Genomic DNA, 56,433 nt, shown 5'->3' with positions numbered 1-56,433 from the left:
GACGGCGACACCACCGAACTCAGTCGCCCCGCGCGCCGGCAGGCCGAGATCGCGGCGTACGTCGTGAAGCACGGCTCGGTCTCGGCGAACGACCTGGTCGAGGCGTTCGGCGTGAGCGTGATGACGGTGCACCGCGACCTGGACGAGCTCGAGCGGCAAGGTGTGGTCCGCAAGTACCGCGGCGGCGTCAGCGCGCAGCCGACGAGCGTCTTCGAGAGCAACGTCGCGTACCGGCTGAACACCGCGCACGCGGAGAAGGCCGCGATCGCCCGGCACGCCCGCGCGATGATCGAGCCCGGGATGTCGGTGATGCTCGACGACTCGACCAGCGCGCTGGCCCTGGTGGACCTGTTCGAGGACATCACTCCGTTGACGGTGGCAACGAACTTCCTGCCGGCGATCACCAAGCTGGCCCAGCTGCGGGACATCACGCTGCTGGCGCTCGGCGGGATCTACTCGGCGACCCACGACTCGTTCGGCGGGATGCCGTGCGCGGAGGCCGTCGAGGCGCTGCACACCGACTTGCTGTTCTGCTCGGTGTCGGCGGTGTCGGCGACGCACGCGTTCCACCAGGAGGAGGAGATCGTCCTGGTCAAGCGGGCGATGCTGCGCTCTGCGAGGACCAAGGTGCTGCTCGTCGATCACGCGAAGCTGCAGCGCACCGCCCTGCACCGGCTGGCCCCGTTGACCGACTTCGACGTGGTGATCGTCGACGAGAAGACCCCGAAGAACCTGATCGACCCGCTGCGCGACCACGGCGCGACCGTGGAGGTCGCCAAAATCTAGGAGGGGGCGTGTATGGACGTTGGCGTTGACGTAGGCACCACCGTCACGAAGGCAGTCGCGTTCAGCGCCGACGGCCGTCCACTGGCCGAGGCATCCCGGCCGACCCGGCTGTTGCACCGCAGCACCGGGCGGTTCGAGCACGAGACGCCGGAGATAGTTGCTTCGGTCAACGAGGTGGTCGGTGAGCTGGCCGCCGCGGTGGGAACCCGCCCGGACGTCCTCGCCATCACCGCTCAGGGTGACGGGTTGTGGCTGGTCGACACGGACGGTACGCCGACCCGCCCGGCGATCTCGTGGCTGGATGCGCGCAGCAGCGGCATCCTCGAGCGGTGGACCGCGGACGGGGTTGCGGAACACGTGTTCCGGCGTTCCGGAAACCGGATGTTTCCGGGAGCGTCCGGTCCGTTGCTGGCCGCGGTGCTCGCCGAAGAGCCCGATGTGATCGAGCGGACCGGCACGGCGGCGTACTGCAAGGACGTGGTGATGCAGGCGCTGACCGGCGTACGGGCGACGGATGTCTCGGACGCCTCCGCGCCCTTTCTCGATCCCAGGACGGGGGAGTACGACGACGAGGCATTGGCGGCCACCGGTCTGTCCGGGGTGCGGGACCTGCTGGCGCCGGTTGCTGCCGCTGGGCCGGTGGGGGAGTTGCGAGACGACTCGACCGGCATGGCGGCCGGGACTCGGGTGTCCGCGGGCCCGTATGACCTCCCGGCCGCGGCGACGGGCGCCGGTGTGACCGAGCCCGGCGACGCGCTGCTGACCGTCGGCACGACACTTGCCTGCCAGGTCGTCACGCGAGAGCTACCCGTCGACGGCGAGCCCGCCGGCCTGTTCCTCGGCACGTGGACGCCGGGCGTCTGGCTCCGCGCGATGCCCGCGATGGTCGGCACGGCGGCCCTCGACCGCGTCCTGGCCCTGGTCGGCGTCGGCACCGATCACCTCCCGTCCCTGCTGGCGGACAGCCCGCCCGGCGCGTCCGGCGTCACCGTCCTGCCGTACCTGTCCGAGGCCGGTGAACGCGCACCCTTCGTCGACACCCGCGCCCGCGGCACGATCGACGGCATCTCGCTGTCCACCACGACCGCCGACCTGGTGCGCGCGACCTGCGAAGGCATCGCGTACGCCGCTCGCCACTGCCTGGAAGCAGCAGGGTGGACCGGCCGCGTCACGGTGTGCGGCGGTGGAGCCCGCAGCAGCGAGTGGACGCAGATCCTCGCCGACGTACTGAACGCGCCGTTGCACACGGCCGAGGCCGAGCAGGTCGCCGCGCGCGGTGCGGTGATCTGCGCGCGACGTGCGATCGATCCGGACAGCGCCGGAGCCGAGTGGATCGCCGAGACGCGTCAGATCGACCCCGACCCGGCCCGCGCCGCGTTCTACGCCGAGGGCTACGCCCATTACCTGCGCCGCATCGAGTCGGCCCGCCCGCGCTGGTCCGACCCAGCACCCACCTTTTCAGGAGATCGATGAGAACCGTCAAGACGCTGCTCGCCGGCGACCACTTCGTACGCAACGACCTGCTCGCCGCGGCGCTGCGCACGATCCCGGACGTCGCGTTCGAGTTCGGTGAGGTCACGCTGCCCTGGCCGCTGACGCCGTACGGGCAGGTGGCCGAGGTGGACGAGGCGAGCGACGCGGAGGACCAGCTGATCGAGGCTCTCGCCGGCGTCGAGCTCGCGGTCACCCAGATGGGACCGTTCACCGAGCGGGTGCTGGACTCCGCGCCGGACCTGCGCTTCCTGGTCGTGTGCCGGGGCGGTCCGGTGAACGTGAACCTCGCCGCCGCCGCCGAGCGGGGCGTCGCGGTCGCATCGACGCCGGGCCGCAACGCCGTGGCCGCCGCCGAGCACGCGGTCGCGCTGATGATGGGTGCCCTGCGCAACCTTCCCCGGCTGCAGCGGACCCTGGAGCAGGGCGAGTGGCGCTCCGACCTGTACGCGTACGACGAGTGCGGGATCGAGCTCGACGGGTCGACCGTCGGCCTCGTCGGGTACGGCGCGATCGGCCAGCGGGTCGCGCGCGTGCTGCTGGCCTTCGGCGCCCGCGTCCTGGTCGCCGATCCGTACGTCGACGAGGCGCCCGCGGGAATCGAGCTGGTGGAGCTCGACGACCTGCTGAGCCGGTCGGAGGTCGTGAGCCTGCACGCGCGCCTGACCGATCAGACCCGCGGGATGATCGGTGCGGAGCAGATCGCCGCGATGCCCCGCGGCGCCGTCCTGGTGAACACAGCGCGTGGCGGGCTGCTCGACTACGACGCGACGGTGGACGCGCTGGAGTCGGGGCAGCTCGGCGCGGCCGCGTTCGACGTCTTCCCGGCCGAGCCGGTACCGGCCGGTTCGCGGCTGCTGACCGCGCCCAACATCGTGATGACACCGCACCTGGCCGGTGCCACCCGGCAGACCGCTCACCGCGCCGGTTCGATCGCCGCCGAGGCGGTCGCCGCCTTCCTCGCCGGAAAGGAGCCCGTCGGACTGTGCTGATGCCACCCCTCCGGGGCGGCGGTCATGGGCCTGTGACTCCCGGTCTTCCCTCGTCGCTCTGGTCGCTTCGCTCCCGCCGCTCCTCAGTCCAGACCGGGAGGGCCCATGACTGGTCTCCGCCTGAGCGGGGAACAGGACACGGATCATGAAGTTGGCGACCTCCACCACCTGGACCGAACTCCTGCTGTTGCTGATCGCGTTCGTGCTGTCGATGGTGATCGGCATCGAGCGCCAGGTGCGGCAGAAGAGCGCCGGGATGCGTACCCACACACTCGTCGGCACCGGGGCGGCGATGTTCACGCTGGTGTCCGGCTTCGGCTTCAGCGCCGTCCTCGGGACCGAGGTCAATCTCGACCCGTCCCGGATCGCGGCCCAGATCGTCTCCGGCGTCGGCTTCCTCGGCGCCGGGGTGATCTTCATGCGCCGGGACGTGGTCCGCGGCCTGACCACGGCCGCGACGATCTGGATGACCGCCGCGATCGGGATGGCGTGCGGCGCCGGGATGCCGGTGCTCGCGGTCGCCGCGACCGTCCTGCACCTGGTCGCGGTCGGCCCGTTCGCCCGGCTCGCGCGGTTCCTGCCGTCGCCGGACCGGCGCCGCATCGTCACCGTGCGGTACGACGACGGCGCCGGCGTACTGCGGTCGATCCTGTCGACGGCCACGTCGATGGGGTTCGAGGCGTCGGTGCTCGGGACCGAGGTGCACCGGGACGGGACGCGACCCCAGGTGCGCGCGTCCATGCGCTTCTCCGGGCGGGCCCCGCTGCAGAACCTGGTGCTTGCGCTCGACGACCTCGACGGCGTCACCGGAGTCCGGCTGCGGAACGACGACGACGATTGAGGTCATCAGCTAAGCTGATGATATGCCTGCCTCCGAGGTCGCCGCGCACGAGATCCGCACCAGCCTGTTCCGCCTCGTCCGCCGGCTCCGTCAGGAGCGTCCCGAAGGGGAGTTGAGCTACTCGCAGCTCAACGTTCTGGGCTGGCTGGAGCGCGAGGGGCCGATGACCAACGCCGACCTGGCCGCGGCCGAGCGCGTGACGCCGCAGACGATGATGCGCGCGACCGCCGACCTGGTCACGGCAGATTTGATCAGCCGTGCTGATAATCCCGCCGATCGCCGGCAGGTTCTCCTCGAGATCACTGCCGCCGGCGCCACCCTCGTCCGCGACGACCGTCGCCGCCGGGACACCTTCCTCGCCAAGGCCATGGATGCCACTCTCACTCCCACCGAACAGGACCTCCTCCACCTCGCCGCCCGCCTGATGGACAAACTCGCCGAGGTCCCCCAATGACGTCTTTGAGCACCCACCAACCGTTTGCGGGCCGCCGAAATGGTTGGTGCGTGCTCAAAGTGCCCCTCGGAGGAGGCGGTGTGGCGTGACGAAGGTCGTCGAGGACGCTCGGGTGGCGGGGGTGCCGGCCAGGTACGCCGCGTCGGTGGGGCTCGGGACGCTGTTGCAGCCGTTGAACTCGTCGATGATCGCGGTTGCCCTGGTGGCGATCGGGGCGGAGTTCCACGCGGGGACCGAGACGCAGTGGCTGGTATCGGGGTTGTACCTGGCGACCGCGGTGTCGGCGCCGACGGCCGGGAGGCTGGCTGATCTGCTCGGCGCGAGGCGCGTGTTCCTGACCGGGCTCGTGCTGGTGGCGGTGGTGTCCGCCCTCGCCCCGTTGGCGCCGAGTCTGGGCTGGCTGATCGTGGCGCGGGTGCTGCTCGGTATCGGGACCGGTGCGCAGTTCCCTTCCGGCGTCGCGATGATCCGCCGCATCGCCGACCGCCGCAGGGCGTCCGCGGTCGGCGCGCTCGGTCTGCTGTCGGTCTTCGCGCAGACCTCGGCCGCGCTCGGCCCGAGTGTCGGCGGGTTCCTGGTCGGCACCTTCGACTGGGAGGCGATCTTCCTCGTCAATCTCCCGGTGGCCGCGGTCGCCGACATCGCCGTACTGCGTCTCGTCCCCAAGGACCCGCCCAGGCCGGTGGGCGACGGCCGCCAGCTCTGGCGCGAGATCGACCTGGTCGGGCTGCTCCTCTTCACACTGACGATGACCGGCCTGATGCTCGTCCTGCTCTCGCTGAGCACGGACCCGACCTGGTGGCTGCTCGCCGCGGCCGTCCCGCTCGCTGTCGTCTTCGTCGTCTGGGAACGCCGTTCCGCGACGCCGTTCGTCGACGTCCGCCTGCTCGCCCGCAGCGCACCGCTCTCCCTCGGCTATCTGCGCACCATGCTCACGTACGTCGCGTTCTATGCGATCTTCTACGGCCTGCCCGGCTGGCTCGAGCAGGGACGGGGCCTCGACCCGACGAAGGTCGGCCTGATCGTGCTGCCGATCGCCGCGCTCGGCGCGATCACCGTCGCGATCGCCACCCGTCTCGCCCGGCGCCACGGGCCGCGCCTGCTCCTGCTCGTCGGCTCGGCCGGTCTCCTGCTCGGCGGCGCCGCGCTCGCGTTCGGAGTCCACGCCGCTACGCCGATCGTCGTGTTGGTGCTGATCAGCGCGATCCTCGGCATACCCAACGGTTTCAACGGGCTCGGCAACCAGTTGGCGGTCTACCGCGCCGCGCCGCCCGAGGCGGCCGGAGCCGCGGCGGGCCTGTTCCGCACCTCGCAGTACGTCGGGGCGAACCTCGCCGCCGCGGCGATCGCGATCGTCTTCGCGGGTCCGGCGACCGACGCGGGCCTGCACCGGCTCGGGCTGCTGGTCGGCGGGATTGCAACGATTCTGCTTCTCGATGTGATCTTCGTGAGAAAATCACAGTGATTCTCTATACGTAACCATCGTTCGGTGATAATTTCACCGGCATGCCCGCTCCCCTGAACCCCGTTGACCTGCGTGAACTGGCCGTCCGGCTGGCGATCGCGGCGGGCGAGGAGCTCCTGGCCCGTCAGCGGAGTCTGTCGATCGATGCGGTCGGTGTCGAGACCAAAAGCTCGGCCAGTGACCCGGTCAGCGCGGCCGACCGCGCCTCCGAAAAGCTGATCACCGACGGTCTGACCGCGGCCCGCCCTGACGACGGCCTGCTCGGTGAGGAAGGGGCTTCGCGTCCTTCGAGCACCGGGCTGACCTGGGTGATCGATCCTCTCGACGGCACCGTCAACTACTTGTACGGCCGCCTCGACTGGTGTGTCTCGATCGCCGTCGAGGACGAAGACGGCGCGCTGGCCGGCGTTGTTCACCAGCCGCGGACAGGCACCACCTGGTCCGCTGTCCGCGGCGCCGGTGCGTACCGCGCGGACACCACGCCGTACCAAACGGTTTGGTACGGCGGGCTGCGACTGGGCCTGGAGCGGCAGACACGGTTGGAGACGGCGTTGGTGTGCACGGGCTTCTCGTACCTGCCGGAGCGCCGCGCCGAGCAGGCCGCCGTTCTGCAAGACTTGCTGCCCGCCGTCCGCGACCTCCGGCGCGGCGGTTCCGCCGCGCTCGACCTGTGTTCGGTCGCCGACGGTACGGCGGACGCGTACTACGAGCACGTGATCCAGCCCTGGGACGTCGCCGCCGGCGGGCTGATCGCCCGCGAGGCCGGCGCCGCCGTCGTACGGGGCGCCGGAACGGCTTTCCCACAAGGCATCCTGGCCGCCGCTCCCTCGGTGGCCGGCCCGCTTCACGAGTTACTCACTAGGAGGTCGGTATGACGGTAGTAGACCTGCCGGCCCGGACTCATCCGGACGAACGAACAATTGCCGAAGGCAATGACCAGCGGAAGCGCCGGAGGCGGCGCGAGTACGGCCTGTTCGCGCTGCTGGTCGCGCCGAACCTGCTGGTGATCGCGGTCTTCGCGTACTGGCCGATCATCTACAACGCGTTCCTCAGCCTGACCGACTGGAACATGATCGCCGCCCGGCCGAAGTTCGTGGGTCTGGCCAACTACGGCCGGACACTGGCCGACCCGGCGTTCCACAAGACGCTGTGGATCACGGTCGTGTTCACCGGCCTGATCGTGGTCGGCAGCCTGGTGATCGGGCTGGCGCTGGCGTTCCTGTTCAACCTGCCGCTGAAGGGCCGCGGGGCGGTCCGGACGATCGCGTTCGCGCCGCACATCCTGTCCGGAGCCGCGGTCGCGACCATCTGGGCGTTCATCTTCGACCCCGGGTACGGCCTGATGCGCGCGCTGATCGAGCCGTTCGGCGCCGAGCCGCCGGACTGGATGAACAACTCCGACTGGGCGCTGCCGGGTCTGGTCATCGTCTACCTGTGGAAGAACGTCGGGTTCGCCGCGCTGATCTACCTCGCCGGCCTGCAGGGCCTGCCGAAGGAGCTCGACGAGGCGGCCGCGATCGACGGCGCGTCGACCTGGACGCGGTTCCGGTCGATCAAGCTGCCGCTGCTCGCCCCGATCACCTTCTTCTTGCTGATCACCACGGTGATCGGCACGTTCCAGGCCTTCGACGTGATCGCGGTGATGACCGGTGGCGGCCCTGGTGATGCCACCACCACGCTGAGCTGGTCGATCTACAACGAGGGATTCCAGGCGTTCAACGCGGGCCGCGCGGCGACGCTGTCGATCATCATGTTCGTCATCCTGCTGCTCGTCACCACCGTGCAGGCCCGGGTGATGGAGAGGCGGGTGCACTACCGATGAAGACACGCGCGATCCAGTACGTCGTACTGATCGGTGTGGCGGCCGTGTTCCTCGGACCGCTGTACTGGTTGCTGTCCACGGCGTTCAAGCAGCCGACGCAGATCTACCAGTGGCCGCCGGCCTGGTGGCCGCACCTGACCTGGGAGAACTTCAGCCTGGCCTGGAAGGCCGCGCCCTTCGACCGGTTCTTCCTGAACTCCACGATCATCACGGTGATCGGGACCGCGCTGAAGGTGGTCAACGCCGTGCTGACGGCGTACGCCTTCGCCTACCTGCGGTTCCCGTTCAAGAAGATCCTGTTCTTCGCCGTGCTCGGCGCGATGATGGTCCCCGGCCACGTGACCCTGCTGCCGAACTACCTGACGGTGGCGACGCTCGGCTGGATCAACACGTACGCCGGGCTGATCATCCCCGGCATCGGCTCCGCGTTCGCGACGTTCCTGATGCGGCAGCACTTCCTCACCCTGCCTACCGAAGTGACGGACGCGGCCGCGGTCGACGGTGCGGGACACCTGCGCACGCTGTGGCGCGTCGTACTCCCGATGTCGCGGCCGATGCTGATCACGGTCGTCGTGATCACCGCGGTGGAGGAGTGGAACAACTTCGTCTGGCCCCTGATCGTCACCAACACCGCGTCGATGCGGACGCTGCCCGTCGGGTTGCTGATCCTCAAGGACGAGGAGGGCCTGGCGGCCTGGGGCACGATCATGGCCGGCACGCTGCTGGTGCTCGCGCCGATGCTGCTGATCTTCCTGGTCGCGCAGCGCTACATCGTCGGCGGGATCACGGCCGGAGCTCTGAAGGGATGAACATGCGACGTCGTACTTTCCTCGGGGTCACCGCGGCGCTGGGCCTGGCGGGCTGCGGCTACCGCTCCGTGGACGCGATCTACTCCCAGCCGGCCGGCGAGGTGCCCAAGCAGTACGCGAACCGGACCCGGGTCGTGTTCTGGTCGCCGTACGGCGGCGTGAACGGCAAGGCGGTCGACAAGCTCGTTGCCAAGTTCAACGACTCTCAAGCCGACGTCTACGTCGAGGTGCAGTTCCAGGGCAGCTACGACGACGTCGCGCAGAAGGTCGCGGCCGCGCTGGTCGCGAAGCAGGCGCCCGACCTCGCCGTCCTGTCCGACGTCACCTGGGAACGGTTCTTCCTGAACGAGGCGCTCGAGCCGCTGAACGGCTACTTCAACGACGGGTTCGGACCTGGCGTCTACCAGGAGAAGCTGTTCGGCGAGTACGTCGTGAAGGGGCAGAGCTGGGCGGTGCCGTTCGCCCGCAGTACGCCGATCATGTACTACAACCGGGACGCGTTCGCGAAGGCCGGGCTGCCGGACCGGGTGCCGCGGACCTGGAGCGAGCTGCGGTCCTGGGTGCCCGAGCTGGCCAGGGTGCAGTCCGGCGGGCGGTCGCTGCGGACGATCGCGTTCGCGAAGATCGACGGCGACTGGCAGTTCCAGGGCAATGTGTGGCAGTTCGGCGGCGCGTACTCGAAGGGCCTCGACGTCACGATCGACGAGGCCGGAGCGGTCGCGGCCGGCGAGTGGCAGCGCGAGATGGTGCACGAGCTCGGGGCGGCGTACATGGCGAGCAGCCCGAGCACGGACTTCGCGAACGGCCTGGTCGGCGTGATCCAGGAGTCGACCGGCGGTATGAAGACCATCACCAACAAGGCGAAGTTCAAGGTAGGCGCCGGGTTCATCCCGTCCGAGGTCGCGGCCGGGATCGCCACCGGCGGCGGCGGGATCGGGATGCTGCGGAACATTTCCGCCGAACGGAAACAGGCCGCGGCGACTTTCCTGCAGTTCCTGGCCACGCCGGAGAACTCGGCCTGGTGGACGACGCAGACCGGCTACCTGCCGGTGGTGAACAAGGCGCGTGAGGACGCCGAGCTGAAGAAGCTGATCGCGGAGCAGCCCAACTACGGTGTCGCGATCGCGCAGCTGGAGAATGCCCGGCAGCAGGACGCGATCCGGCTGTACGGGCGGAACGCGAACGTCCAGATCTACACCGGGCTGCAGCAGATCTACGCCGACAACGCGCAGCCGAAGAAGGTGTTCGCCTCGGTCGCGCGCCGGCTCGAGGCGATCGGCGACGAGGTCCAACGGCTCTACGAGGAGAAGGTTCTGTGATCATCACCGGCCACCGGGGCTCGCTCGGGACGGAACCGGAGAACACGCTGCGCTCGTTCCGGCGGGCGGTCGCGGACGGCTGCGACGAGATCGAGCTCGACCTGCGGGTGAGTGCGGACGGCGAGCTCGTGATCATGCACGACGCCACCGTCGACCGCACCACCTCCGGGACGGGGGAGGTGGCCTCGCTGACGCTGGCCGAGCTGCGGGCGCTCGACGCGGGCCTCGGCGAGCAGGTGCCGACCTGGGCGGAGGCGGTCGCCGCGATCGACGTCCGGTTCCAGGCGGAGGTGAAGGCGGAGGCCGCCGTACCGCTGCTCGCGCAGTCGCTGAAGGCGGACCGGGCGCTGGCCGAGCGGACCCTGGTCACGTCGTTCCACCCGGAGATCCTGCTCGCGGTCCGGGAGGCGTTCCCGGACGTGACGACCGGGCACATCTTCGGCCGGACGCCGGAGATCGCGGAGGTCGTCGCCCGCACCCGCGCGGCCGGCGCTTCGTGGGCGCTCTGCGGCATCGCCGGGCTGACCGCGGAGGGCGTCGCCGAGATCCACGCGGCCGGCCTGCTGGCCACCGCGTGGCCGGTCCCCGACGCGGCCACCCTCGCCGAAGCCACCGCCCTGGGCGTCGACGGCATCACCACCGACCACCCCCACCTCCTCCCCACCTCCTCCCGCGACTGATCCGACCACCCCCACTTTGAGCACCCGTCAACCGTCCTGAGTGTCTCGAAACGGTTGACCGGTGCTCAAAGTCGCGGCGATGCGAGGTGGGTCACATGATCCAACGTGCGAATTTGTTCTTCCGTGGAACATAAATGTGTGATTGCCTTGTCCGCATGGGAATCAGCATCGGTGTGGCCGGGGCCGGCCAGTTCGCTCCTTCGTTCCTGCGGCTGTGGTCCGCGCACCCGGACGTGTCCGAGGTGCGGCTGACCGACGTCATCGCGGAGCGCACGGCGGAGATGGCCGCCAAGCAGGGCATCACAGTGACGCACGCGTCGTTCGAGGAGATGCTCGAGTCGGACCTGGACGCGGTCGCGATCTTCACCCAGCGCTGGCTGCACGGCGAGATGGCGATCAAGGCGCTCGAGGCCGGCAAGCACGTGTACTCGACGGTCCCGATGGCGATCGAGGCCGACCAGATCGCGCGCATCATCGAGCTGGTCAAGGAGACCGGGCTCACCTACATGATGGGTGAGACCAGCTACTACTACCCGTCCTCGGTGTACTGCCGGCAGAAGCTCGCCGACGGCGCGTTCGGCCGGGTGTTCTACAGCGAGGGCGACTACGTCCACGACATGGACCTCGGGTTCTACGCGGCGTACCAGTACTCCGGCGGCGACGACTGGAAGAAGACCGCGTCGTTCCCGCCGATGCTCTACCCGACGCATGCCGTCGGCAACGTTCTCTCGGTGACCGGCCAGCACGCCACGCACGTGTCGGCGATCGGCGTCAAGGACGACCGCGGCGACGGTGTGTTCGACAAGGACGTCAGCCAGTTCGACAACGACTTCTCGAACGCGACCGCGCTGTTCAAGCTCGCCGACGGCGGCATCATGCGGACCAACGAGATGCGCCGCGTCGGGTACCCGTCGCACATCCGCGAGTCGCGGCTGCGGGTGTTCGGCACCGAGGGCAGCTTCGAGCAACTCGCCACCACGACGCTGTGGCAGAACAAGGAAGGCGTCGAGGACGTCTCGCAGCTGATGGAGACCAAGCCGACGGGCGACGACGCCGACCTCGAGAACGTCGACCCCGCGCTGCGCGACGCGTTCCGGTCCGGCCTGTCCCCGGTCCACGACCGCTCCCGCCTGCCGGAGGAGTTCGCCGGCCTGCACAACGGCCACGAGGGCTCCCACCACTTCCTCGCCGACGACTTCGTCCGCGCGGTCGCCGACAAGACCCTCCCGCCCATCAACGCCTGGGTCTCCGCCCGCTACACCCTCCCCGGCATCTACGCCCACCAGTCCGCCCTCCAGGGCGGCGTACAGCTGGAAATCCCCGACCACGGCGACGCCCCCGCGTAGGCCCGACGAAGGGGGTGGGGCGACAGTCACGTGAGCAGCAGATCTGCGATCTGCTGCTCACGCCTGGCGACATAGCCAGCTGCGACAGTCTCGAGGTCATCCCCGAATGGATATTTGATGGCCCCAGCGAGCGCGTCGATGGCCGCCTGACCTTCAAGTGACGTCTCAGCTCCAACCAATCGAAGCGCCTGACCACACGGATCCTCTGGTGCCGGCGGAAGCTTCTCTACGTCGAATGATCCGTCGCTGCGGAACACAAGAAAAACTTCATCGCCGATGCCGAGGTCATCGGCCTCGAGAAAACGCTTGATGCTGCCGTACGCCGGCTGATGGTTCTTCCATGAGAACTTCTGGGGACCAAGGCGGCTCGGCAGCTCGGCGGTGTTCCCTGGGGACAGTCCGACGATGGTCGCGATGGCGGTGGAGGCACCCCAACCACTTCCACGGAGGTGATCACGGGTAACCGTCGTTCGATGCAACCAGTCCTCGCCGCGACGGTAGTAGCTTTGCACCTTAGCTGGATTCTTTCCGCCGGCGGTCCGAATTGATTCGGAGCGCACAATTCCGTTGCGCACTTCGTACGGCGCGCTCCCGGCATAGACGCTGACGGACGCTGGGGAGACGCCGAAGCGTTCAACCAATGACTCGACGATGGCTGCCAGCGGTAGGTCTCCGCCTGCCTGTTCGAGCAGCTTCGCGATCTCGGTGCGGATATTGCTGTAGCCTTCCATACCCCACGCCGTCAGAGCCCAGTGTTCGACATCGACCTTGTGGAATCGCGCGTCTGAGTTCAGTTGGTTCCGGAGGCTACCCAGAGATCCGCGGTTCGCTCGTTCATACAGCACTTCGAGCGTCAGCGGACCTCCCTCGATGGAGAGCACAGCAGCAGCAACGTCCCCCACCGAGCTAGTGCGCAGCAGGACGAAACCATCCCGAACGTCATACCCGAGGTGTTCGAGCCAGTCGGTCAGCCAAGGCAGGGCGCCAGGCTCACCGGAGCCGACCAGACCGACATCGGCGAGTCTGACCACGCCGAAGTCGTCGGCGAGTTCGTCGAGGTAGACCGCTGTCTCGCGCTTGGCGGCGTCCAGGCTCGGTTCGGCACACCAGCCGTCGGCGATCTCGTAGGAATCATCGAGGATGTCGATCACCCGCCACGCGGGCTGGCCGACGCTCTCCACTGTGCGGGCGAGCGCAGGAATCTCCGTCAGCAGTTCCTTCAACGGGCGAACGCCGCGGACCTCGCTGCGTACGACGGCAGCGACCTGGCCCGCCGGCGTTCCTTCGGCCACGACCTCGTACAACTTCGCCCGAGCCTTGGACTCCAGCTGGCGAACTCGTTCTCGTGTCACTCCGAACTCTTGCCCGAGCTGCTCCAGTCGCATCGGCTGCCAGGCGAACAGGCGTCGAGCCAAGATGACGCGGAACCGGTCGTCCATCCCAAGGATCGCCTGTTCGAGCACCTCCGCCACGTCAGCACTCGAAGGTGGTGCGACGCCGGCAGCCGAAAGCGAGAGAACGCGCTCACGAGCTACGACGATCTCCTTTGGCGTCCCAAGAGCAAGCGGCGCCAGGACCCCGCGGTCGTCTCGTCCCAGCAGCAGGTTCCATTCGGCTAGGGCCTCGATGTCGTCGATGAGGCCGCCAAGCAATGCTGCCGGTGCGGCGGGTTCCACGAGTGTGGTGGTGTCGTTGGCCAACGATGCCTGCGGCGACGAGGTCGACCGGTCAGCTAGGTTCCGGAGCACGTCGCGTACGGTTCCGATCCCGGCATTTCGGTAGGCAAGCAGATCTCCGACGCATACGTCGGCCAAGTCGCTGGTCGTCAGCTTTCGTTCGCGGTGGAGGACGTTATAGGCCCGCACGGTCAGGTCGAGGTCCTCGATCGGAACGTCCATTGGTATTCCTGGGAAGACCTCGCCGATGGGCCACTTCTCCAAGTGATTGATCGCGAGGGAGACGACGGAGTTGAGGACGCGTCGCCGATCCAGGCTCTGCGCGTCGTCCATCACCGCATCACGCCACGACTCCAGAGCGTCGTCCCCGGACAGATCGCCGCGAAGCCAGGGAAAGGCGTCCGACCAAACTCGTGGGTGCGTGTCGACAAACTCGAGCTCATGCATCATGCCCGCCTTCAACGTCCGGTCGGAGCGATTTGTCGACGGCCGCGTCGTCAACCATCTCGGCGACGATGACTGAGTACTGGATATGGTCACGCTTGCGTCGAACGGATTTGTCGGGAACCCGCAAGGAGATCATCCCGACAATCTTGTCGGGGGGGACGGCCTCGTTCTCGCTCGTCTCGTCTTGGTCCGCGACCAACGAGATGACGAGCACTCCGCGGGTTGGACTAGCGCCTAGAACGGGTATGTCCTGTCCAGCCGGCACAGCCTCTGCGGCTCGAAGATTGCGCTTGTTCTCACCGGTGAAGTCAATGCGGGGAAGCTCGCGGCGCTTCCGCTTCCAGATCGGCGCTGCGTCTTCCAGCTCTTCGAAGACGTGCGTGCGACCGCTCCCTCTGCGCTGCGGCCAGACGATTGCCCAATCCTTGATGCGCTCCTTCTCCGTCGCCGTAGTGATGAACGCCTTCAGGGGGTCGATGACAGTCGCGTAGTCCTCGTGCCACTGCAGCTTGTCGAGATAGGTGAGGAACTCGGCTGCATCGATCAGCCCAACCTTCGCTTCCTGCTCTTTGGTCTTCTTGTCGTCGTCTTGGTACTTCAAGGTCGCGTCGTTGGTTGCCCTCTGCAGCAATGGAAGGATCACGCCCGTCAGGTTCTGCCTATGCTCCTTAGCTCCCCGTTTCGGGATCGACGACAGCTGGTGAAAGGCCCCCACCGAGGCTCGTGACTTCACTACCGCGTTGAACATCTTGTTTCGAGCTGTTGGTTTCAGCCACGGCAGGTGCTGGCTGACCAGTGGCGGGATTTGTCGCGGTTCGACGATCGGTTTCCCGTCCTCGTCGAAGCCTTCGTACTTCGCTAGCTCGTCTCGGAAAGCCTCCTCGTCGAGCAGGAGGGCCTCGAACGCTTCATAGAGGTCGACGACCTTGTCGCGCCGGATGTACAGCCGGACCAGGTCGCGGTAGCCCTCGCGGAAACCAAACCATCGGCCGGCCTGCATCAGCGTGTCGGCCTGCCCAGCCTTGCGGCGGAAGAAGGACACCGTTAGGCCCTCGACGGTGAACCCTCGGCTGAGCTTCGCGCCGCCGATGAGGATTCGCCAGACCCGTTTCGCGTCGAAGTCGAGCGACTCTTGCTGATCCTGAACCGCCTTGTCGGAGTTGACGATGAGGACAGGATCTGAGCCCACGCTGTCCATCTCAGCCACGGCCTGGGCCACGAAGGGCCTCACATCGTCGAAATCGGCAGGTACTGGCTCGCCGTTGGCGCGAGCCTTCATCACCGGGAGCAGGTCGTTGTCGAAGAGCTTGCGCAGCCGCCGGAGGCCCTCACCCGAGGTGAACCTCCCGGTGTTCCAGAGCGCGCGAACGACCACCGCAGACTCGGACTGCGTCTTGTTCGTCAGTTCCTCGTGGACGAGCATCGTATGGTGGCGGTAAGTCCGTCCGGTCTTCGACTCTCGGTACTTCTTGATGGCTCCGCTGAGCACCCAGGAGTCGAGCGCTTCACGCAGTTCCGCCTTGCGTAGGTCCGGGTCTCGGTCTGGGTCACCTTGGATCGCGCGTGCGTACGCCAGCTCATTGGAGGTCGCGACCGTCTTCTCGACGTTCTCCCAGTCGGGATCGACGTCGTGGAACTCCTGAACCCCCATGTACTCGTCGGGTCGGGGAAGGGACAGTACGAAGTCCGACGGGAACAGGTTGCGTTCATCGTCGGGGTCGATGAACACGTTCGCGAACGGCGTCGCGGTGTACCCGACGTACTGCGCCCGGGGGACGATCTCCATCAGTTGCGTGATGAGTTTGTTGATCGTCGTCCGGTCACGGGACTTCGCCGGATCCTTGGTGTTGACCGATGCGAGATCGGACTCGTCGTCGATGATCAGCGCGGGGAGCTCGTCGAGCATCGTTCGCAAGGGCTGGAGATCCCTGATCAGCTTCTTGAGCGGCGCTGAGTTCTTCTTCACGATGACCACGTAGGCGTCGGTGTGGAAGAGGTTCTCGGGCGCGTTCAGCGGCCTGGTCTTGTCGTGCCGCTCGTAGCGAAGCTGCGACATCCCCTGGGGCAGGCTCTTGTAGTCGTTGTGATGTGTCGTCACGCGGCGTATCCGGGCGACGCCCGGCTGGTTGAGTGCCTGCTCCTGGTGTTCAACGAATCTACTAGCCAGCCAGTCCTCGTCCTGCTGGTAGTCGAGGCCCTTCGCCACCTCTGGGTCTGACGGGTCCTGGCCGGCGAGGACGTTCTCGACCCCCATCAGCTCCATGTCGATGCGGCGCTGGGTCTGGGAGCGGAGGATCTCGATCGTGCCGGTCATGACGACGACCAGCCGGTAGCCGGCGTCGACGGCCTTGGCGATGACACCGGTGAAGTTCGCGGTCTTGCCGCTCTGCACATAGCCGACGACAAGGCCCTTGGTTTGCTTGATCTCGCTGCGCGTCGGGTCGCTGAGCCGCTCGATGACCGAGTTCGTGCTCCGATCGAGCGTGGTGATCGACGAAGCCGGCCACTTCTTCACCTCGGCGAGGTACTTCTCGTAGTCGTCCCAGTAGAGCGAGCTCCGCTGCGGCCTAGCCTCGTCGTACCACGGTTCGAATTCCTTGCTGATGACGATCGTGGTTTCCTGATGGACCGGAATGACGACCCGGATCGCGCTCTCGGCCTCGGCAGACAGTCCGAGGGCGGCCACTACCGCAAGTCGTCGCGCGATCGTCCCGGAGCCGGTCTCGGCGCCTTGTGGATCGAGCAGTACGACCTCGTCGCTGCCGTCCCACTTCGCGAAGGCGAGTCGGAGCGCGATGAAGGCGTTGTCGTTGACGGGCGCTGTCTGGATGAAGTCGACTAGGTCAGCCTCGGAGACCTCTCCGCCGAACATGGCTAGGGCCGGGAGGAGCGGCCTTGGCGCCTGCTCGGCGAAGCCTTGTAGCAGATTTCGCAGCGGCATCGCCCACGCCGGCGACGTCCAGTCCTGTGGAATGGTCATGAATGCTCCGCATCAGTGGTGACGAGACCCGACAACGGCTCGGGCAGGCCGCAGGGGGTGAAGTAGGTCAGGTCGACGCTGTAGGCGAGGTTGGCGACCGTCTTGAAGTTGGGAATCGCGGCCGCGAGACGCGCTGAAGTCAAGGCCGGGAACAGATCGTCGACGTCGAAAGCCTGCGGCGTGTTTCGCTTGGTCCAGAACATGCTGTAGAGGTCGACGTGAGCGTCGTCCCATCCCACCGCCTCAAGGCTCGCGTCGACAGCTGGGCGGTAGCCGCCTGCTCTTCTTCGAACGCGAGAAACCAGCTGGCCGAGCGTCAGGCCAACGTCATGGCTGGCCCGCGTCAGTTGAACGGAGACCAGGCTGAGCGGTGTGTTCCGCACCGGTTCGAGTTGGGTGAACCCGTGCATCATGTGCTTGCGGTGCTCGCTTGACGTCGTCTTGACCTCCAGATGGATCCCCGGCAGGACGAAGTCATGCTCTTCGGACCGCGGGCCCTGCCACGACTCCGTCGCGGCACCAGGACCGATCTTCTCGATCAGGTGCTCGAGCACTAGGAGCTCGCCGAAGAGCCCTAGCTCCTGCTCCGTCGTGAGACCCGCCTGGCCGGCGAAGAGATCACGGTGCTTCCTGATCGAGATGGCAACCGCGGAGGCGAGTGGCTCGTGGTGCAGTTGCAGCTGATCGGCCACACTCGTGAGCAGGCCGTACGCGCCGTGCAGGTTGTCCGCGACCGACACAGTCAGTTGTGCGAGTTCCTCCCCATCGGACATGACTGGCTGGAAGGTGATATTGCGCCACTTAGCGACGTCTGGTTCTGGCGGGGTGAAGGCCGTGATCAACGTGATCGTTCCGTTGAGCGGATGCACGTCGAGCCGGCACTCTGGTTCTCCCGAGAGCGGGAGGACCACCGGATGGCCGCCCGACCAGACGAGATCGACATTTTCGACGGTCAGATGACGCGCGTCCTGAGCCTGTCCAGAACCACTAAACACAGGGTTTTCAGTCACCGCGGATCGCCTCCTCGGCCTCGACCGCGGTGCTCAGGATGGCGCTCCAAAGCGCAATGTTGTCCTTGTCCTTCGGGCCGAGATGGGCGCCCTCGAAGACGGTGTGGGTCAATAGGAAGAGCAGTGCCTTCAGCATGGGAGCGTCGTTCAGACTCCCGCGCTCCGGAGCGAACAGGTAGCGGTAGCGAGCGTTGAGCCAGAGCGTGCTGTTGCCGAAGTCAACGTCGATGAAGTCTCCCTCCGGCAGCCGCTTCCACTGGATGCTGAGCGCGTCGGAATGGCGCAGCGGCAGTTCGGCCGCGATCGATTTCCGCAGTTTCGGGCCGAAGCCCTTTTCCGGGGTGATGACCGGCTGACGCCTGCTGATCCGACGGTTTCCCTCGACGTAGGCGGATTCGGCGTCCTTCAGGTACGTGTCGAAGGTGGTGCCGTCCGCGGCATTCGCATGCGCCAGCGCGTCGCGGAACAGCGGTTCGAAGCGGAGGCCGGCCTTCTCGGGATTCATGGTCAGCAGCGAACCGATCGCGGTCTCGTCATCGAGAACGACGCGGGCGAGCTGGCGGTGCGCCGAGGAGTTGGCAACCTCTGACCAGCCACCCACTTGCAAAAGTCGGTCGCGTCTGTAGATATAGAATCCCTGGAGGCTTCCGCCCGTCTTGCCGCTGATCCGGAAGCCTGGAATGTCCACCTTCGGCGGCCAGATGTGGCACTGAAGAACGACGCGCTGGTCGCCGGACTGCGCCACGATGTCCTTGGGATAGCCCGGTCGTCCCGAAGCGGCATACCCGAACGGGTCGATTGCCCGAACCGGGGTGCCGATTGCCTCGTCGGCGTACTCGACATCGTCAACGACGATCTCGATGTCGAGAATCTCCTTCGCGATCAGGCGATGGAAGGTCACGCCAAGATGCGACCGAAGGCTTCGCTCGGCGTTCGACAACCACATGCGGGCCTCGTCGGCGTTGGTGCCGCGGTAGGTGCCTCGCAGATCGGTCCACACCACAGAGGTGCCGCTGCCCATACCCGTAACTCGTTTGCGGTGGACTGCGGCTGCAGCTGCTGTGTGCTCGGACAGCACCTCGCAGGAGAAGTCTTTGGAGAAGTCAGCACGCCGAATGCGGCGGCCCACAGGCGCCATGTCGTGCGTCGATGACCAAACGGTCAGAGTGTCCGCGTGCCCGAAGGAGGCAGCCTTGAGTCCGATGCCGAAGTGACCCAGGTCGTGGTCGGCGTACTCGCGCTGATGCCCGAGCGTCATTGCCTTGTCGGCTGCTCTCGCATCCATGCCGCTGCCGTTGTCGATGACCTCGACTTGCACGAGCTGATCAGCGGTAGTCAAGAGCTGGACGACCACCTTGGACGCTCCAGCATCGAGGCAGTTGTCGACGAGGTCGGCAACCGCAGACTCGAGCGTGTGGTGGGCCCCCAGACTCTTCACCAGACTCGCATCCGGCTGGAGGGTGATGGTTTCGACGACATCGAAGTCGCTCACGGCCGAACCCCCTTATTCGACCAACAGCGTGCGAGCGGATGAACCGCTTGTGGCTGAGCCAGACCGCCTAGCCGCCCCTTGGGCAACTCGAACCTAACCCTCATGCATCCCCCCAACTGGATTCCCAGATGGCAAATCAGCGCTCGATCCATTGATGGCGCCGAGCAGTTGTGTGCTTGAGCCGAGGGTGCCCACGGCACCCTCGGTCACTCTCCGTGTGACGTATCGGAGAACAGGCCTGCGTCGTTACACTCAGTCGCCGGATTCTCTGTGATGACTCGGCGGACGGTGAGCCGCCGGCCGAGGCTACGTGTCGAGATTAAGGTTCTGGCTCCGACGTTGCGTCCGTCTGGATGACGTGAGCCGGCATGAGGAGCCGGCTGGGATGGAGTGGATGCACTATGGGGCTTGACCTGTTCGCCGGGATCTCTGTCGGCAACTACGACCGGGCTGTCGACTGGTACTCGAAACTGCTCGGTAGTCCACCTAGTTTTCTGCCGAACGATGTCGAGGCGGTGTGGGAGCTGGGGGAGCACCAGTTCCTGTACATCGAGGTGGTGCCGGAGCATGCGGGGCATGCCCAGCACACGCTGTTCGTCGAGGACTTCGACGGCACCCTGAAAGGGATCGCCGAGCGTGGTCTGGAGCCGGCGGTGCGGGAGACGTACGAGAACGGTGTGCGGCATGCGACGTTCTTCGACCCGGACGGGAACGAGGTCTCGTACGGCGGGGCGCCGGTCGGCTAGGGCTCGCGGTCGGCGCGGTAGTGGTAGAGGTCCGGCAGGAAGTTCTCCAGGTTGCCGATCTCCTCGACGTGGTGGCGGATCCAGGCGGACAGCTTGGGGCCGGGGAACGCGCGCTTGTGGGCGGTCCGGTTGAGGAACAGACGGGCCAGCGGTGTGGTGTCGCCGATCGTCAGGTGGGTCGTGTAGCGGCACCCTGAACTGGTGCGGGTGAACTCGTTCTCGAGTCGGACCATCGAGCTGCCGAGCATCCGCTTGCTGATCACGGCGCACTGGCTGTCGACGGTCTCGACCATGACCTCCAGGTCGAGCAGCATCGCCGGGTCACGCCCCAGTGCTTCCTTGATGTGCAGCCGGGCGCCCGGTTCGATCCGGCCGGGTGTGGTCGCCTCGTACGAGATGTGGTCGAGCGGGTGCCAGACCAGGTACCGCGGCCAGGTCGTGCCGGCGTACCGCATGTCGCCCTGCACGTGGGTGTACCACCACGCGAGCATCTCGGGTGTGACTTGCTCGAGTGGTGAGTGCGTGATGGTGACGAGGGTGCGGCTCTCGTCGGACGAGGTGGAGACGGCCGCGGATTCCAGTGGACGCAACGGCCACAGGACGGGGCGTGGCGCAGGCAGTTCCATTCTTCCCTTGGTGCCCGGCGCCGAGGGGGTCAAACAGGGACGGCGATGCGGTCCAGATCGCTCCACGGCAGCACCCGTACGGCGACCGTCGTCCGGCCTTCGAGCTCGGCCCGCAACAGCCGATGGACGCCGTCGAGGATCGTGACCCGGTCGTCCGGCCGGCGTACGACGTCGAGCGGATGCCGGAGATCGGCGGCCAAGGTCCGCGCGTACTGCTCCTGGTACCTGACCGGTGCGGCGGCGACCTGGCGCGGCGTGACCTGGAACGGCCGGCCGTCGTACGCCCAGAACGGGAGGTCCAGGTGATCGGCCAGGTCGGCCACCTGGAGCGAGACCGAGGGCAGGTCGAGGGCGTGCAACAGCTCGAGGTCCCAGTGGAAGTCCAGGATGTACCTCCGCAGTTCAGCGGGTACGGCGAGCGGGAACGGGCGCCGGGTCATTCGTAGATGCGGCGCAGGCGTAGCGTCATCGAGTTCTCGATGTGCCGGGTCATCGCGGATTCGGCGGCGACGGGATCGCCGGACGTGATCGCCTCGACCAGCATGCGGTGTTCGGTCAGGACCTCCGGGCCGATGTCGCGGTCGTAGTGCAGCCGGAAGATGTGCAGGTGGCAGTGGGTCCGCTCGAAGGCCAGCCGAACCTGCTCGCTGCCGGACAACGACGTGATCAGCGAGTGGAACCGGTTGTCGTGCGCGGTCAGCGACTTGTAGCCGGCGTAGTCGATCGACGTCGGCTCGACCGCGTTGGAGAGCTCGGCGCGCAGCCGTTCCGCACCCTCGGGGGAGATCAGCTCGGCCGCCCGCCGGGCGGCCCAGGGCTCGAGCAGCAGCCGGAACCGGTAGAGGTCGTCGAACTCCTCGAGCGAGAGCAGCGGCGTCGCGCGATACCCCTTCAGCGGCTCCTTGACCGCCAGCCCTTCCGACTCCAGCCGGGCCAGGGCCTCCCGCACCGGCGTCGACGACACCTGGAACTCCCGGGCCAGTCCGTCGATCGAGATCCGCGCCCCGGGCCGGATGACGTGGTCCATCAGCATCGTCTTGATGGCCTCGTACACGTCGTCGGCGAGCATCTGCCGGCGCAGCAGCCGCCGGTCCACCGGTGCCACGGACTCGCTCATCTGGTGTCTCCGGAATCTGGTCGCGGGCTTGACCCCACCGGTCAGGTTTCGGCAGGGTAACACTGGTAATCATGCATCATGCACGATTCTGACCCCAGCAAGCCAGGGAAGGCGCGAATGGTGAGGTTCGAACAGATCGGCGTCCTGCCCGAGCCCGGTGACAACGTCGCGATCGCCTCCCGCCGGCTGGAGGCCGGGACCGAGGTCGAGCTCGACGGTGCGACGATCACGCTGCCGCACACCGTCCTCGAGGGACACCGGTTCGTGGTCGCGCCGGTCGCCACCGGCGCCGCGCTGACCTCGTGGAACACCGCGTTCGCGCGGGCGTCCCGGGACCTCGTCCCGGGCGACTACGTCTGTACGCCGACCAGCCTCGCCGCGGTCACCGCCCGCGGCGTGGACGGACTGCCGGGGGAGCCGAGCGCGACCAACCAGCCGCTCGACCCGTTCGAGCTGGACGAGTCGGCGCTGCACTTCGGCGCCCAGGTGACCAGCGTCGAGCAGCCCGGCACCTTCCTGGGCTACCCCCGTGCGCAGGGCCCGGCCGGGACGCGGAACCACGTCGTACTGCTGGCCACCAGCTCGCGGAGCAGCGGGTTCGTCACCGAGCTCGCCCGGCGCTTCGACGGCGCGGCCGCCGGCGACGGCGTCGTACCGGTGGCACACACCGAGGGCGGCGAGGACGAGGTTCCGAACAACCTGCACTTCCTGCTCGCCACGCTGGCCGGCTTCACAGTGAACCCGAACGTCGGCGCAGTCCTGGTCGTCGACACCGAGGGCGACGTGGTGTCCGGCGAGGCGATCAAGAACTTCATGGCAGAGCACGGTTACCCGTCGATCAAGGTGCCGCACGCGTACTTCACCCGGGCGGGCGGCTTCGAGCACGACCTGACCGCGGCCGGTGCGCTGATCGAGCCGTGGCTGCCGGTCGTCGACGCGCAGCAGCGCGAGGAGGTCCCGCTCGCGGATCTCAAGATCGCCCTGCAGTGCGGTGGCTCCGACGCCTTCTCCGGCATCTCGGCCAACCCGCTCGCGGGTCAGGTCAGCGCCGAGGTCATCCGGCACGGCGGGACGGCGGTCCTCGCGGAGACCGACGAGCTCATCGGCGCCGAGCCGTACGTGCTGAAGAACGTCCGCGACCTCGCGACCGCCAAACGCTTCCTGGCCACGATCAAGTCGTTCAAGGAACGCGTCGGCTGGCACGGCCACACCGCGGAGGGCAACCCGTCCGGCGGCAACGTGTACCGCGGGCTCTACAACATCGTGCTGAAGTCGATCGGCGCCGCCCGCAAGCTGCCGCGCGAGGTCCGGCTCGACCACGTCATCGACTACGGCGAACCGCTGCCCGGCGACGGCTACGTCTTCATGGACAGCCCCGGCAACGACCTCGAGTCGGTGGCCGGCCAGATCGGCAGCGGCTGCAACCTGATCTTCTTCACCACTGGCAACGGGTCGATCACCAACTTCCCGTTCGTGCCGACGCTGAAGTTCGTCACCACGAGCGCCAGGTACGAGCGGCTGCACGCCGAGATGGACGTCGACGCCGGCAAGTACCTGACCGGTACGTCGATGGCGGATCTGACCGCGGAGACCTTCGACCTGGTCGTCCGCGTTGCCTCGGGTGAGAAGAGCGCAGGCGAGCGGGCCGGCCACAGCCAGGTGTCGATCTGGCGGAACTGGAAGCAGACCGGCCCGCGCGAAGGTATCTCGATCACCACGGACGGCCGGATGAGCCGCAAGCTCGCCGACCTGCCGAGCGAGGACCGCGACGCACCGCTCGACGGCCTGCCGCACCGCGGCCTGACCTCCGACGGCCGCACGCGGACCGAGCTCCTCGAGGTCGACGACCGGCTGGTCCCCGAGGCCGTCGGCCTGATCCTGCCGACCAGCCTCTGCTCCGGCCAGATCGCGCTGCGCATCGCGGCCCAGGCGGAGCTGGAGAAATGGGCCGGTGACGCCGTCACCCGGATGGTCGCGCTCCCGCACACCGAAGGGTGCGGCAGCAGCGGCGGCGCGTCCGAGGAGACGTTCGCGCGGATCATGCTCGGCTACCTCCTGCACCCGAACACCCGCATGGCGCTGCTCCTCGAGCACGGCTGCGAGAAGACCCACAACGACTACTTCCGGTCCCGGCTGGTCGAGGCCGGGGCGGATCCGTCCCGCTTCGGCTGGGCGAGCATCCAGGCCGACGGCGGCCTCGACGCGGTCGGCGGCAAGGTCAAGGACTGGTTCAGCGGCTTCCGGATCCCGGCGCCGGTCGCGCGGGACGGCGACCTCGGCGCGCTCACGATCGGGCTGGAGGCGCGCGGCCCGCTCTCGGACGCGACCGCCGAGGCGCTGGCGCTGGCCGGCCGCGAGATCGTGGGCTCCGGCGGTTCCGTCGTACTGTCGTCGCGTGGCGCGTTGCCGGCCCACGACGGCTTCCGTACGGCGGCGTTCGGGTCGACGGACCCGGTCGGCCCGACGATCGCGCACGGGCAGCGGCTCGCCGAGCCGGGGTGGCACGTGATGCGGATGCCGGGCACGGACTGGATGGAGACCGCGACCGGGTTCGGCGCGACGGGTGTCCAGCAGATCCTCGCGCACGTCGCCGGCGGCACGCTGTCGGCGCAGCGGTTCGTGCCGGTCGTCGAGTTCAGCAACGACCCGGAGACGGTCGCGACGTACGGCGACGACCTGGACGCGGTGGCCACCGGCGACGCGGCCGAGCAGGCGCGGACCGCGCTCGACACGATCGCCGCCGTCGCCTCCCGCCGGCTCGTCCCCAAGGCAGTTGCCTCCGGCAACGTAGGTTTCCAGATCACCCGCGGTCTGCTCGGTACGTCGATGTAGCTGTGCTTTTTGAATGAGAGGCCCTTCCATGCACTTGGTCCGTTATCTGTCCCCGGTCGACGGCCGCCCGATCCCCGGTGTGCGCACCGGGGACACGGTGGCGTCGCTGCAGGGCGTCAACACGTTCGCCGAACTGCTCCGGCTCCCGCTCGCCGAGTTGCAGGCGGAGGTGGACAAGGTCGGCGAGACGCTTCCCGTCGACGGACTGACGTTCCTGCCGCCGCTCGACGGCCGCGGTGAGGTGTGGTGCGCCGGCGTCACGTACGAGCGGTCGCGTGGGGCCCGGATGGAGGAGAGCAGCGAGCAGTCGGTGTACGACAAGGTCTACACCGCCGACCGGCCCGAGCTGTTCCAGAAGGCGCCGGCCTGGCGCGTGGTCGTGGACGGAGAGCCGGTCGGCATCCGCTCCGACTCCGGCCACGACGTCCCCGAGCCGGAGCTGGCCGTCGTCGCGAACAGCCACGGCGAGATCGTCGGCTTCACGGTCTGCAACGACATGAGCTCGCGGTCGATCGAAGGCGTGAATCCGCTGTACGTACCGCAGGCGAAGCTGTTCGCGGGCGGCTGTGCGCTGGCGTCCGGGATCCGCCCGGCGTGGGAGGTCGCGAACCCGAAGGCGCTCACCATCGACCTGGTGATCCGCCGCGGCGACGCGGAGGTGTTCCGCGGTACGACGTCCACCGAGAAGCTGGTGCGCGAGCTGCAGGACCTGATCGACGCCCTGTTCCTGCCGAACGACTTCCCGGACGGCGTGGTCCTCGCGACCGGCACCGGGATCGTGCCGGAGCTGGACTTCGCGCTGGCCGCGGGTGACGTCATCACGATCACCATCGACGAGGTCGGCACGCTGACCAACACCGTCGCCGCCGGCAAGGAACCGTTCGGGTTCCTGGCCACCGACAACCTGGAAGGAACGCGATGACCCAGGACACCACGCCTGCCGAGCTCGAGCAGGCGCTCGCGGCGGCCACCGCCGCCGCACCCGCCTTCGGCACGGCCGCGCCGGCGGTCCGGGCCGGTTGGATCCGCGCCGTCGCGGACGCGCTGGACGCGGCGGCCGGTGAGCTGGTGCCGATTGCGATGCGGGAGTCGTCGCTGCCCGAGGCGCGGCTGACCGGCGAGGTCGCCCGCAGCACCGGCCAGCTGCGGATGTTCGCCGATGTCCTCGAAGAGGGGTCGCTGCTCGAGGTCGTGATCGACACCAAGGACCCGCAGGCCAAGCCGGTGCCGCGGCCGGATCTGCGCCGCGTGCTGGTGCCGCTCGGTCCCGTGCTGGTCTTCGCCGCCAGCAACTTCCCGTTCGCATTCAGCGTCTGCGGCGGCGACACCGCGTCGGCGCTCGCCGCGGGCTGCCCGGTGATCGTCAAGGCGCACCCGGGTCACCCCGAGCTGTCCGTCCGCACCGCCGAGGTGATGATCGAGGCGCTGACGGCGGCCGGTGCGCCCGAGGGAACGCTCGGCCTGATCTCCGGCTTCGACGTCGGCGTCACGGCACTGAAGGACCCGCGAATCACCGCCGCCGGCTTCACCGGCTCGGTCCCGGCCGGCAAGGCCCTGCACGAGATCGCGGTGACCCGCCCGGAGCCGATCCCGTTCTACGGCGAGCTCGGCAGCCTGAACCCGGTGTTCGTCACCCAGGCCGCGATCGATGCCCGGGGCAAGGACATCGCCACCGGGTACGTCGGTTCGTTCACCCTCGGCGTCGGCCAGTTCTGCACCAAGCCGGGGCTGCTGTTCCTCCCGGCCGGCCACGGCCTGCAGGAGCAGCTCGTCGAGGCCGTCGGCGGCGTCGCCCAGGCGCCGATGCTGAACGACCGCATCAAGGACGGCTTCACCTCCGGCCTCGACCGGCTGGAGAAGGTGGACGGCGTCCGCGTGCTGGCGTCCGGCGGTGCGACGCTCCTGCAGACCACCGTCGCCGAGCTCCTGGCCCGCCGCGACGAGATCCTCGAGGAGTGCTTCGGCCCGGTCTCGATCGTGGTGGAGTACGGCGACCGCGACGAACTCGTCCAGGCGCTCGAGGCGTTCGAAGGCAACCTGACCGCGACGCTGCACGCTGAGGACTCGGATGCCGACCTGGCCCGGGAACTCCTGCCGCTGCTGACCGCCCGCGCGGGACGCGTGCTGTGGAACGGCTGGCCGACCGGCGTCGCCGTGTCGTGGGCCCAGCACCACGGCGGCCCGTTCCCGTCGAGCGTCGGCTCGATCCACACCAGCGTCGGCGTGACGGCGGCTCGGCGGTTCCAGCGCCCGGTCGCGTACCAGGACGCTCCGGACGCGGTGCTGCCCGACGTACTGAAGGACTCGAACCCGGCCGGGATCAGCCGGCGGGTGAACGGAACCGTGACCACAGGCGAGGTGTCGCGATGACTGATGTGCCCCCGACGAACGACCCGGCCGAGGGCGACGTCCTGGCCGGCGAAGCGGCCCCGGCCTCGACCGGCCGGCGGAGTTTCGACCACTGGTTCGGTGAGCACGGCCGCAACGGCTTCATCCACCGGTCCTGGATGAAGTCGCAGGGCTTCTCCGAGGAAGCCTTCGACGGGCGCCCGGTGATCGGGATCTGCAACACCTGGTCCGAGTTGACGCCGTGCAACGCGCACCTGCGCCGGCTCGCGGACTCGGTGAAGCGCGGGGTCTGGCAGGCCGGCGGGTTCCCGCTGGAGTTCCCGGTGATGTCGCTCGGCGAGACACTGCTGCGGCCGACCGCGATGCTGTTCCGCAACCTGCTGAGCATGGACGTCGAGGAGTCGCTGCGCGGGAACCCGCTCGACGGCGTGGTGCTGCTGACCGGCTGCGACAAGACGACGCCCGGCTCGATCATGGGCGCCGCGAGTGTCGACCTGCCGACGATCGTCGTCACCGGCGGCCCCATGTTGAACGGTAAATTCCGCGGCTGCGACATCGGCTCCGGTACGGCGGTCTGGCGGTTCACGCAGGACCTCAACGCCGGCCGGATGTCGGCCGAGGACTTCGCGGCGGCCGAGGCGGGCCAGTCCCGCAGCAACGGCCACTGCATGACGATGGGCACGGCATCCACGATGGCCTGCATGGCCGAGGCGCTCGGCCTGCAGCTGACCGGATCCGCGGCGATCCCCGCGGTCGACTCGCGCCGCTACGTGATCGCGCAGAAGTCCGGGCAGCGGATCGTCGAGATGGTCAAGGAAGACCTGAAGATCAGCGACATACTCACCCGGGACGCGTTCGCCAACGCGGTCCGCGCGAACGCGGCGATCGGCGGTTCGACGAACTTCGTCATCCACCTGCTCGCGATCGCCGGCCGGGTCGGCGTCGACGTGAGCCTCGACGACATCGACGAGTGGGCGCGCGGCGTCCCGTGGCTGGTCGACCTGCAGCCCTCGGGCAAGTACCTGATGGAGGACTTCTACTACGCCGGCGGCCTGCCCGCGGTGCTGAAGGAGATCCTGCCGCTGCTCAAGCCGGACGCGATCACGGTCACCGGAAAGACGATCGGCGAGAACGTCGCGAACGCCGAGCGGATCGAGGCGGTGTACCCGGGCGCGGCGCCCGGCAGCGAGACGTACGCCGTCATCCGCCCGGTCGGCGACCCGCTCGGCAGCGGCGCGGGAACCGCCGTACTGAAGGGGAATCTGGCCCCCGACGGTGCGGTCATCAAGCAGTCGGCCGCGTCCGAGCGGTTGTCGCGGCACCGCGGCAAGGCGCTGGTGTTCAGCAGCATCGAGGAGTACGACAAAGCGGTCGAGGACCCGGATCTCGACGTCGACGAGGACACCGTGCTGGTGCTGCAGAACGCCGGGCCGCGCGGGTACCCGGGGATGCCCGAGGTCGGCAACATGACGATCCCGCGCAAGCTCGCCGAGATCGGCGTCGACGACATGGTGCGGATCTCGGACGCGCGGATGAGCGGTACGGCGTACGGGACCGTGGTCCTGCACGTCACGCCCGAGGCCGCCGTGGGCGGGCCGTTGGCGCTCGTGCGGACCGGGGACTGGATCGAGCTCGACGTACCGGCGCGGCGGCTGCACCTCGACGTACCGGACGAGGAGCTGGAGAAGCGCCGGGCGGACTGGCAGCCGCCGGCGCCGCCGTCGGACCGCGGCTGGGCCCGCCTCTACGTCGATCACGTGACCCAGGCCAACCAGGGCTGCGACCTCGACTTCCTCATCGGCCGCACCGGCTCCGCCGTAGCCCGCCAGAGCCACTGATGTCCTGGGGACCTTTTGAAGCGGTACGAGGGTTGCGGCCTGCGGGGACCCTCCCGCCGGTGACGCCGATCCGGCGGATCCTCACGGATCTGCCGGTGTCGGCCGACCCGTACGCCGACGCGCGCGCGGCGCTCGAACCACTCCGGGAGCGAATCCTGCCCGGCGCCCGGATCGCGGTGACGGCGGGCAGCCGGGGGATCCACGACCTGGTGCCGGTGGTGAAGGCGGCCGTGGACTGGCTGCGGGACGCCGGCGCCGCGCCGTTCGTCATCCCGGCGATGGGTTCGCACGGCGGCGCGACCGCCGACGGGCAGCGCGAGATGCTCGCCGGTCTCGGGATCACTCCGGAGACCGTGGGCTGCCCCGTCGAAGCGACGATGGAGACGGTCGTCGTCGGCACCCTGGCCGACGGCACCGAGGTGCACCACGACGCGATCGCCGCCAAGGCCGACGGCGTCCTGCTGGTGAACCGGATCAAGCCGCACACGGACTTCCGCGGACCGATCGAGAGCGGGATCGCGAAGATCCTCGCGATCGGGCTCGGCAACCACCTCGGCGCGGCCTCCCTGCACGCCGGCGGCATCCCGTCGCTCGGCGCCAACATCGAGGCCGCGGCCCGGATGGTGATTGCGCAGGGCAAGGTCCTCGGCGGGCTGGCGATCCTGGAGAACGCCCACGAGCAGACCGCCGCGGTCGAGCTGCTGGCCGCCGACGGGATCGCCGAAGCGGCCGAAAATGCCCTGCTGCAAAGGGCCTCGAGCCTGCTGGGCCGGCTGCCGTTCGACGAGCTCGACGTCCTCGTGGTCGACGAGCTCGGCAAGGACAAGTCCGGCGCGGGGATGGACACGAACGTGATCGGCCGCTGCTGGGTGCACGGCATCCCCGAGTTCGAGTCGCCGTCGATCGCCGCGATCAGCGTGCACTCGCTGTCGCCGGCGTCGCACGGCAACGCGTCCGGCCTCGGCCTGGCCGACGTGATCCCGGCCCGGCTGCTGGAGCAGATCGACCTGCGGGCCAGCTACGTGAACGCGCTGACCTCGGGCGCCGGCGGGGCGCGGCGCTCGCGGCTGCCGATGGTGATGGAGGACGACGAGGCCGCCGTCCTCGCGGCCGTGACGATGTGCGGGCGGCGGCACTGGTCCGAGCTCCGGCTGGCCCGGATCAAGGACACCCTGTCGCCGAACGAGCTGATGGTGACACCGGCCCTGCTCACCGAGGCGGCCGAACGATTCGACCTGGAGATCACTGGTACGGCGCGGGACCTGGCGCCGGCCGGACGACTCGGACCTTGGAGCGAGACATGAACCTTCGCGAAGCACGTGCCCTGCTCGCGGACCGCGGCTTCCGGCCGGGGGAGGCGTCCACGAAGACCTTCCCCGACGGGTCGCCGTACAAGGTGGAGATCCCGTCCTGCGAGGGGCCGCGGGTGATGACGGCGGTCCTGGAGGAGGCCAAGGAGCGCGGCGTCACGATCGACCGGGTGTCGCAGGGCAGCGGCGTGATGATGCTGACCGACGGCGAGATCGAGGAGATGCTGTCGCTCGGCGCGGCGTCGGGTGTCGAGGTGTGCCTGTTCCTCGGGCCGCGCGGCGCGTGGGACATCGGCGGTCAGGCGAAAGTGTCGGCCGCGGTCGGCGGTGTTGCGCGAGGCAACGACCAGGTGGCCGCGTCGCTGTGTGACGCGTACCGCGCAGTCGAGCTCGGCGTCCGCAGCCTGCTCGTCGGCGACATCGGCGTGCTGGAGATCCTCGGTCAGCTGAAGATCGAGGGCGAGCTGCCGTCGGACCTGGTGCTGAAGACGTCGGTGCTGATGCCGTTGCCGAACGCCCCGACCGCGCGGTTGTACGAGCGGCTCGGCGCGACCAGCCTGAACGTGTCGACCGACCTGCCGGTGCCGGTGCTCGCGGAGATCCGCTCGGTGACGACGGTGCCGATCGACATGTACATCGAGGTTCCCGACGACCAGGGCGGCCACGTCCGCTTCTACGACGTACCGGATGTCGTCCGGGCCGCGGCGCCGGTGTACCTGAAGATGGGGCTGCGGAACGCGCCGAACATCTACCCGGTCGGCGCGCACCTCGCCGGTACGGCGGAGGCGCTCGGGCGGGAGCGCGTGCGGCGTGCGGAGCTGATCCTGCGGTTGCTCGCGGAGCAAGATGAGGGATGAGTTCGTCGGCCGGCTCCGGTCGGTCCTCGAGGACGTCGTCGACGATCCGGACGTCCTGGACAGTCATCGCAACGATCACGCGACCTTCTGTACGGCGGGGGCGCCGCGGGCGCTCGTCCGGCCTGCCAGCACCGCCGAGGTGCAGGAGGTGCTGCGGGTCGCGTCCGAGTTCCGGGTGCCGGTGGTCACCCAGGGCGCGCGGACCGGGTTGTCCGGCGCCGCGAACGCGATCGACGGCTGCCTGTTGCTGTCGACGTCCCGGATGTCGCGCATCCTCGAGGTGTCCGTCGAGGACCAGGTGGCCGTCGTCCAGCCGGGCGTGGTGAACGCCTCGCTGTCCCGCGCGGTTCTGGACAAGGGCCTGTTCTACCCGCCGGACCCGTCGTCGTGGGAGATGTCGACGATCGGCGGGAACATCGCGACGAACGCCGGTGGGTTGTGCTGTGTGAAGTACGGCGTGACGTCGGACTTCGTGCGCGGCCTGGAAGTCGTCCTGGCGTCGGGCGAGGTCGTGCGCACCGGCCGCCGCGCGGCGAAGGGCGTCGCCGGCTACGACCTGACCCGGCTGATCGTCGGCTCCGAAGGCACGCTGGGGGTGGTGACCGAGGCGACGCTCGCGCTGCAGCCTGCCCCCGAGGCCGCACTGACCGCCGCCGCCACCTTCCTGACGATCGAGGACGGTATCGCCGCCGCAGCCGCTGTCATGGCCTCCGGCCTGCGCCCGTCCTTGCTCGAGTTCCTCGATCAGCCGACGTTGCGCGCGATCCAGGCTTACCGGGACATGGGGCTGCCGGAGAACGTCGGCTCGATGCTCCTCGCGCAGTCCGACCGGGGCAGCCGGGCCGCCGAAGATGTTGCGCGGATCGCCGCCATCTGCACCGAACACGGTGCCGTCGACGTCGCCGAGGCCTCGGACGCCGAGGAGTCCCGGATGCTGCTCGAAGCCCGCCGCCTGGTCAACTCGGCGCTGGAACCGCTCGGCGTCACGTTGATCGACGACGTCTCCGTACCGCGGTCGCAGCTGGTCACCTTGTTGCGCGGGATCGCCGAGATCAGCGCGAAGTACGGCGTACTCATCTGTTGCCCAGGGCATGTAGGTGACGGGAACATGCACCCGACCGTGGTCTTCGACCGCGACGACGCGGCGGCCGAGGCGCGGGCGCTGGAGGCGTTCGGGGCAGTGATGGAGCTGGGCCTGCGGCTCGGCGGCACGATCACCGGCGAACACGGGATCGGCACGCTGAAGGCCCGCTGGCTGGAGACCGAGCTCGGGCCGGTCGGGCTCGAGCTGCATCGGCGGATCAAGGCCGCCTTCGACCCCCTGAACCTGCTCAATCCCGGGAAGGTGCTGCTGTGATCGATCCGTCCGCCGTCCGTCCCTCGGCGCGGCAGCTGGCCTGGCAGCGGCAGGAGCTGACCGCGTTCGTGCACTTCGGGCCGAACACGTTCACCGATCTCGAATGGGGGACAGGTCTCGACGACCCGGCCGCGTTCGAACCGACGGCGCTGGACTGCTCGCAGTGGGTCTCCACGCTGGTCGCCGCCGGGTTCAAGAGCGTGATCCTGACGGCCAAGCACCACGACGGGTTCTGCCTGTGGCCAAGCAAGTACCTGCCGCACACCGTTGCTGCGTCGTACGGTCGGGACGTCGTCGGTGAGCTGTCCATCGCTTGTCAGGCCGCCGGGCTCGGGTTCGGGATCTATCTGTCGCCGGCGGACCTCTATCAGGAGAAGTCGCCCGGCGGGTATTACGGCAACGGGAGCCCGGCCGTCGCGTCGCAGGTCGGGGAGTTCTCGTACCTGGTCGACGACTACAACCGGTTCTACCTGCGGCAGTTGCACGAGCTGCTGACGTCGTACGGGCCGATCGCCGAAGTCTGGCTGGACGGGGCGAACCCGACGAGCAGCGCGCAGACCTATGCGTACGACGCGTGGTTCGACCTGATCCGCCGGCTCGCCCCGGACGCGACGATCGCGATCGGCGGGCCTGATGTGCGGTGGGTCGGCAACGAGGACGGGTTCGCGCGGGAGACCGAGTGGAGCGTCGTACCGTTCCTGAACGGGACGATGGTGGCCGAGCAGACGGCGCCCTCCGTCGCCGGGCCGGACGAGTTGGCCCGGGCCGACGAGCTGCGCTGGTATCCGGCCGAGGTCGACGTGTCGATCCGGCCGGGGTGGTTCTACCACGCGTCCGAGGACGCCGCGGTGAAGTCGGTGCCGGAGCTCCTGGACATCTATCGCAAGTCGGTGGGGCGGAACGCCGTACTGCTGCTGAACATCCCGCCCGACCGTCGCGGCTTGTTCGCCGATCCGGACGTCGCCGCGCTGACGGCCTTCGGTGCGGCGGTGCGCGAGTACTACGGCACACCGGTGAGTCTGCCCGGCCGGGTGAACGTGCTCGATCTGCGGGAAGACATCTCACGGGGGCAGCAGGTCGAATCCTTCGCAGTCGACGCGTTGGTCGACGGCTCATGGCAGGAGATCGCCGACGGCACCACCATCGGCCACCGCCGCCTGCTGGTGGTTCCGCCTCTCGTACCTAGCGACGTACGCGTCCGCATCCTCTCCGCCCGCGCCGCAGCCGAAGCAGACCTGTCCGTCCACTTCGACCCGACGATCGCGTAGTCCCCCGCCTGGAGTCGAACCAGGAACCGAGCCTTCGGAGAACCCGGCGAGATTCCGTCACCAGGGGGCACGCTCGACAGGTAGTGCACCGGCGAGACACTGTACGCGCGGAGCGCTTCACGCTCAGGCGCACTAGGCCATCGCCGGACACTACCTGTCGTGAGTGCTACTCCTGAACGGAGACCACGCGGATCCAGTCGGAGCATTCGGCCTCACACCACACGTGATCCCCACGGTGGGCGATCCGATCGCGCTGCACATGCCCGCAGGCAAGCAGCACACGTCGCATCGAGTGACCCTGCTGCACCGGAGCACCGGTCCTGCCGCCAGGCACTCGCTTCCTGTTCCTGAGGTCGGCCACGGCCGGTCCTCCTCTCTCGTTTGTTGTTGGTCGTACGTGCAGAAGGCAGGATTCGAACCTGCTAGGCCCCAAGGCAACGGGTTTACAGCCCGCCCCGCCCCTCCCACGACGGCGCTCCTGCTCAGGCGACGCGTTGTGTAATGCTGGTCAGACTTGTGTTCGAGTGACTTCCTCGACGAAGGCGGCGGGTCGCTCGATGTGCGGGACATGTCCGGCCCCGTCGATCACTCGTAATGGCCAGCCGAGCCTGCCGGCTGCCTCTGCCGCGAGTGACAGCGGTACGAATCGGTCCTTTGCGCCCCAGAGCAGTGTCGTGGGGACGTCGATCCGGTCCTGGACCTGTTTGGTGCAGGTGGCGACCAGATGGCGCATGGTCCGCCCGACGTGCGGTACTCGTGCGCGGCTCCGCGTGTACGTGCTGAACGCGTGCATCCAGTCCGGGTCGCGGCGTCGTACGGAATCGAGGTCGGCGAACGCGCGGCGTTCGAAGCGCTCCATGTTCGCCTCGGAGGGCCGCACCGCGAATCGGACAGCGGTCACGCGCAGTCCGATCGGCAACCGGTACGGTCCGATCCCGGGTACGCCGTACAGCACCAGCCGATGGAGTTGGTGGCCGTGACGCGCGGCGAACCGTGCCGCCAGCGTCCCCACGAGCGAATGCGCGATCAAGGCCGGCGGCCGATCACAGGTCTGCTCGAGCAGTGCTTGCAGCCAGCCGTCGAACGCCTGTTGATCCAACCGAGCGACTGCCGCGGACTCGCCGAGCCCCGGCACATCAGGCACGACGAGTTGGTAGCGCTCCGCCAGCTGTGGGATCACCGGCGCCCAGTAAGCCCCGCCGCATTCGATACCACCGTGCAGGAGGACGAGCGGCGGTCCGTCCCCGCCCTCGAGAATGACGGTCGCGACGTCGTTGACGTCGATCCGCCGTTCGTCGACAGGCAGGCATTGGAGCAACCGCTCGCGTGCCGTCATGCCCTCAAGCTAGATCTCGGCCCCGTACCTCCGCTTCCGAAGAACTACCCAGGCCGCTGCGGGCCGCACTGCGAACAACCACGTAGCCTGGCAGGGTGGCCGGTCGGTCCCGGCCACCCAGCGGTGAGAGTGAGATTCGAACTCACGGGCCGGCATGCCAGCCGACCGACGGTTTAGCAAACCGCTGCCCCTACCGACAGGCGGATCTCACCAACCCCGTCCGCCGTCTCCCCTGTTGACGGCGGGCGGACATTCCGGCGCCACGCGACGTGCGCCGGCATAGGATTCCGGCATCGTTGTCCAAGGGGGGAACCTTGTCCTTCGTCCGTGATCTGCCATCGGACCCGGCTGCCGACAGTTCGGAAGCACGATCGGCGCTGAGCATTCCGCTCGGTTCTGTCCTCACCATCCAGCGCGGTTACGCAGCCAGGTCGCGTGCACCGGAGGACTCCTGTTCTCCAGACGAACCAGGCGCGATCAGGCTGCTGTGGCTCAAGCACCTCGGTCGCGACGGATCGATCGCAGAACTGGATCGGGACGCCGATGTGTGGCGCACGGATGTGCCCAGCCGCTACCACCTGCAGGCAGGCGATCTGTTGCTCTCTGAGATCGTCACTGGTCGTCCGAAAGCAGTTCGGGTCGAGCAGTCCGATCTGCCTGCGGCAGCCGTCGGCAGCATCCTGGTATTGCGGCCGACGGCCACAGTGTCGACCGAGCATGCGCGCTTGATCCTCGCCCTCTTGCGCTCTGAAGCGGTCGCCGGATTGGCTCGAGGAGGCTTCGGCCGGGCACGAATCGCTCCCAGGGACCTGACGGCCTTGATGCTGCCGACGCCTGACGAAGCGCTCTCGACGGCCCTCGAAGACCTCGACACAGCGAGTCAGCAGATGTCCAAGTGGAGTGCCGATGCGTCGGCCGTCGCCGACCTGATATTCGACACCGACGTGAGCTTGGACAGCGCCCGGAGATCCGTGATCCAGATCGGACAGCTCAGCCGTCTTCGGGCCGAAGCGGCTGCGCAGCTGGATGATCCCAGCTACATCATCCGCACTCGAATGCCGTATCCGGTCGCGTTGCGTTGGCGGGAGCTCGAGGCTCGGTTGAGCACAAGTGACCCAGGGCCGGCGTATGACGCCGTACTTGAAGCAGCCGAGGTGTTGCTCGGTTACAGCGCTTTGATTGCGGCTGCCCTCGCCCACCACGCCGGTATCGAACTGGCCTCTGTAGCAGCTCTTCGGCGCCGATTGGCCGGCGGCCCGGGTGGCCCGGGACTGGGCGAATGGGTAGCAATACTGCAGGAGATCAGCGGGGCGAAGAAGCGACGTGGCCTGGCCTCCGACCATCCGCTGCACGAGTTCGGAGCATTGCTGAGCAAGCAGGAGGTAGACGCAGCCAGGCGACGTTTGTCCGCTAGACGCAACGACAAGGCTCACGGACGGACACTCGATGCAGTCACCTTGCCCTCAGCCCTCGAGGAGGCATACGACGATCTGTCGATCTTGATGGCTGGCTCACTGTTCCTCGCTGACCTGCATCTCATCCACGTGAGCTCAGTGATGTGGGACGACTTCCGGGGGACCGCAGCCGTCAGCTTCCGGCGACTCGTGGGAGATCACCCCGTGGTGCCTACAACCACGATGGAATACCCGAGCAACAAGATCGAGACCGGGAGTCTCTACCTGGCCGACCGCGACCGTCGACTGCATTTGTTGCGGCCCTTCCTCACCTGCGAAGCCTGCGAGACGTGTCGCGCCTGGTCGACCTTCCACGTGGACAAGGTCGGCGGTGAGCTGACGCAGAAGAGTCTCGAACACGGCCACAGTTATCTCTACAAGGCGGACGCAACAGTTCTCCAGGCCGCTGGTCTGCTCTAGCGTCGAGAGGTTCCGGAAACCTTGTGTGTCCGGAACCTCTCTACCGGCGCAGCCGAACAACTCAGCCCTTGACGCAGATGACCTGCTTCAGGTGGGCGACGACTTCGACCAGGTCGGACTGGGCGGCGATGACCGAGTCGATGTCCTTGTAGGCGGCGGGGATCTCGTCGACGACGCCGGCGTCCTTGCGGGACTCGACGCCGGCGGTCTGGGCGACCAGGTCGTCGACGGTGTACCGGCGCTTCGCCTCGTTGCGGCTCATCCGCCGGCCTGCCCCGTGCGAGGCCGAGTAGAACGAGCGCTCCGAGCCGAGCCCACGGACGACGTACGAGCTGGTGCCCATCGACCCCGGGATCAGCCCGAGGTCACCGCGCCCCGCCCGGATCGCGCCCTTGCGGGTGACCAGCAGGTCGAGCCCGTCGAAGTGCTCCTCGGCCACGTAGTTGTGGTGGCACGAGATCGGCTGCTCGAACCGTACGTCGACCTCGAACGACTCCCGCACCGCCTGCATCACCAGCGCGAGCATGACGGCCCGGTTCCGCGCGGCGTACTCCTGCGCCCACGTGAGGTCCCGGCGGTACGCGTCCATCTCCGGCGTGCCGGACAGGAACACCGCCAGGTCGCGGTCCGGGAGATCCGCGTTGTGCGGCAGCTCCCGCGCGATCCGCATGTGCCGCTCCGCGAGCTCCTTGCCGATGTTCCGGCTGCCGGAGTGCAGCATCAGCCACACGCGGTCCTCGTCGTCGAGGCACACCTCGATGAAGTGGTTGCCGCCGCCCAGCGAACCCATCTGCTGCTTGGCCTTCCGCTCCCGGTCCTGCACCCCGTCGTGCAGACTCGTGAACCCGCCCCACAGCCGGTCCCACGGCCGCGGGTCGAGCCCGAGTCGACGTACGCCGACCGGGTCCTCGTGCGCCCGGAAGCCGACCGGCACGGCGGCCTCGATCCGCGACCGGATCGCCGACAGGTCGTCCGGCAGGTCAGCGGCCGTCAGCGAGGTCAGCACACCTTCCATCCCGCACCCGATGTCGACCCCGACCGCCGCCGGCGACACGGCCTGGTACATCGCGATCACCGACCCGACGGTCGCGCCCTTGCCGAGGTGCACATCCGGCATCACCCGGACACCGTGCACCCACGGCAGCGCCGCGATGTTGCGCAGCTGCTGCAGCGCCTTCGCGTCGACGTCGTACTCTTGAGCCCACATCAGCGTGGAGCTCTTCGCCCCACTCAGCTCAACCGGAAGCTCCACGTTCCCCTCCTCGTTCGTGTACATGTGGTGGAAGTGGGACTCGAACCCACACATCCGGTGAAGGATCGACCGTTTTCGAGACGGCTGCCGGTAGGCCAACGCTCGGCTTATTCCACCCGTGTTCCACTTGGACAAGCTGCCAGGGCAGGGCTCGAACCTGCGGGGCCTCGGGTCAGAACCGAGGGTGGGTCACCGTCGCCCACCTGGCATCGCGCTCGTCGGCGGCACCGGTGGGTGTCGCGTCAGAGCGCCAACTCGGCACGGGAAGGGATCCACGGCTGCCACAACAGCGGCATGCCGGCCTCTTCCGGTGTTCGCGAGCCCTTCTTCTCGTTGCACGTCGAGTGCGCGGCGACGGCGTTCAGCCACTCGCCACGTCCGCCTCGTGATCGTGGCACCACGTGGTCCATCGTGGTGGCGCCGAGCCGGCCGCAGTACGCGCACGTGTACTTGTCGCGCTTCAGCACGCCGGCCCGTGTGTACTGCAGTCGGCCGGAGGCGTAGCGCCACTTCATCACGACGTACCGGACGAGCCGCAGCACGCGCGGGAGGGGGAACGGTCCGATGCTGGCGCCGTCGTGCGCTTCTTCGACGACGGCGACCTCGCGGACGAGCATCTTGATGGCGTGCGGGATCGACACGACGTGCAGCTGCTCGTACGAGGCGTTCAGGACGATCACACCGCTCATGTGGTTCCTCCTCCCCTCCAGTGTGCCCGACCCGCGGTCAGCAGGTCGGGGAAAACGGTGTCGGTCAGTGTGCGGCCCCAGGGATTCGAACCCTGAACCTCCTGGTTCTAAGCCAGGCGCCTCTCCCAGTTGGGCCAGAGCCGCGGGGGTACTGCGTTCTGTTGCGTACGGCGACCGTCGTGCGTGGCAACCGTGTCACTCAGGGTGTCCGGCGGGGCTCGAACCCGCTTCCTCCGGGTCCACATCCCGGCGCATCGCCCGCTTCTGCCTCGGACACAGCACGCCCGGCAGGATTCGAACCTGCACCCTCCTGCTTCGTAGGCAGGCGCTCTGTCCGGTTGAGCCACGGGCGTTCGTGGCGCCCTGCGCCGGATGTACTGCGGATTTCCGGCGCAGGGCACGCTTGTGGCGCCCGCTCGGCCGGTAGCAAGCATCCTGCGGGCGCCTGGTCCAGCTGGGAGGACTCGAACCTCCGATCTCCTCAACCCAAATGAGGTGGCCTGGCCGCTGGCCTACAGCTGGTCCTCCCCGGGGCGTCGCGGTCCCCGGGGAAATTGCGATGAATGTCCAGTTGTCAATTGTTCGTGCCGATATCCGTGAATACCGGAAAAGCATCGGTGGAAGGAGTCGAACCCTCGTGACGCGGGTTTGGAATCCGGTCCGCAACCATTGCGCACCGACGTGACCCGTTACCGGGCAAAAGAAAAGAGCCGCCTGCTGCCGGGACCCGGCTCAGACGGCTCGCTTGGAGATCTCCCCAGCGGAAGATCACCCAGGCGGACCGCCCGAACGCGGGCTGAGCTGGTGGTAGAAGGCCTCATCGCCCACAGATCGCAGGCACGCCGACAAAGCCATGCGGCCGGGCCGCCAGGCTTCGTTCGCGATTCGCGTTCCGTACACGATCTGTCTCCTCAGGTTCTGTCGCTTGCGGGAAATAGTCTCACCCAACACTCGCGCTCAAGTCAACGCATTTCCCAGAACAATTGTTCCCCGTCATTCCCGCACCCCTCCGACGCACACTCCCACCACCCAGTTCCGCCGGCCGGCTCCGAAATCGGCAGGCGTTCTCGCCGCACAGGACGGCGCACGCGCCACCCGACAGCGCCCACGGGCCCAGCACACACTGCCCGCCGTACGCCGCGACATGCCCCCACCACACGAGACAGCGAACCCACGAGCCGGGGCGCTTCGGCCGTACGCCGAGAGACAACGCTCGCCGCGGTTATGGGACGGCGTACCCCCGCGCTATGAGGTGGTGTGCCCCGCAGTACGGCACGGTGTGCGCGGTCGTACAGCGCGCTTCCCCCGCACATTGAGAGACGGTGTTCGTCGGCGTGCGGGACGGCATGCTCCCGCCGTACGGGATGTTGTGCGCCACGTCGTACGCAGTGGCGTGCTCCCGCCATCCGCCAACGGCCGGCTCGCCGTACGGCGAGCCGGCCGGCCAAGCCGTCCGTCTGTGGAGTGACCCCGACCACACCCTCGCGCCCCGGCGTACCCTCCCCAAGGATCCGATTCGGAATCCACGCCCTCCTCCCGCTACACTCTTGCCTCGGTACACGCCGCCTTAGCTCAGTCGGCAGAGCGTCTCACTCGTAATGAGAAGGTCGTCGGTTCGATTCCGACAGGCGGCTCCACCAGAAGTACGCGCTGACCTGCGCAAACCCGGTTCGACACGGGACCGGGTAGTCCGGCTGGTTGCAGTTCGAGTTGCAGTTCGGTCATTCTCACGGCGTACCACCCCACAGAGCGCGGCCCATCTGCTGGGTGGCGTCAGCCGCCATCGGTGACGCAACGTGTGTGTACCGCTGCGTCAGGCGGATGTCCGAGTGACCGAGGATCTCCTGCACGATCCGGACGTGTACGCCGAGCTCAATGAGGATCGTGGCGGCAGTGTGTCGTCCGTCGTGGACCCGAGCGTCCCGGACGCCGGCCACAGCGAGCAGAGCTTTCCAGTCGTCCCAGTCTTTGCGCGGGTCGATCGGTCGTCCGTCCGGCCGACAGAACACGAGGTCGTGATCCTCCCACTCGGAACCAGCCGCGAGCCGCTCAGCGTTCTGCGCGACCCGGTGCAACCGGAGCAGCGGCACTAGCTCGGGAGGCAGCGGAACAGTCCGCTTGCTCTTGCCCTTCGGTGGCCGGAACACCAGACCGCCGCCGCGCCGATCCGGGCACGTGCTGGCGTGACGCTTGCAACCGTCCGGGCACAGCCGCTCAGCATCCTTGCCGACGCACCGGTGGCGACGACCTGAGGTCCGTGCAGCCTTCGGACAGTCCTTCGGGCAGGGACGCCGGTGCTTGCCCTCACAGCAGGCGACAGGGTCAGCGCAGCCGTGTTGCCACTTGTCGCGCTTCAACTGCCACCAGACGCGAACCTGTCCTGCATCGAGGTCGACGTACTCCCAACGTAGACCGATCCCCTCGCCCTGTCGGAGTCCCATAGCAAGACCGACAGCCCACCGGGTGCCATTCCGCCGTTTGGCCGCTGCGGCCAGAATGCGCCGCGCCTCTTCCTGCGTCAGCGGTTTGATTTCGCCGTCCCCGGCACTGGGTGCGTCGATGAGCTTGGCGACGTTCCGGCCCACCTTGTCGCGCCTGTGTGCGACCTCCAGGGCCCGACTCAGGACGCGGTGAACCTTCAGTACTGTCGACTCCTGACGACCGGCCAACGCCATGGCGGTGTACAACTCGTCCAGATGATCGGGGTACAGGCGATCGAGACGATGCTTGCCGAGGTACGGCGTGATCCACACCCGGTTGAGCGACAGGTAGTCGTCCAGGGTGCCCGGTGTCATCTTGCCGGTGGCGACCAGTCGCGGACAGATCGTCTCAAGGTAGGTCATCATCCATTCGGCGACAGTTGGCTTCCGACCGGGCTTACTGGTCTTGCCCGCGTCGCGCTCCTGCTCCAGCTTCCGCACCTTGCGGGTGACCTCGGTTTCGGTCGCTCCGGTGCGGTGTCGCCGATCTGGTGATCCGTCCGACTTGACGCCCATGGTCACCCAGCCGTGCCACTTGCCGTCAGTCTTGCTTTCGTAGATGGAACTTCGAAGGTTCGGCTTCCGCGTACTCACTGGGCTTCATCCCTTTCCACATCGAACGCCGACGACGTCATGCCGCCGAGGTCTCCAACTTCCTTGCGTACTCCCGGATCGCGTCCACGGATACGCGGCGAGAACGGCCGATCAGCACGGATTGAACTGATCCGTCCGCAATGAGCTTGAACATCTGCGTACGCCCCACGCTCAACGCCTTCGCAGCCTGCTCAACCGTCATCAGAATCTGAAGTTCAGGCATCTGGTCACCTCCTCTCGTTGACGCTTACGTGTCAGTCGTTGTCTTCGGCAAGCAATTCCTTCACGAGCAGCCGGTGTTCGCGAGCTTTGGCAGCGGCAGTGTTGGCCAGGAGCGCGTCACCGGTGGTCTTCCAGCCGGTTCCGGCGTAGGTGAAATTGCCAACGATGAGGGTTGTCTCTACGTCCTCGGTGTGGTCTTGGGTTCGGTGGTGATCGCGTCGCCAGTTCGCCCGTGCCTCGCGGAGAGCCTTGAGGGTGGTGGAGTACTGGCGGGACTTGGTGGAGAAGTGACCGCCGAAGCCGAGCATGTGTGCCCAGCGCTGGAGCCGCCGGTAGGACAATCGTCCGGAGTTCTTGGCAGCTTCGGCCTCGTCCAGGTCGGAACCGGATCGTCCGAGTCGCCAGCAGGCGTCTACCAATCGGCCGGCATGGCTGTACTGGTTGGCATACCGGTTGACCGTCGCGGCGGTGAGGCGCGCGGAGGAATGGCCAGTGGCTTCAGCGCCCTTGGTGGCGTACTTGGCCAGGTACCCAGCAACAGCAGTGTCGGTGATCGCGCCGTCAACGGCTTGCCGGACCGCTCGTACGTCGAGTTGGGTTCCCCAGGCGATGATCCAGCCCTCGGGGTTGTCGGGGTGCGGCAGCGATCGGAACCGGGTCGTCTCAGCGGCACGACGTACCGCTTCAGCGAGCATGGTGAAGGTGGCGGCGCACGCGGGCGGCTCGAGGGCGGAGGGGTCCAGCGGGTTGACTCCGTCGAGGCGCATGAGGGCGTGGAAGTGGGCGACGCCGCGTGCCTGGAGTTCGGCGACCTTGCCGTAGGAGAGCTTGACCGATGCGCCGTGCTTCTTGGCTTCGGTGCGGAGGATGTCTTTGGCGCGTTCCATGGTGCGTCGCCACAGTTCGCCGGAGAGGGCATTCCAGACGACCTGGTGGTCGTGGTCGTAGCAGTCCAGGCACAGCGGGGTGCCGAGGATCTTTTCGCCGTCGCGATGGGTCTGGTTGCAGCGCAGGTCCACGCCGTGGGGGCACAGGTCGGGTTCGCGGCGGGGTCGGCAGGGTCGGTTCCTGATCTGTCCGTCGCGGGTGCGGATCGAGCGGGTGCCGTGGACGGGGCCGAACGTGGGGGCGGTGAAGGTGACGAACGCGGACGGGTGTTGGGCGACGGTGGAGGGGATGCCCTTGCCGCCCGTGAGGCCCGCCAGGACGAGTTGGTAGGTGTCGCCTCGGTAGGTTGCTGCGCAGGAGGGGCACACGGCTGCGCGGCGATTCCCGCAGGCTTTGTAGATGACCTGTCCGGGCATGTCGTCGGTGTGCCGGGTGGAGATGATGCGGCCGGTGCGTTCGGACACGACGTGGGATTCACCGCGTAGCCGGATCGGGGCGACGCAGCCGCCTGCGGAGGTGGTGTGTTCGAGCCAGGCGGTGTAGTCCGCGGTTTGCGCGGCGCGCTGGACTGCGTGTTCGACGGCGTTGGTTGGGGTGTTGCTGTTGTCAGCGCCGGGCACGAACTTCCGGTTCGACTTCGGTTCGTGCACGGAAACGACTTCTACGCCGCCAAGGAGCCCGGCTAGTACATCGATCGCTGTGGCGGTGTCGTCGGGTGCGGCGTTCTGCGTGTGCGTCATTGTGGGCCTCCTCTCGGGCGTTGAGTCGGTGGACGGGAAGTCTTGTTGGCCGGCCAGCTGGTTTCCGGGGTGCTGGTGGGGTTGGGGACGGGAAGATCTGCGGTTGGCTGGTGCTGACGGTTACGTGTCAAGCGGCGGTTGAGTCGGGGCGGGCGGGGTCGAGGGTGGCGGCGCCGAAGAGCTGGTATCCGCAGCCGGGGCAGTAGCGGCCTTCGGTGTGTCCGTCGAGTGCGATGAGGGTGTAGTCGTCGCCGGGTTCGAGGACGGTGGGGCACCAGTCGTGTCCGTCCAAGTGCTCGCTGGCGACCCAGTCGCAGAGAAAGGTGCTGTCAGCAACGGCGTGGTAGACGGTGACCTCCGCGTAGGCGTTGACGTACGTCCGGTGGTCGACGTTGTAGGTCGTGGTCATGATTGGTGCCCTTCCTGTAGCGGTTGGTGTGTCGGTGATTCGGTGATTCGGTGTTCGCCCTCGTCTCTGGGACCCCGTGGATTCCAGAAGCGAGAGCCAGCAACGATCACTGGTTCACAGCGTGTTCATCCGCAACATGTGGCGGACGGTGGAGAGAGTGAGCCGTCGATCACCCAGTGGGGTGAAATAGGTAGGCGTCACTCGTCGGCCTGTCCTGTCGACGTAGAGGACGATCGAATAGCCGGTGTATTCGTCGTCCGATTGCTTGATCACGACGTACGGGCCGTAACGCTCTTGACGCTTGACCTGCACGTGATAGCCCTGCGTTCGAGCGAGGATGATCGTCTGGCGTACACGTGGTGGTAGGCCGTGCCCTTCACCTGGCTGAATGGTCATCGATCCTCCTCGGGCTACTCGTCGGGTTCGAAGGTGGATTCGCAGACGCCGCAGGTGATCTCGCCTTCTTCGAGGACTGCTTTAGCGACGCGGATACGCCGTGGGCATTGGCATGCGCACGCCATGGCGTTGTTGTTGTTCTTCTTCGAGGTACCGGCCACCATCTCGGGGTGGCGGTAGGCGATGAGCGCCTTCTTCAGTTCGGTCAGGACGCTCTTGTAGGTGGTCGCCGTCTCCCTCCGGAGCGTGCAGGGTGACCAGCCGATGCGGGGGTCTTTGGTCGTGTCGAGGCCGAGTTCACCGGCGAGTGCGGCGAACTTCTGGTTGTGCCAGCGGCCCTGGCGGCTGGTGTCTTTGATCTCGCGGACGTTGGCGAGCGCGTGTGCGGCTTCGTGGAGCAGGGTGGTGAAGACCTGTTCGACGGGTCGTTTGAGCCCTTCGCCGGAGATGAGGACTTCGGCGAGGGCGTGTTCGCCGTGCTGCCAGCGGGCGGCGGCGAAGTGTCCGTACTTGGCTTGTTTGCTGGCGGTGCCGGAGCCGACGATGACCACGACGGCGGGGATTTCCTGGTGATTGGAGCGGATCGCTGTCCAGGCGGTTTCGAGTGCGGAGACCAGTTCCGCGGTCGTGTACTCGTCTTGACGCTTACGTGTCAGACGGGCCCTGGGCGACCCAGTCCGGGTCGTCTGCGAAGTGGTGGCCTTCTTGGCGCGCTTGATGGTGACCGAGACAGCCGGGTGACTGCCGCCCGTGGATAGTTCCTTGAGCTTGTTGCGTACGGCAATCAGTGAGGTGTAGCCGTGCGCGCGTCCACCTTCAGTGGCACGGACAGTGTCCATGTGGGCTTGGACCGCTTTGTGTGCGGCGGTGGGTGTGCCGTTGTAGACGGCGGTGGTTTTGGTGACCGTCCAGCCGGTGATGGTGGCGAGCGCGGTCGTGTTGTGGTTGGTAAGTCCGGTGAGTTTCGTGGTGGTCGCGGGCCTCGCGGCCATGGTCACGGGGGAAGGTGCCAGGGTGGCCGGCATGTCGATGAGATCGAGTTGTCCAGGGACCTGGACGACCGGTGCGAGATCGGTGGTCATGGTCAGTCCTCCTCGTTTTCGTCTTCTTCGGAGAGGGAAGGGTGGTGGTAGGCCCACAGGAGCAGGAGGTCGAGGGCGTCACGATCACGCTCGTTGGCTTCCTGCCAGGCGTGGAGGATGTTGTCGGCGAGTGCGTTCAAGTCGACGCTGCCGGTGCTTGCCAGGGAGGCGAAGGCCCGTCCCTGGTATCCGGGTGACTGCCATCCGGCGGCGATGGCCAGAGCCGAGCTGTCGGTGATTCGCGCGCTGTCGCCTCTGGCGGCTACGACGGTGACACGTTCGATGTCGGCGGCCAGTTCCCAACTGGACGCGTGACGCTTGTCGTTGGTCGTGATGGTTGTGGTCACCATTGCTCTCCTCTTTCGTGTGCTTGGGTTTTGGCGCAGATGAGGTGACAGGGGCGCCCGGTGTAGGGGTCGCGCATGAAGGCGTTGTGTCCGCAGATGTCGCAGGGCCACGGGTCGCCGACTGTCGTGTGTGCCCAGTCCTCGGCTCGCTCGGAGCGGTGTGTCTTCTTGGACGGGGTCTTCTTCTTGACCGGCTCAGATGCCGGTGCGGTGGGTGTTGCGGTGGAGTCTGAGGTGTCGACGGCCAAGGTCTCTTGGCCTTGACAGTTACGTGTCACGCGGCGCCGGTGTGCCCGGTTGGTTGCCGCGCGCATCATTTCTCGCTGAGGACTACGGGTCGCAGTTCGGCGACGTGGCGCTGGACCAGGAAGGGCAGGCCCTGGTGGTTGAGGTAGACGTACCACCAGTTGGTGTCGTGCTGGCCGATGATTCGGCCTTGGTACCAGCCCCAGTGGTGAGGGCAGTAGCCCACGGGGACACGGCCAAAGGCGTAGTCGGCGCCGTCGCCGTAGATGTCGTCGTTGTAGGGGGTCCAGACGAGGGATCGGTCGGGGAACCGTCCGTCGTTGGTGATGAAGGTGTCGGTGTCTTGGAGGTAGGTCTTCCAGGACTCGTAGGAGGCGGACGCTGCCGACTCGCTCTTGCGTGGTTGGCTCATGGCTGGTCCTCCGTCCAGTCGTCGGGTACGTAGACCTGTTCCTTGGTCCAGGTGTCGGTCTGTGTGGCGTGCTGTACGAGGTGTTCTTCGAGCAATGCGCGTGCCTCGTAGCAGGCGTCGATGAGTTGGCTGAGTGCGGTGACGGAGCCGGTGATGAGTTCGAGTTCGATCGGTGTGTTGCCGAGGTCGATTGCGACCAGCGGGGTTTCGCCGTTGCAGGCGAGGTTGATGCCGGCCACGGTGTCGTCGGTGAATTGGTAGCCGATGAACATGCGGTCGTCGCGTTCGCCGCCGTTGGCGTCGTAGTAGCTCATGACGCCACCGCCTGAGTGATTGTGGTGTCTCGGACGACGTAGGCGCGTTGCCAAGATCCGTTGTGGGCTTGGCCGTTTCGGAGTGCTGACCAGCACACCCCGCAGCGGTGGGGTTGGTCGGGTGAGTAGACGAAGGCTCCGCAGTCGTGGAGCCAGCCGGTGTTGCCGTCGGTGTCGCGGACGCTGGTGAAGGCGTCGGCGGGGACGGGCTTGATGGTGATCATGGGCTTATGCCGCCTTTCGGAGGTGTACTGCGCGGCGGACGAGCTGGTTGACGTGGTCGTCTTCGAGGTGTGCCGTCTTGAGTCGGCGGGGGAATCCGCCTTCGGCACGGAGCAGTCCGACGCCGAGGGCTTCGGGTTCGATGTCCACGGCGGTGTGGCCTTGTTTGGCCCAGCCGGTGCCGAGGATGATGTCGCTGCTGGAGTCGGTCGCGCATCGGAATGCGAGCCGGTAGCCGAACAGGTCCCGCAGTGAGGTCGGGACGATGTCAGCGCTGGGGCGCTGTGTGGATGCGACGGTGATGATGCCCGCAGCGCGGCCACGAGCGACGACGTCACGCACCAGCGTGCGGAACTCTTCTTGCTGTTCCTTGGTGCCGACGGTGACGGTGAAGTACGCCAGCTCATCGATGCACAGGAGCTTGGCCCGGAACCCGTCGCCGGGGACGATCTTCTTTCGGCCTGTGCGTGCCAGGTGCAGGTAGCGTTCGTCCAGGTCTTTCTGGAGTTCCCGCAGGACGCGGAGCGCCTTGGTCATGTCGTTGCCGACGAACTCTTTCGCGACCGGTGCGTACGGCAACAGTTCAACGATCTTGCCGTCGATGAGGATGAGATCCACGTCGATGCACAGTGCGGCGTGGGCGACGATGTTGCCTTGGGCTACGGACTTGCCCGCGCCGGGTTCACCGCCGATGAGGATGTTGCGGTACATCAGCGTCACGCGGACACGTTTGCCGCGTGCGTCGAGGCCGAGGTAGATCGGGTTGTAGATGGACAGTGCACTTTTGGGTGCGGGGGTGACCCCCGGCTTGAGCCGGGGGAGCACCGATTTCGGTTTGAAGCTAGACATAGTCGGACACGTCTTCTCCGTTGGAGCCCAAGATCACCGTCTGGCTGTCGTTCACGGCAGCGGTGGTCTTGGTCTTGGAAGTTCGAGTGCGGGTCTCAGCAGCAGTGCCGGTTTTGGCCGGCGGCTGTGTGGTGGACTCGTCGGGGGCGCTGTCGGTGGTGTCTGGCGCGAGGAAGGCCATGACGGCGTCGTCGGCGACTGCCGCTTCGGGCATGTCGCTGGTGTCGTTGAGCAGTGGTGAGGTGATGTGTGTCTTCGCCAGGGGGTCGCGGCGGTCGATGTCGATCCGCACGATGGCGGCGTTGCGTTTCGAGCGGGCGATGGTGGCCTTGCTTGCCCAACAAGCGGAGGCCAGGCTTTCGGCCTTGTTGTCGAGGTCTTCGACTGACTGGCCGGGGCGCATCCACAGCCAGACGACCTGGCCGGTTTTCGTGGAGAAGCACGCCAGGATGAACGGGATGTTCCCCGAGTAGTTCAGGATCCGCATCTCGATCAGGCATGCGCGGAGACGGTGCCGGGTGATGAGACACCACATCCGGTTCAGGGTGAACCGGCGTGCGGGGTTGTCGGTGACGATCCATCCGCAGAGGACGATGATCAGCAGAGCGTTGAGCCACAGCGGGTTGGACCGGAAGTAGCCGGTGATCGCGTCGCCGTGAGCGATGACGATGTAGACGACGGTCGCGACCAGGAGCAGTTCCCAGCGCCAGCGCCAGACGGTGAGCAGCAGTTTGACCGGCCAGGTCTGCTGCGGTCGGGTGATGGTTTCGATCGCGCCGCGTGCGACGCTGCCGCGTGGTGCTCGACGCGTCGAGCGTGTGCGGGTAGATTTGGGCATGACAAGACCTCCCTTGTAGGGGGTTGCGTCAGGAGAGACACGAAGCCGGGAAAGGTTTCCTAGGCCAAGAGCCCGACTTCGTGTCCAGTTCCAGGGAGCGGCCCTTTCGAGGGCCGTTCTTGGTTTCCAGCGGTTGTACTAGTGATTGATGACCGGTGTTGACACGTACGCGTCAACCGCGGTGGCTTCACCCGATTCCGTGGGCGGGGCCGACTTCCAGACCGCGTACGCGTAGTCGCGTGCGGCGTACAGATCGAGGCGACGATCACAAGCCTCGCGGTACAGGTCGAGCAGTTGCCAGAACGCCTCCGAGGCGTAGACGGCGGTTGCATCGTTGCTGATCGCAACGACAGGTTCAGCCCGGTTCAGGCTGTCGGCGATGGCCTTGTCGAAGAAGACGATCACCAGTTCGATCTCGATGATTTCGTTGCACTTGGCCACGTACTCGGACCGTGCTTGATTCGCTGTGACGGATCGATCTTCCATCGGTTGCGACATGACTACCCCTTAGCTGAGCAGTTGCACGAGATCACGGGATCAGTGGAGAACTAGGCAGCCTTGCCAGCCGCCTGAGCGTTCAGAGACTTCGCCCGGTACGCGACACCGTTCCGCCCATTGGTGGCCCACGGCATGGCCTCAAGCTCGACCGGTACGACGGTCTGACCCACGTTGATCTTCGGCATGGCGTTGCCGGCCAAAGTCACGTTGATCATCTCGCCGCCCGTCTCGTCGAGCGCCATCACCTGGACCGTCCAGAGCGGCTCCTTGGTGATCCGGTCGAACTTCTGACGGTCGTTCTGGTCCTTCTTCTCCTCCACGCCCTTGGTGACCGTGAACGTCTTGCCCGTGGTGTCGATGGTCAGCTTCATGAGGAATCGCCCCTTCTAGGCGTCCGACCCGCTCCCGTTGAGCAGGTGTTCTAGTTCAGATACTAGAACACCTATGTCGAGTCTTCAAGCACTCAGCGCGACGAATTTCTAACTGACGGTTGACACGTACGCGTCAACCGCCTAGATGGTCAGTCGCCGAGCCGACCCCGATACGTCACTCGGCCGTACGTGATGCTCTCGCCGTACTCCAGTACGTCGCCTGCGTCGTCGTAGATCCAGTTCCGCCCGAGCATGATCAGGGCGCCATCGTCCAAGCCGAGGCTCTCTGCCTGATCGGCTGTTGCTATCGCCGGTTCGAACTGGTCTTGCCAGGCGTCGACGTTGCGCTTCAGGGTGTTCGCGACGTACATGAATGTGCCCTCGCGGATGCGCTCCGAGGTCAACAGGAGCGGCGCACGCTTCGCCAGGTCGCCTCGAAAGTACGACGTTGACGCGGAGACTGGCTTCCCGTCAGCCCTGAATGTCCTGCGCACACGGCGGATAACCGGGCTTCCGACCTTGATTCCGAGGGCATCGGCAATCTGCTCCGTAGCCTCTCCTAGCCCCGCGTCGGTGATCTTCGCGTACTGGCCTGTCGGGTACACCTTGCCGGTACGTCGAGCCTTGCCGACGCGATCGTTCGCCGCTCGTCCGCGTTCCTCTTCCGTTGTGACAAGGCTTCCGACGCCACGCTCTGGCTTGATGTATCCCTCAGCGCGCAGAGCTGACAATGCCTTCTGGGCGGTCGCGATAGCCACACCGTAATCGCGCATCAGCGAGCGGACCGAGGGCACCAGGTCGCCGGCCTGTAGATCGCCATTCGAGATCCTGCTTCGGATCTCATTCGCGATCTGCTGATACGGGGGAGCGGGGCGCTCCAACTTCGGGGGCATGACTGACCTCAACGTCTCCAATCGGTGTTCTAGAACACCACCATCATAGGTGTTGGAGTGCGAGAGGGTCTAGTAATCGTCCCGCGCGTTGACGCGGTCGATGCCGCCATAGCCTGTGGCCGCCACAGAGCGGGCAATCTCAACATCATGAGGATCCGGTTCAATCCCCTGCTCTCTGGCTGCGAGCAGGCGTTTGTGCACCTTCTGCAGCTCCAACACGTCAGCCAGCCGTGCTTCTGCGATCTCGTCCCAGGTGGCCATCGTCAATCCCACTTCAGACCGGTGATGCGTTCGTACATGGCAACGTAGCGTGCCCGCGTCTCCTCAATGACCGCCGAAGGGATCTCAGGGCCTGGAGGAGTCTTGTCCCAGGTGCCAAGGTCACGTGCCCAATCGCGTACGAACTGCTTGTCGTAGGAGATCTGCCGCTGCCCTGGCTTCCAGTCCTCGTCACGCCAGTACCTCGAGGAATCCGAGGTCAGAACCTCGTCCGCCAGGACCAAGGTGCCGTCCTTGGCGAGTCCGAACTCAAACTTCGTGTCTGCGAGGTGCACCCCGCGACCATCGGTGATCGCCGTAGCGCGTTTGAAGAGCTCTAGCGTCTTCTCCTTCAGAGCTTCCGCGAGCTCCGCTCCAACGGCCTCCGAAACCTCATCGAAGGTCATCGGCTCGTCGTGCCCGTCCTCAGGAGCGGTCTTGGTCGTAGGTGTGAACACCGGCTCCGGGAGCTTGTCGCCTTCGAGCAGTCCAGGCTTGATCTCAACGCCTGAGATCTTCCCGGTCTCCCGGTAGGCGTCCCAGCCGAGACCCGCCAAGTAGCCGCGGGCGATGCACTCGACCTGCACAATGTCGACTTGCTGGCACCGCACAGCGCGGCCCTCGAATTCGGCCGGCACATCAGTTGCTGAGATGACGTGGTTCGGCATGACATCCGCCAACTGCTCGAACCACCACAGCGACAGCGATGTCAGCAACTTCCCCTTGTCAGGGATCGGTGTCGGCAGCACCACGTCATAGACCGACACGCGATCAGTCGCAACCAGGATCACCTCTCCCGGGCGATCGCTGTACACATCCCGAACCTTGCCCCGATGCAGTAGCTCCACGCCACTGTTCTAGCACACCCCAGTTCTAGCTGCGACCGGTGGCATCGTCAGGTCGTAGAGGAGGTTCCTCTTCCTCGGTTACGGCGACTGAGGGAGGAGCAACCGATGGCCGAACATCGGACCCGTACGTGAACCCGTGCGCGGCGTAGAGCGCCTGAACGGTTTCCTTTACGGCTCGCCAGTTGAAGACAATGCCTAAGTCCATCAATTGATTCAAGACGACGTGCCGTGGGCGGGCGGTGACGAGCTGGGCTTGGTCTTGCTGAACGTGAACCGAAGCGACTAGGCCTGCAAACATCACCCGGCTCGCGCCGACATGTATGGTTCCGTTCTCTCGGTAGCCGTTGAGTTGAGCGATGAAGACGGGACTGCCACTACTGCCGGGGAAGATTGACGCATCGATGAGGAAGGCAGGCAGTCCGTTGTAGTCAAGCGCGACAGGAGTGGCGATGTGTCCCCACCGAGCAATTGGTGTCAAGTTGACCTTGTCGAACAAGGCGTTGGGATACCCAACGAACGCAACAGGCTCCAGAGGGTCCAGGTCTGCCGCCGCCGAGTTTGAAGGAAAGTTCTCCTCGCCGATTGCACGGAAGAAGGTCTGCTTACCTTCAGCGGCCGCCCTATTGATGAAGGGGCCGAGGAACATCGCAGAAACGTCGACATTCGGATCAGGATGACCCGTCCAGTGGCGAGCAAGATCCTCGTCGGCGAAGTTGATTCGCGTGCCGAGTTTGACGGTGTTGCCGCTGGCGTCTGTCGAGTCCCGCTCTGCCAGGCTGAACGATCCTGGCCCGCGCTCAGCAACAACATGCTTGTTCGAGACCAGGACGTATACCTGACTCTCTCCGGAGGGCACGACGAACACGAAGGCCGTTCCTGCGCTGCTACTCGTTTGGACGAGTGACGTCGTAAACAGCAGTTGCTGAAGCGGTGACTTGACCTGCACGACACGGCCCCCTCAGGCTGATCTCGTTGTGCGGAGCCTAGCGGTCCCCGCCTGTATCTCCCCCGGGACACCGTGCCCTTCGTGCCCTTCGGACTCATGACAAGTTTCTCTACGTCTTCAAGACGGGCCCCTCCAGGGCCCGAAAGCGCGCCGCCACCACAGGGCGGGCCGCCTGCCCGCCACTCCGCTAGCGCTCCGTTCTGGGCGCGTCCCTTGGCTTGGCGCGCACGTGCCAAAGGGTGCCGGGTCGAAGACAGCAGAACTCGCCATCAACGCTCGACACCCTGCCGGTGCAGAAGTCGCCGGGAATGGCCGGCTACCTGCCTCCTTCACTCGGTTGGCCGAGCCGCCCGCCGGTTCCGTGGGTTCCCGCATCGCCCCGCTAGCAATCATGGAGAGGACGGTCCGGCACGGCACGCGTCAAGGGCGCCTACGGCGTCCCTCCGGGATCTCCGACCCTTGACCCGCACCGCACCGAACCTAAGGTCGGCAGCTATCGGGGCGATGCGGGAGGTCTGCCCGCGCGCTTGACACGTAACCGTCAATCTTCAGACGGGGATGCGAGCGCGTGGCGAACAATATCTACCGGCTGAAGCTCCGGACCATCACCGAATACCTGCCTGAGACCTGCGCCCGCACCGACACCTAGCAACTGATGTTCGGGTTTGAATTCATTTGAATAACCCTCTCGCATGGCGCGGAGCAGTTCTTTCAGGAAGGGAGAAATCCGAGAGTATACCCATTGCTCGTCGGCGAGCATGGGATCGATGAGAGTAACCTTTGGTTTGGGGCGATCGGTGAACCAGCGACGGATAGCTGCATTGATGTGATCGTCACGGAACGAATATCCAACAACGACCAGGCGCTCGCAGGTCTTGAGCATCTCTCCAAACTCTCGCAACATCGCCAGGAAAGGTCCGTCTGCGCGAAGCTTCTCGCGCTGGCCGAAGATTACGCCGAGGTTGGCGGCTCCTAGTCGTTGAAATCCATCATTGTCGGATTTCAAAAACGATCGAACTACTTCGTGAGCCATTCCGTTCTCCGTCTGCTCCATCTCGATCCTCCAGTCGAGCGAGCCATGAAGCTTCAGGAGGTAGACGTCCTTCCCCGCTTCCCAATCCCAGTCGTAGCCGCCTGACCAGAGATCGATGCCAGTTGTGAGATCTAACCCGGCCCGCCCAGCAAGCAATTCGATCGATCGATCGTAGTTGAGCGTTGCGATTGTCGTAGTGTCATCTGACCTGGCAAGCAATGGAGCTAGGTAGTCGACTGATGACCCATCGAGGTCTAAACATCCTCTCAAGGAGCCGATCATGTCGCCGCCCAGTTCGGCGAAGATTTCATCGGCGGTCGCCTCGTTAACTACAGCCCGTACGGCATCAGCAAATAGTCTATCCAGTGTGGTTCCACTGCCGGTAGTTAATGCTCTACTAAAATTGTCCTTGAAGAAGGCTGGCATGCGCCCTTTCCGTCGCATGAATCGTAATCCATCGCTCCAGGCGGAAACAAAAGGTGCGATTTCCAGGTTATCTCGATCAGACAGCATTCGGACGGCTGCGAATAGACGTTCAACATCTACGCCTGCAAAGGCATCTCCGCCCCGAGCTGTATCATGAGCGATTAGAGCCCCAATCGCGAAGTTGATCGCCGGGGATAGACCTCGGTAGGCGCCGTTGGAGCTTCGACTGATGTCTTCAACAATGCGCTGCGTCAATTGAGTCGATGTCGGAAGCCCAGCCTCAACCGACGCGCCAGCGCCCAGCAGAACCATGATGCGTTCGTCCAAGATGCCCTCCCCAGGTGCATAGAACAGGACTGAAGCCTAGCGAATCATGTAGCGACGTGGTCGAAGGAGAGGCGCCAGATGGCCCCGGCAATAGACCTTCTGCGAGCTTCGGCGAAGCTGACTCTGCTGGCACAAGTACCGACATCGGCCTGTCCGGCAGACGTCGATCGGCACCAGGTGATAGTCGGCGAACCAATCCTCGACGGACGTGAAGGCCGTCGCTGCAGTTCCCGGCCCAAGCCACAATGGGCAACACGAGGAGAGGCGCTGGCAGGCCACCGGACCATCTCCGGACAGTTGCAGTACCAGTTGCAGTACGCGGCCGTTCGCGATCGTTCATGGAAGACCAATCGCCTTGCAGATAAGGCAATGCGAACCACAGCGAACAGACGCGAACGATGGTCAGCAGCACTCGTAATGAGAAGGTCGTCGGTTCGATTCCGACAGGCGGCTCCACCAAACCCCCAGGTCAGAGGTCACTCTCCGACGCTGGGGGTTCGTCGTTCCCAGCCTCGATCGCCTTCGGTTGCCGTGGTGTCCCCGCGCCTCCTGAAGGCGTCCGCGAGGTTCGGTCAGGTGCCCGTAGAGGTCCATGGTCGTCGCCGCCGGGGCGTGCCCGGGACGCGCTGAGCCACCTTCGGGTCCCGGCGCTCGCGGGTCAGCGCTCTCCGGACCTGCCTCCGGCAGTCGCTCAGGTCGCACCGCCTTGGTGGCCGGCGTGGCCAGTTGAGTAGAGCGGCAGGCGGAACAGCATGACGGCGATCATGGCGACGCATGCCAGACCGCACACGCTCGGAACCAGTGCCTCCTGCGACACGATGCCGGTCCAGTACCCGACAATCAGCAGTACGCCGGCTGCCACGGACGACCCGGCCATCTCCAGAGTGGGTCGCCACTCCATGCGCCGGAACCGCATCCAGCCAGTCATCGCACCCGCCAGGATGACGGAGCAGATGAGCGCTGACAGCGCGGGGGCGTCCTGTCTCAGTTCGGTGAACCCGAGAAGCGCCGCGACGCCGAAGAACACGGCAATCAAGACCCCACCCCCGAGGCACATGACCGCGCACATTTCCAGGAGGTGGAAGCCGAACCGGCCGGTCGACTTCGCGGTCCGTGAGATCGGCCCGTCGCGGGCCGGAGCCTTCTTCGAGGATCTCGGTGTGTGTAGTACTCGCATGGGAACCTCCCTCGGTTGGGCCCTGACCACCGGGAGTCTCCCCGGTAGCGAACGGGGCAGCTCGTCTCTTCTGCCATCATCCGCTCCGCGCTCGTGCGCACGAGGGTCCAACGTCTCCAGCGGTCAGGGCTATGGACCCCCTGCGGGCAGCCAACCGCTTCTGGCGCCGGCCGCGCGTCGAGACCGACCTCACCATGACCATCTACGCAGCCGACCCCGGCTCCGCCACCGAAGACGCCTTGAAGCTACTCGCCAGCTGGGCCGCCACGACTACACAGAAACAAGGCCCTCGCAAGGACCAGCGAACCCCGTGAAAGCCCTGCGGACGATGGCGCTCGCTGCCCGGGCAGACCAGCTCAAGTCCTCGGCGCGCCGGATGCGACGGGAGCCACCGCGTCGGACTGATGTTGCTCCAAAAGTGGCAGACAGCCTGACTCATCTGGTGTGGTTCGCCAATAGATCCGCGACAGATTCCCGTGGCTGATGTGCGACAGGCCAGGCGTCTGGCGACCAACTTGAGGTGGCCGGCCAATGTACGGATCTGCCGAGTTCAGGA

52 protein-coding genes and 9 tRNA genes (1 of these 61 cut by a window edge) are annotated in these 56,433 nt (G+C 66.7%); 24 read left to right on the top strand and 37 right to left on the bottom strand.

The features are described 5' to 3' along the window. The 12 genes from AB0L64_RS36510 to AB0L64_RS36455 form a co-directional block, all read left to right on the top strand. Positions 1-786, top strand: the 3' portion of a protein-coding gene (locus tag AB0L64_RS36510; protein ID WP_363717554.1) for a DeoR/GlpR family DNA-binding transcription regulator. It extends 15 nt beyond the left edge of the window; 786 of the gene's 801 nt are visible here — the last part of the coding sequence; its start codon lies off the left edge, out of view; its stop codon occupies positions 784-786. A 12-nt stretch (positions 787-798) separates the two neighbouring features. After that, positions 799-2,259, top strand: a complete 1,461-nt coding sequence (locus AB0L64_RS36505) for an FGGY family carbohydrate kinase (RefSeq protein ID WP_363717552.1) — start codon at positions 799-801, stop codon at positions 2,257-2,259. Then, positions 2,256-3,269 (top strand): 2-hydroxyacid dehydrogenase, encoded by a 1,014-nt coding sequence (locus AB0L64_RS36500; protein WP_363717551.1) that lies wholly within the window; start codon positions 2,256-2,258, stop codon positions 3,267-3,269. The genes AB0L64_RS36505 and AB0L64_RS36500 overlap by 4 nt, the downstream gene beginning before the upstream one ends. A gap of 145 nt (positions 3,270-3,414) precedes the next feature. Further along, positions 3,415-4,110 (top strand): MgtC/SapB family protein, encoded by a 696-nt coding sequence (locus AB0L64_RS36495; RefSeq protein ID WP_363717550.1) that lies wholly within the window; start codon positions 3,415-3,417, stop codon positions 4,108-4,110. A 22-nt stretch (positions 4,111-4,132) separates the two neighbouring features. Then, entirely contained in the window at positions 4,133-4,564 is a 432-nt protein-coding gene (locus tag AB0L64_RS36490) for a MarR family transcriptional regulator (protein ID WP_363717549.1), read from the top strand. A gap of 85 nt (positions 4,565-4,649) precedes the next feature. Continuing rightward, positions 4,650-6,029 (top strand): MFS transporter, encoded by a 1,380-nt coding sequence (locus tag AB0L64_RS36485; RefSeq protein WP_363717548.1) that lies wholly within the window; start codon positions 4,650-4,652, stop codon positions 6,027-6,029. Positions 6,030-6,070: 41 nt separating this feature from the next. Then, entirely contained in the window at positions 6,071-6,904 is an 834-nt protein-coding gene (locus AB0L64_RS36480; RefSeq protein ID WP_363717547.1) for an inositol monophosphatase family protein, read from the top strand. Continuing rightward, positions 6,901-7,851, top strand: coding sequence for a sugar ABC transporter permease (locus AB0L64_RS36475; protein ID WP_363717546.1), 951 nt, complete (start codon positions 6,901-6,903; stop codon positions 7,849-7,851). The genes AB0L64_RS36480 and AB0L64_RS36475 overlap by 4 nt, the downstream gene beginning before the upstream one ends. Beyond that, on the top strand, positions 7,848-8,660 hold the full coding sequence (locus AB0L64_RS36470) for a carbohydrate ABC transporter permease (RefSeq protein ID WP_355695072.1): 813 nt from the start codon (positions 7,848-7,850) through the stop codon (positions 8,658-8,660). The genes AB0L64_RS36475 and AB0L64_RS36470 overlap by 4 nt, the downstream gene beginning before the upstream one ends. A 2-nt stretch (positions 8,661-8,662) precedes the next feature. Further along, complete coding sequence (locus tag AB0L64_RS36465) at positions 8,663-9,979, top strand: ABC transporter substrate-binding protein (RefSeq protein WP_363717545.1); 1,317 nt, start codon at positions 8,663-8,665, stop codon at positions 9,977-9,979. Next, positions 9,976-10,659, top strand: a complete 684-nt coding sequence (locus tag AB0L64_RS36460; RefSeq protein WP_363717544.1) for a glycerophosphodiester phosphodiesterase family protein — start codon at positions 9,976-9,978, stop codon at positions 10,657-10,659. The genes AB0L64_RS36465 and AB0L64_RS36460 overlap by 4 nt, the downstream gene beginning before the upstream one ends. Positions 10,660-10,814: 155 nt before the next feature. Beyond that, positions 10,815-12,005, top strand: coding sequence for a Gfo/Idh/MocA family oxidoreductase (locus AB0L64_RS36455; RefSeq protein WP_363717543.1), 1,191 nt, complete (start codon positions 10,815-10,817; stop codon positions 12,003-12,005). A gap of 26 nt (positions 12,006-12,031) precedes the next feature. Here the strand turns inward: AB0L64_RS36455 and AB0L64_RS36450 are convergent, their stop codons facing one another. Both AB0L64_RS36450 and AB0L64_RS36445 read right to left on the bottom strand, forming a co-directional pair. Continuing rightward, entirely contained in the window at positions 12,032-14,131 is a 2,100-nt protein-coding gene (locus tag AB0L64_RS36450) for a sigma factor-like helix-turn-helix DNA-binding protein (RefSeq protein WP_363717542.1), read from the bottom strand. Beyond that, positions 14,121-15,779, bottom strand: a complete 1,659-nt coding sequence (locus AB0L64_RS36445; protein ID WP_363717713.1) for a Z1 domain-containing protein — start codon at positions 15,777-15,779, stop codon at positions 14,121-14,123. The genes AB0L64_RS36450 and AB0L64_RS36445 overlap by 11 nt, the downstream gene beginning before the upstream one ends. Before the next feature lie 610 nt (positions 15,780-16,389). Here AB0L64_RS36445 and AB0L64_RS36440 point away from each other — a divergent pair. Then, positions 16,390-16,461, top strand: coding sequence for a hypothetical protein (locus AB0L64_RS36440; RefSeq protein WP_363717712.1), 72 nt, complete (start codon positions 16,390-16,392; stop codon positions 16,459-16,461). A gap of 643 nt (positions 16,462-17,104) precedes the next feature. Here AB0L64_RS36440 and AB0L64_RS36435 read toward each other — a convergent pair. After that, positions 17,105-18,118 carry a PD-(D/E)XK motif protein gene (locus AB0L64_RS36435; RefSeq protein WP_363717541.1) on the bottom strand — a complete coding sequence of 338 codons (1,014 nt, stop codon included), beginning with the start codon at positions 18,116-18,118 and terminating at the stop codon, positions 17,105-17,107. Beyond that, positions 18,111-19,610, bottom strand: coding sequence for an ATP-binding protein (locus AB0L64_RS36430; RefSeq protein WP_363717540.1), 1,500 nt, complete (start codon positions 19,608-19,610; stop codon positions 18,111-18,113). The genes AB0L64_RS36435 and AB0L64_RS36430 overlap by 8 nt, the downstream gene beginning before the upstream one ends. Before the next feature lie 401 nt (positions 19,611-20,011). On the opposite strand from AB0L64_RS36430, the gene AB0L64_RS36425 reads away from it, so the two are divergent. Continuing rightward, entirely contained in the window at positions 20,012-20,356 is a 345-nt protein-coding gene (locus AB0L64_RS36425) for a VOC family protein (protein ID WP_363717539.1), read from the top strand. Here the strand turns inward: AB0L64_RS36425 and AB0L64_RS36420 are convergent. From AB0L64_RS36420 to AB0L64_RS36410, 3 genes are read right to left on the bottom strand one after another with little or no spacing between them, the layout of a single operon-like run. After that, on the bottom strand, positions 20,353-20,982 hold the full coding sequence (locus AB0L64_RS36420; protein ID WP_363717538.1) for a hypothetical protein: 630 nt from the start codon (positions 20,980-20,982) through the stop codon (positions 20,353-20,355). The two genes, AB0L64_RS36425 and AB0L64_RS36420, sit on opposite strands and share 4 nt — an antisense overlap. 29 nt (positions 20,983-21,011) lie before the next feature. Next, positions 21,012-21,422 (bottom strand): hypothetical protein, encoded by a 411-nt coding sequence (locus AB0L64_RS36415; protein WP_363717537.1) that lies wholly within the window; start codon positions 21,420-21,422, stop codon positions 21,012-21,014. Next, complete coding sequence (locus tag AB0L64_RS36410; protein WP_363717536.1) at positions 21,419-22,099, bottom strand: GntR family transcriptional regulator; 681 nt, start codon at positions 22,097-22,099, stop codon at positions 21,419-21,421. The genes AB0L64_RS36415 and AB0L64_RS36410 overlap by 4 nt, the downstream gene beginning before the upstream one ends. Before the next feature lie 117 nt (positions 22,100-22,216). Here AB0L64_RS36410 and AB0L64_RS36405 point away from each other — a divergent pair, with 117 nt between their 5' ends. Genes AB0L64_RS36405 through AB0L64_RS36370 form a run of 8 tightly spaced genes read left to right on the top strand, consistent with a single transcriptional unit; the run spans position 22,217 to position 33,910 of the window. Then, positions 22,217-24,931, top strand: coding sequence for a UxaA family hydrolase (locus AB0L64_RS36405; RefSeq protein WP_363717535.1), 2,715 nt, complete (start codon positions 22,217-22,219; stop codon positions 24,929-24,931). A gap of 28 nt (positions 24,932-24,959) precedes the next feature. Then, positions 24,960-25,853 carry a fumarylacetoacetate hydrolase family protein gene (locus AB0L64_RS36400; RefSeq protein WP_363717534.1) on the top strand — a complete coding sequence of 298 codons (894 nt, stop codon included), beginning with the start codon at positions 24,960-24,962 and terminating at the stop codon, positions 25,851-25,853. Next, complete coding sequence (locus AB0L64_RS36395) at positions 25,850-27,301, top strand: aldehyde dehydrogenase (NADP(+)) (RefSeq protein ID WP_363717533.1); 1,452 nt, start codon at positions 25,850-25,852, stop codon at positions 27,299-27,301. Before AB0L64_RS36400 ends, AB0L64_RS36395 begins: the two co-directional genes overlap by 4 nt. After that, a complete protein-coding gene (locus AB0L64_RS36390; protein WP_363717532.1) occupies positions 27,298-29,118 on the top strand; it encodes an IlvD/Edd family dehydratase in 1,821 nt (606 codons plus the stop codon). The genes AB0L64_RS36395 and AB0L64_RS36390 overlap by 4 nt, the downstream gene beginning before the upstream one ends. Positions 29,119-29,177: 59 nt before the next feature. After that, positions 29,178-30,422, top strand: a complete 1,245-nt coding sequence (locus AB0L64_RS36385) for a DUF2088 domain-containing protein (protein WP_363717531.1) — start codon at positions 29,178-29,180, stop codon at positions 30,420-30,422. Beyond that, positions 30,419-31,285, top strand: a complete 867-nt coding sequence (locus AB0L64_RS36380; RefSeq protein ID WP_363717530.1) for a U32 family peptidase — start codon at positions 30,419-30,421, stop codon at positions 31,283-31,285. Before AB0L64_RS36385 ends, AB0L64_RS36380 begins: the two co-directional genes overlap by 4 nt. Then, a complete protein-coding gene (locus AB0L64_RS36375; RefSeq protein WP_363717529.1) occupies positions 31,275-32,642 on the top strand; it encodes an FAD-linked oxidase C-terminal domain-containing protein in 1,368 nt (455 codons plus the stop codon). The genes AB0L64_RS36380 and AB0L64_RS36375 overlap by 11 nt, the downstream gene beginning before the upstream one ends. Next, positions 32,639-33,910, top strand: coding sequence for an alpha-L-fucosidase (locus AB0L64_RS36370; RefSeq protein ID WP_363717528.1), 1,272 nt, complete (start codon positions 32,639-32,641; stop codon positions 33,908-33,910). The genes AB0L64_RS36375 and AB0L64_RS36370 overlap by 4 nt, the downstream gene beginning before the upstream one ends. A 398-nt stretch (positions 33,911-34,308) precedes the next feature. Here the strand turns inward: AB0L64_RS36370 and AB0L64_RS36365 are convergent. From AB0L64_RS36365 to AB0L64_RS36355, 3 genes are all read right to left on the bottom strand, one after another. After that, positions 34,309-34,392, bottom strand: a tRNA-Tyr gene (locus AB0L64_RS36365). A 26-nt stretch (positions 34,393-34,418) separates the two neighbouring features. Further along, positions 34,419-35,246, bottom strand: a complete 828-nt coding sequence (locus AB0L64_RS36360) for an alpha/beta hydrolase (RefSeq protein WP_363717527.1) — start codon at positions 35,244-35,246, stop codon at positions 34,419-34,421. Positions 35,247-35,367: 121 nt separating this feature from the next. Further along, positions 35,368-35,458, bottom strand: a tRNA-Ser gene (locus AB0L64_RS36355). Between the two features lie 102 nt (positions 35,459-35,560). Between AB0L64_RS36355 and AB0L64_RS36350 the strand changes: the two genes are divergently transcribed. Continuing rightward, positions 35,561-37,120 (top strand): hypothetical protein, encoded by a 1,560-nt coding sequence (locus tag AB0L64_RS36350; RefSeq protein ID WP_363717526.1) that lies wholly within the window; start codon positions 35,561-35,563, stop codon positions 37,118-37,120. Positions 37,121-37,181: 61 nt separating this feature from the next. Here AB0L64_RS36350 and AB0L64_RS36345 read toward each other — a convergent pair whose 3' ends face one another. The 8 genes from AB0L64_RS36345 to AB0L64_RS36310 form a co-directional block, all read right to left on the bottom strand. Next, positions 37,182-38,327, bottom strand: a complete 1,146-nt coding sequence (locus AB0L64_RS36345; protein WP_363717711.1) for an RtcB family protein — start codon at positions 38,325-38,327, stop codon at positions 37,182-37,184. Positions 38,328-38,397: 70 nt separating this feature from the next. Then, positions 38,398-38,489 (bottom strand) — tRNA-Ser (locus tag AB0L64_RS36340). A 19-nt stretch (positions 38,490-38,508) separates the two neighbouring features. After that, positions 38,509-38,581 (bottom strand) — tRNA-Gln (locus tag AB0L64_RS36335). Positions 38,582-38,614: 33 nt separating this feature from the next. Beyond that, positions 38,615-39,061 carry an HNH endonuclease gene (locus AB0L64_RS36330; protein ID WP_359931479.1) on the bottom strand — a complete coding sequence of 149 codons (447 nt, stop codon included), beginning with the start codon at positions 39,059-39,061 and terminating at the stop codon, positions 38,615-38,617. Between the two features lie 70 nt (positions 39,062-39,131). Then, positions 39,132-39,205: transfer RNA gene (locus AB0L64_RS36325), tRNA-Leu, on the bottom strand. Positions 39,206-39,264: 59 nt separating this feature from the next. Beyond that, positions 39,265-39,338, bottom strand: a tRNA-His gene (locus AB0L64_RS36320). A gap of 2 nt (positions 39,339-39,340) precedes the next feature. Further along, positions 39,341-39,414: transfer RNA gene (locus AB0L64_RS36315), tRNA-Arg, on the bottom strand. Positions 39,415-39,507: 93 nt separating this feature from the next. Beyond that, a tRNA-Pro gene (locus tag AB0L64_RS36310) sits at positions 39,508-39,583 on the bottom strand. Between the two features lie 1,039 nt (positions 39,584-40,622). Between AB0L64_RS36310 and AB0L64_RS36305 the strand changes: the two genes are divergently transcribed. Continuing rightward, positions 40,623-40,698, top strand: a tRNA-Thr gene (locus AB0L64_RS36305). A gap of 90 nt (positions 40,699-40,788) precedes the next feature. On the opposite strand, the gene AB0L64_RS36300 is transcribed toward AB0L64_RS36305, so the two are convergent. The 19 genes from AB0L64_RS36300 to AB0L64_RS36210 all read right to left on the bottom strand — a co-directional run bounded on the left by AB0L64_RS36300 (position 40,789) and on the right by AB0L64_RS36210 (position 55,877). Beyond that, the gene (locus tag AB0L64_RS36300; RefSeq protein WP_363717525.1) at positions 40,789-42,135 is read right to left on the bottom strand and encodes a tyrosine-type recombinase/integrase; all 1,347 of its coding nucleotides are present in this window, start codon (positions 42,133-42,135) and stop codon (positions 40,789-40,791) included. 37 nt (positions 42,136-42,172) lie between these two features. Beyond that, complete coding sequence (locus tag AB0L64_RS36295; RefSeq protein ID WP_363717524.1) at positions 42,173-42,358, bottom strand: excisionase family DNA-binding protein; 186 nt, start codon at positions 42,356-42,358, stop codon at positions 42,173-42,175. Positions 42,359-42,389: 31 nt separating this feature from the next. After that, positions 42,390-43,985, bottom strand: coding sequence for a replication initiator (locus AB0L64_RS36290; protein WP_363717523.1), 1,596 nt, complete (start codon positions 43,983-43,985; stop codon positions 42,390-42,392). A 127-nt stretch (positions 43,986-44,112) separates the two neighbouring features. Further along, positions 44,113-44,394: a hypothetical protein gene (locus tag AB0L64_RS36285; protein WP_363717522.1), complete on the bottom strand. Its 282-nt coding sequence runs from the start codon at positions 44,392-44,394 to the stop codon at positions 44,113-44,115. Positions 44,395-44,508: 114 nt separating this feature from the next. Then, entirely contained in the window at positions 44,509-44,790 is a 282-nt protein-coding gene (locus AB0L64_RS36280; RefSeq protein ID WP_363717521.1) for a hypothetical protein, read from the bottom strand. Between the two features lie 14 nt (positions 44,791-44,804). After that, complete coding sequence (locus AB0L64_RS36275) at positions 44,805-45,872, bottom strand: hypothetical protein (RefSeq protein ID WP_363717520.1); 1,068 nt, start codon at positions 45,870-45,872, stop codon at positions 44,805-44,807. Between the two features lie 2 nt (positions 45,873-45,874). Then, positions 45,875-46,219 (bottom strand): hypothetical protein, encoded by a 345-nt coding sequence (locus tag AB0L64_RS36270; RefSeq protein ID WP_363717519.1) that lies wholly within the window; start codon positions 46,217-46,219, stop codon positions 45,875-45,877. A 313-nt stretch (positions 46,220-46,532) separates the two neighbouring features. Continuing rightward, entirely contained in the window at positions 46,533-46,877 is a 345-nt protein-coding gene (locus tag AB0L64_RS36265; protein WP_363717518.1) for a hypothetical protein, read from the bottom strand. Further along, the gene (locus AB0L64_RS36260) at positions 46,874-47,191 is read right to left on the bottom strand and encodes a hypothetical protein (RefSeq protein WP_363717517.1); all 318 of its coding nucleotides are present in this window, start codon (positions 47,189-47,191) and stop codon (positions 46,874-46,876) included. The genes AB0L64_RS36265 and AB0L64_RS36260 overlap by 4 nt, the downstream gene beginning before the upstream one ends. Before the next feature lie 228 nt (positions 47,192-47,419). Beyond that, positions 47,420-48,238 carry an FtsK/SpoIIIE domain-containing protein gene (locus tag AB0L64_RS36255; RefSeq protein ID WP_363717516.1) on the bottom strand — a complete coding sequence of 273 codons (819 nt, stop codon included), beginning with the start codon at positions 48,236-48,238 and terminating at the stop codon, positions 47,420-47,422. A gap of 16 nt (positions 48,239-48,254) precedes the next feature. After that, the gene (locus tag AB0L64_RS36250) at positions 48,255-49,100 is read right to left on the bottom strand and encodes a hypothetical protein (RefSeq protein WP_363717515.1); all 846 of its coding nucleotides are present in this window, start codon (positions 49,098-49,100) and stop codon (positions 48,255-48,257) included. Positions 49,101-49,238: 138 nt separating this feature from the next. After that, positions 49,239-49,598 (bottom strand): hypothetical protein, encoded by a 360-nt coding sequence (locus AB0L64_RS36245; protein ID WP_363717514.1) that lies wholly within the window; start codon positions 49,596-49,598, stop codon positions 49,239-49,241. Between the two features lie 50 nt (positions 49,599-49,648). After that, positions 49,649-49,969 carry a hypothetical protein gene (locus AB0L64_RS36240; RefSeq protein WP_363717513.1) on the bottom strand — a complete coding sequence of 107 codons (321 nt, stop codon included), beginning with the start codon at positions 49,967-49,969 and terminating at the stop codon, positions 49,649-49,651. 149 nt (positions 49,970-50,118) lie between these two features. Beyond that, a complete protein-coding gene (locus tag AB0L64_RS36235; RefSeq protein ID WP_363717512.1) occupies positions 50,119-50,862 on the bottom strand; it encodes a GntR family transcriptional regulator in 744 nt (247 codons plus the stop codon). A gap of 69 nt (positions 50,863-50,931) precedes the next feature. Beyond that, positions 50,932-51,123: a hypothetical protein gene (locus AB0L64_RS36230; RefSeq protein WP_141857624.1), complete on the bottom strand. Its 192-nt coding sequence runs from the start codon at positions 51,121-51,123 to the stop codon at positions 50,932-50,934. A gap of 2 nt (positions 51,124-51,125) precedes the next feature. After that, on the bottom strand, positions 51,126-51,968 hold the full coding sequence (locus AB0L64_RS36225; RefSeq protein ID WP_363717510.1) for a phosphoribosylaminoimidazolesuccinocarboxamide synthase: 843 nt from the start codon (positions 51,966-51,968) through the stop codon (positions 51,126-51,128). 25 nt (positions 51,969-51,993) lie between these two features. After that, on the bottom strand, positions 51,994-52,914 hold the full coding sequence (locus tag AB0L64_RS36220) for a hypothetical protein (protein WP_363717509.1): 921 nt from the start codon (positions 52,912-52,914) through the stop codon (positions 51,994-51,996). Between the two features lie 541 nt (positions 52,915-53,455). After that, a complete protein-coding gene (locus tag AB0L64_RS36215) occupies positions 53,456-54,700 on the bottom strand; it encodes an SIR2 family protein (RefSeq protein WP_363717508.1) in 1,245 nt (414 codons plus the stop codon). Positions 54,701-55,391: 691 nt separating this feature from the next. After that, positions 55,392-55,877, bottom strand: a complete 486-nt coding sequence (locus tag AB0L64_RS36210; protein ID WP_363717507.1) for a hypothetical protein — start codon at positions 55,875-55,877, stop codon at positions 55,392-55,394. Between the last annotated feature and the right edge of the window lie 556 nt (positions 55,878-56,433).

The sequence above is a fragment of the Kribbella sp. NPDC051936 genome, assembly GCF_040680955.1.
Taxonomy (GTDB): domain Bacteria; phylum Actinomycetota; class Actinomycetes; order Propionibacteriales; family Kribbellaceae; genus Kribbella.
This window is presented reverse-complemented; position numbering and strand designations above follow the sequence as displayed.

Bases quoted from the DNA above. Each gene is read 5' to 3' on its own strand.
- AB0L64_RS36450 (WP_363717542.1), bottom strand. From the start codon at position 14,131: ATGATGCATGAGCTCGAGTTTGTCGACACGCACCCACGAGTTTGGTCG.
- AB0L64_RS36455 (WP_363717543.1), top strand. From the start codon at position 10,815: ATGGGAATCAGCATCGGTGTGGCCGGGGCCGGCCAGTTCGCTCCTTCG.
- AB0L64_RS36405 (WP_363717535.1), top strand. From the start codon at position 22,217: ATGGTGAGGTTCGAACAGATCGGCGTCCTGCCCGAGCCCGGTGACAAC.
- AB0L64_RS36375 (WP_363717529.1), top strand. From the start codon at position 31,275: ATGAGGGATGAGTTCGTCGGCCGGCTCCGGTCGGTCCTCGAGGACGTC.
- AB0L64_RS36285 (WP_363717522.1), bottom strand. From the start codon at position 44,394: ATGACCACGACCTACAACGTCGACCACCGGACGTACGTCAACGCCTAC.
- AB0L64_RS36490 (WP_363717549.1), top strand. From the start codon at position 4,133: ATGCCTGCCTCCGAGGTCGCCGCGCACGAGATCCGCACCAGCCTGTTC.
- AB0L64_RS36425 (WP_363717539.1), top strand. From the start codon at position 20,012: ATGGGGCTTGACCTGTTCGCCGGGATCTCTGTCGGCAACTACGACCGG.
- AB0L64_RS36465 (WP_363717545.1), top strand. From the start codon at position 8,663: ATGCGACGTCGTACTTTCCTCGGGGTCACCGCGGCGCTGGGCCTGGCG.
- AB0L64_RS36480 (WP_363717547.1), top strand. From the start codon at position 6,071: ATGCCCGCTCCCCTGAACCCCGTTGACCTGCGTGAACTGGCCGTCCGG.
- AB0L64_RS36400 (WP_363717534.1), top strand. From the start codon at position 24,960: ATGCACTTGGTCCGTTATCTGTCCCCGGTCGACGGCCGCCCGATCCCC.
- AB0L64_RS36245 (WP_363717514.1), bottom strand. From the start codon at position 49,598: ATGTCGCAACCGATGGAAGATCGATCCGTCACAGCGAATCAAGCACGG.
- AB0L64_RS36410 (WP_363717536.1), bottom strand. From the start codon at position 22,099: ATGAGCGAGTCCGTGGCACCGGTGGACCGGCGGCTGCTGCGCCGGCAG.
- AB0L64_RS36265 (WP_363717518.1), bottom strand. From the start codon at position 46,877: ATGAGCCAACCACGCAAGAGCGAGTCGGCAGCGTCCGCCTCCTACGAG.
- AB0L64_RS36275 (WP_363717520.1), bottom strand. From the start codon at position 45,872: ATGACCACCGATCTCGCACCGGTCGTCCAGGTCCCTGGACAACTCGAT.
- AB0L64_RS36250 (WP_363717515.1), bottom strand. From the start codon at position 49,100: ATGCCCAAATCTACCCGCACACGCTCGACGCGTCGAGCACCACGCGGC.
- AB0L64_RS36210 (WP_363717507.1), bottom strand. From the start codon at position 55,877: ATGCGAGTACTACACACACCGAGATCCTCGAAGAAGGCTCCGGCCCGC.
- AB0L64_RS36395 (WP_363717533.1), top strand. From the start codon at position 25,850: ATGACCCAGGACACCACGCCTGCCGAGCTCGAGCAGGCGCTCGCGGCG.
- AB0L64_RS36470 (WP_355695072.1), top strand. From the start codon at position 7,848: ATGAAGACACGCGCGATCCAGTACGTCGTACTGATCGGTGTGGCGGCC.
- AB0L64_RS36360 (WP_363717527.1), bottom strand. From the start codon at position 35,246: ATGACGGCACGCGAGCGGTTGCTCCAATGCCTGCCTGTCGACGAACGG.
- AB0L64_RS36290 (WP_363717523.1), bottom strand. From the start codon at position 43,985: ATGACGCACACGCAGAACGCCGCACCCGACGACACCGCCACAGCGATC.
- AB0L64_RS36495 (WP_363717550.1), top strand. From the start codon at position 3,415: ATGAAGTTGGCGACCTCCACCACCTGGACCGAACTCCTGCTGTTGCTG.
- AB0L64_RS36390 (WP_363717532.1), top strand. From the start codon at position 27,298: ATGACTGATGTGCCCCCGACGAACGACCCGGCCGAGGGCGACGTCCTG.
- AB0L64_RS36330 (WP_359931479.1), bottom strand. From the start codon at position 39,061: ATGAGCGGTGTGATCGTCCTGAACGCCTCGTACGAGCAGCTGCACGTC.
- AB0L64_RS36500 (WP_363717551.1), top strand. From the start codon at position 2,256: ATGAGAACCGTCAAGACGCTGCTCGCCGGCGACCACTTCGTACGCAAC.
- AB0L64_RS36345 (WP_363717711.1), bottom strand. From the start codon at position 38,327: ATGTGGGCTCAAGAGTACGACGTCGACGCGAAGGCGCTGCAGCAGCTG.
- AB0L64_RS36415 (WP_363717537.1), bottom strand. From the start codon at position 21,422: ATGACCCGGCGCCCGTTCCCGCTCGCCGTACCCGCTGAACTGCGGAGG.
- AB0L64_RS36380 (WP_363717530.1), top strand. From the start codon at position 30,419: ATGAACCTTCGCGAAGCACGTGCCCTGCTCGCGGACCGCGGCTTCCGG.
- AB0L64_RS36505 (WP_363717552.1), top strand. From the start codon at position 799: ATGGACGTTGGCGTTGACGTAGGCACCACCGTCACGAAGGCAGTCGCG.
- AB0L64_RS36240 (WP_363717513.1), bottom strand. From the start codon at position 49,969: ATGAAGCTGACCATCGACACCACGGGCAAGACGTTCACGGTCACCAAG.
- AB0L64_RS36420 (WP_363717538.1), bottom strand. From the start codon at position 20,982: ATGGAACTGCCTGCGCCACGCCCCGTCCTGTGGCCGTTGCGTCCACTG.
- AB0L64_RS36260 (WP_363717517.1), bottom strand. From the start codon at position 47,191: ATGAGCTACTACGACGCCAACGGCGGCGAACGCGACGACCGCATGTTC.
- AB0L64_RS36280 (WP_363717521.1), bottom strand. From the start codon at position 44,790: ATGACCATTCAGCCAGGTGAAGGGCACGGCCTACCACCACGTGTACGC.
- AB0L64_RS36295 (WP_363717524.1), bottom strand. From the start codon at position 42,358: ATGCCTGAACTTCAGATTCTGATGACGGTTGAGCAGGCTGCGAAGGCG.
- AB0L64_RS36445 (WP_363717713.1), bottom strand. From the start codon at position 15,779: ATGGGGGTTCAGGAGTTCCACGACGTCGATCCCGACTGGGAGAACGTC.
- AB0L64_RS36230 (WP_141857624.1), bottom strand. From the start codon at position 51,123: ATGGCCACCTGGGACGAGATCGCAGAAGCACGGCTGGCTGACGTGTTG.
- AB0L64_RS36235 (WP_363717512.1), bottom strand. From the start codon at position 50,862: ATGCCCCCGAAGTTGGAGCGCCCCGCTCCCCCGTATCAGCAGATCGCG.
- AB0L64_RS36475 (WP_363717546.1), top strand. From the start codon at position 6,901: ATGACGGTAGTAGACCTGCCGGCCCGGACTCATCCGGACGAACGAACA.